The 57671-nt window shown below is 63.5% G+C and carries 50 protein-coding genes, 4 tRNA genes, 1 pseudogene and 1 riboswitch (2 of these 56 cut by a window edge); of the genes and pseudogenes, 25 read left to right on the top strand and 30 right to left on the bottom strand.

Going from position 1 to position 57671, the window contains the following annotated elements; all coding sequences use genetic code 11:
• The 6 genes from AC57B1_RS34730 to guaD form a co-directional block, all read left to right on the top strand.
• Positions 1-274 carry the 3' portion of a disulfide bond formation protein B gene (locus AC57B1_RS34730; protein WP_091799961.1) on the top strand. Its footprint begins 236 nt before the window's first position, so the window shows 274 of its 510 coding nt (coding positions 237-510); the start codon falls outside the window, past its left edge; it ends in the stop codon at positions 272-274.
• 418 nt (positions 275-692) lie between these two features.
• The gene (xdhA, locus tag AC57B1_RS34725; RefSeq protein WP_496419968.1) at positions 693-2240 is read left to right on the top strand and encodes a xanthine dehydrogenase small subunit; all 1548 of its coding nucleotides are present in this window, start codon (positions 693-695) and stop codon (positions 2238-2240) included.
• Positions 2240-4651: a xanthine dehydrogenase molybdopterin binding subunit gene (xdhB, locus tag AC57B1_RS34720; protein WP_496419967.1), complete on the top strand. Its 2412-nt coding sequence runs from the start codon at positions 2240-2242 to the stop codon at positions 4649-4651. Before xdhA ends, xdhB begins: the two co-directional genes overlap by 1 nt.
• Positions 4652-4747: 96 nt before the next feature.
• Positions 4748-5764, top strand: coding sequence for a xanthine dehydrogenase accessory protein XdhC (xdhC, locus tag AC57B1_RS34715; protein WP_091799954.1), 1017 nt, complete (start codon positions 4748-4750; stop codon positions 5762-5764).
• Between the two features lie 84 nt (positions 5765-5848).
• The gene (locus AC57B1_RS34710) at positions 5849-6901 is read left to right on the top strand and encodes an adenosine deaminase (protein WP_408354700.1); all 1053 of its coding nucleotides are present in this window, start codon (positions 5849-5851) and stop codon (positions 6899-6901) included.
• Between the two features lie 105 nt (positions 6902-7006).
• Positions 7007-8362, top strand: coding sequence for a guanine deaminase (guaD, locus tag AC57B1_RS34705; protein WP_408185345.1), 1356 nt, complete (start codon positions 7007-7009; stop codon positions 8360-8362).
• Positions 8363-8465: 103 nt separating this feature from the next.
• On the opposite strand, the gene AC57B1_RS34700 is transcribed toward guaD, so the two are convergent.
• Complete coding sequence (locus tag AC57B1_RS34700; RefSeq protein ID WP_408354697.1) at positions 8466-9710, bottom strand: NAD(P)/FAD-dependent oxidoreductase; 1245 nt, start codon at positions 9708-9710, stop codon at positions 8466-8468.
• A gap of 108 nt (positions 9711-9818) precedes the next feature.
• On the opposite strand from AC57B1_RS34700, the gene AC57B1_RS34695 reads away from it, so the two are divergent.
• Positions 9819-10547 carry a class I SAM-dependent methyltransferase gene (locus AC57B1_RS34695; RefSeq protein ID WP_496419966.1) on the top strand — a complete coding sequence of 243 codons (729 nt, stop codon included), beginning with the start codon at positions 9819-9821 and terminating at the stop codon, positions 10545-10547.
• A 143-nt stretch (positions 10548-10690) separates the two neighbouring features.
• Here the strand turns inward: AC57B1_RS34695 and AC57B1_RS34690 are convergent, their stop codons facing one another.
• The 18 genes and pseudogenes from AC57B1_RS34690 to AC57B1_RS34605 form a co-directional block, all read right to left on the bottom strand.
• Positions 10691-11134, bottom strand: coding sequence for an excinuclease ABC subunit A (locus AC57B1_RS34690; protein WP_408296374.1), 444 nt, complete (start codon positions 11132-11134; stop codon positions 10691-10693).
• 62 nt (positions 11135-11196) lie between these two features.
• A pseudogene (locus AC57B1_RS34685) lies at positions 11197-11531 on the bottom strand (signal peptidase).
• A gap of 36 nt (positions 11532-11567) precedes the next feature.
• Positions 11568-12809 carry a beta-ketoacyl-[acyl-carrier-protein] synthase family protein gene (locus AC57B1_RS34680; protein WP_496419965.1) on the bottom strand — a complete coding sequence of 414 codons (1242 nt, stop codon included), beginning with the start codon at positions 12807-12809 and terminating at the stop codon, positions 11568-11570.
• Positions 12806-14032 carry a beta-ketoacyl-ACP synthase gene (locus tag AC57B1_RS34675; protein ID WP_496419964.1) on the bottom strand — a complete coding sequence of 409 codons (1227 nt, stop codon included), beginning with the start codon at positions 14030-14032 and terminating at the stop codon, positions 12806-12808. The genes AC57B1_RS34680 and AC57B1_RS34675 overlap by 4 nt, the downstream gene beginning before the upstream one ends.
• A complete protein-coding gene (locus AC57B1_RS34670; RefSeq protein WP_091799927.1) occupies positions 14032-14757 on the bottom strand; it encodes a 3-ketoacyl-ACP reductase FabG2 in 726 nt (241 codons plus the stop codon). The genes AC57B1_RS34675 and AC57B1_RS34670 overlap by 1 nt, the downstream gene beginning before the upstream one ends.
• Positions 14754-15239 carry a hotdog family protein gene (locus AC57B1_RS34665; protein WP_091801075.1) on the bottom strand — a complete coding sequence of 162 codons (486 nt, stop codon included), beginning with the start codon at positions 15237-15239 and terminating at the stop codon, positions 14754-14756. The genes AC57B1_RS34670 and AC57B1_RS34665 overlap by 4 nt, the downstream gene beginning before the upstream one ends.
• 20 nt (positions 15240-15259) lie before the next feature.
• The gene (locus AC57B1_RS34660) at positions 15260-16441 is read right to left on the bottom strand and encodes a beta-ketoacyl-[acyl-carrier-protein] synthase family protein (RefSeq protein ID WP_496419963.1); all 1182 of its coding nucleotides are present in this window, start codon (positions 16439-16441) and stop codon (positions 15260-15262) included.
• Positions 16438-18846, bottom strand: a complete 2409-nt coding sequence (locus AC57B1_RS34655; protein WP_496419962.1) for an MMPL family transporter — start codon at positions 18844-18846, stop codon at positions 16438-16440. The genes AC57B1_RS34660 and AC57B1_RS34655 overlap by 4 nt, the downstream gene beginning before the upstream one ends.
• Positions 18846-19547 (bottom strand): LolA family protein, encoded by a 702-nt coding sequence (locus AC57B1_RS34650; protein ID WP_496419961.1) that lies wholly within the window; start codon positions 19545-19547, stop codon positions 18846-18848. The genes AC57B1_RS34655 and AC57B1_RS34650 overlap by 1 nt, the downstream gene beginning before the upstream one ends.
• Positions 19535-19966, bottom strand: coding sequence for an acyl-CoA thioesterase (locus AC57B1_RS34645; RefSeq protein WP_091799917.1), 432 nt, complete (start codon positions 19964-19966; stop codon positions 19535-19537). Before AC57B1_RS34645 ends, AC57B1_RS34650 begins: the two co-directional genes overlap by 13 nt.
• Complete coding sequence (locus tag AC57B1_RS34640; protein WP_496419960.1) at positions 19963-21558, bottom strand: HAL/PAL/TAL family ammonia-lyase; 1596 nt, start codon at positions 21556-21558, stop codon at positions 19963-19965. The genes AC57B1_RS34645 and AC57B1_RS34640 overlap by 4 nt, the downstream gene beginning before the upstream one ends.
• Positions 21545-23269, bottom strand: coding sequence for a glycosyltransferase family 2 protein (locus AC57B1_RS34635; protein WP_496419959.1), 1725 nt, complete (start codon positions 23267-23269; stop codon positions 21545-21547). Before AC57B1_RS34635 ends, AC57B1_RS34640 begins: the two co-directional genes overlap by 14 nt.
• The gene (locus tag AC57B1_RS34630) at positions 23269-25194 is read right to left on the bottom strand and encodes an ApeI family dehydratase (protein ID WP_496419958.1); all 1926 of its coding nucleotides are present in this window, start codon (positions 25192-25194) and stop codon (positions 23269-23271) included. The genes AC57B1_RS34635 and AC57B1_RS34630 overlap by 1 nt, the downstream gene beginning before the upstream one ends.
• Positions 25191-25853 carry a COG4648 family protein gene (locus AC57B1_RS34625; RefSeq protein ID WP_408354661.1) on the bottom strand — a complete coding sequence of 221 codons (663 nt, stop codon included), beginning with the start codon at positions 25851-25853 and terminating at the stop codon, positions 25191-25193. Before AC57B1_RS34625 ends, AC57B1_RS34630 begins: the two co-directional genes overlap by 4 nt.
• Positions 25853-26104: an acyl carrier protein gene (locus AC57B1_RS34620; protein ID WP_007180827.1), complete on the bottom strand. Its 252-nt coding sequence runs from the start codon at positions 26102-26104 to the stop codon at positions 25853-25855. The genes AC57B1_RS34625 and AC57B1_RS34620 overlap by 1 nt, the downstream gene beginning before the upstream one ends.
• A gap of 3 nt (positions 26105-26107) precedes the next feature.
• Positions 26108-26407, bottom strand: a complete 300-nt coding sequence (locus AC57B1_RS34615) for a phosphopantetheine-binding protein (RefSeq protein ID WP_091799903.1) — start codon at positions 26405-26407, stop codon at positions 26108-26110.
• Positions 26382-27176, bottom strand: a complete 795-nt coding sequence (locus AC57B1_RS34610; RefSeq protein ID WP_091799900.1) for a lysophospholipid acyltransferase family protein — start codon at positions 27174-27176, stop codon at positions 26382-26384. The genes AC57B1_RS34615 and AC57B1_RS34610 overlap by 26 nt, the downstream gene beginning before the upstream one ends.
• On the bottom strand, positions 27160-27942 hold the full coding sequence (locus tag AC57B1_RS34605) for a beta-ketoacyl synthase chain length factor (RefSeq protein ID WP_408354657.1): 783 nt from the start codon (positions 27940-27942) through the stop codon (positions 27160-27162). The genes AC57B1_RS34610 and AC57B1_RS34605 overlap by 17 nt, the downstream gene beginning before the upstream one ends.
• 600 nt (positions 27943-28542) lie before the next feature.
• Positions 28543-28759, top strand: a riboswitch (yybP-ykoY riboswitch).
• 11 nt (positions 28760-28770) lie between these two features.
• Here AC57B1_RS34605 and AC57B1_RS34600 point away from each other — a divergent pair.
• Positions 28771-29343, top strand: coding sequence for a TMEM165/GDT1 family protein (locus tag AC57B1_RS34600; protein WP_408354655.1), 573 nt, complete (start codon positions 28771-28773; stop codon positions 29341-29343).
• 204 nt (positions 29344-29547) lie between these two features.
• Here AC57B1_RS34600 and AC57B1_RS34595 read toward each other — a convergent pair whose 3' ends face one another.
• Positions 29548-30246, bottom strand: coding sequence for a DUF4136 domain-containing protein (locus AC57B1_RS34595; protein WP_496419957.1), 699 nt, complete (start codon positions 30244-30246; stop codon positions 29548-29550).
• A gap of 227 nt (positions 30247-30473) precedes the next feature.
• Between AC57B1_RS34595 and pepN the strand changes: the two genes are divergently transcribed.
• The 5 genes from pepN (at position 30474) to AC57B1_RS34570 (ending at position 35389) form a co-directional block, all read left to right on the top strand.
• Positions 30474-33170, top strand: coding sequence for an aminopeptidase N (gene pepN / locus AC57B1_RS34590; RefSeq protein WP_496419956.1), 2697 nt, complete (start codon positions 30474-30476; stop codon positions 33168-33170).
• Between the two features lie 195 nt (positions 33171-33365).
• Positions 33366-33647: a type II toxin-antitoxin system RelE/ParE family toxin gene (locus AC57B1_RS34585; RefSeq protein WP_408354229.1), complete on the top strand. Its 282-nt coding sequence runs from the start codon at positions 33366-33368 to the stop codon at positions 33645-33647.
• 16 nt (positions 33648-33663) lie between these two features.
• Positions 33664-34119: a HigA family addiction module antitoxin gene (locus AC57B1_RS34580; RefSeq protein ID WP_408354231.1), complete on the top strand. Its 456-nt coding sequence runs from the start codon at positions 33664-33666 to the stop codon at positions 34117-34119.
• Positions 34120-34241: 122 nt separating this feature from the next.
• Complete coding sequence (locus AC57B1_RS34575; RefSeq protein ID WP_091799881.1) at positions 34242-35258, top strand: class 1 fructose-bisphosphatase; 1017 nt, start codon at positions 34242-34244, stop codon at positions 35256-35258.
• A 55-nt stretch (positions 35259-35313) separates the two neighbouring features.
• Positions 35314-35389 (top strand) — tRNA-Thr (locus AC57B1_RS34570).
• Between the two features lie 113 nt (positions 35390-35502).
• Here the strand turns inward: AC57B1_RS34570 and AC57B1_RS34565 are convergent.
• The gene (locus AC57B1_RS34565; protein WP_091801068.1) at positions 35503-35697 is read right to left on the bottom strand and encodes a hypothetical protein; all 195 of its coding nucleotides are present in this window, start codon (positions 35695-35697) and stop codon (positions 35503-35505) included.
• A 243-nt stretch (positions 35698-35940) separates the two neighbouring features.
• Here AC57B1_RS34565 and AC57B1_RS34560 point away from each other — a divergent pair, with 243 nt between their 5' ends.
• The 3 genes from AC57B1_RS34560 (at position 35941) to AC57B1_RS34550 (ending at position 40347) form a co-directional block, all read left to right on the top strand.
• Complete coding sequence (locus AC57B1_RS34560; protein ID WP_496420334.1) at positions 35941-38652, top strand: excinuclease ABC subunit UvrA; 2712 nt, start codon at positions 35941-35943, stop codon at positions 38650-38652.
• 632 nt (positions 38653-39284) lie between these two features.
• The gene (locus AC57B1_RS34555; protein ID WP_007180815.1) at positions 39285-39434 is read left to right on the top strand and encodes a hypothetical protein; all 150 of its coding nucleotides are present in this window, start codon (positions 39285-39287) and stop codon (positions 39432-39434) included.
• A 316-nt stretch (positions 39435-39750) separates the two neighbouring features.
• Complete coding sequence (locus AC57B1_RS34550; protein WP_496419955.1) at positions 39751-40347, top strand: chorismate mutase; 597 nt, start codon at positions 39751-39753, stop codon at positions 40345-40347.
• Positions 40348-40496: 149 nt separating this feature from the next.
• Here AC57B1_RS34550 and AC57B1_RS34545 read toward each other — a convergent pair whose 3' ends face one another.
• Both AC57B1_RS34545 and AC57B1_RS34540 read right to left on the bottom strand, forming a co-directional pair.
• A complete protein-coding gene (locus AC57B1_RS34545; RefSeq protein ID WP_408354240.1) occupies positions 40497-41648 on the bottom strand; it encodes an exonuclease domain-containing protein in 1152 nt (383 codons plus the stop codon).
• Positions 41649-41998: 350 nt separating this feature from the next.
• Entirely contained in the window at positions 41999-42202 is a 204-nt protein-coding gene (locus AC57B1_RS34540) for a cold-shock protein (protein ID WP_007180812.1), read from the bottom strand.
• A 404-nt stretch (positions 42203-42606) separates the two neighbouring features.
• Here AC57B1_RS34540 and AC57B1_RS34535 point away from each other — a divergent pair, with 404 nt between their 5' ends.
• Together AC57B1_RS34535 and AC57B1_RS34530 are read left to right on the top strand one after the other, a co-directional pair.
• Positions 42607-42855: a hypothetical protein gene (locus tag AC57B1_RS34535; RefSeq protein ID WP_496419954.1), complete on the top strand. Its 249-nt coding sequence runs from the start codon at positions 42607-42609 to the stop codon at positions 42853-42855.
• Positions 42856-43390: 535 nt separating this feature from the next.
• Complete coding sequence (locus tag AC57B1_RS34530) at positions 43391-44536, top strand: porin (RefSeq protein ID WP_496419953.1); 1146 nt, start codon at positions 43391-43393, stop codon at positions 44534-44536.
• Between the two features lie 112 nt (positions 44537-44648).
• Here the strand turns inward: AC57B1_RS34530 and greB are convergent, their stop codons facing one another.
• A complete protein-coding gene (greB, locus tag AC57B1_RS34525) occupies positions 44649-45218 on the bottom strand; it encodes a transcription elongation factor GreB (protein ID WP_408185369.1) in 570 nt (189 codons plus the stop codon).
• 120 nt (positions 45219-45338) lie between these two features.
• Here greB and AC57B1_RS34520 point away from each other — a divergent pair.
• Together AC57B1_RS34520 and AC57B1_RS34515 are read left to right on the top strand one after the other, a co-directional pair.
• Positions 45339-45415: transfer RNA gene (locus AC57B1_RS34520), tRNA-Arg, on the top strand.
• Positions 45416-45497: 82 nt separating this feature from the next.
• Positions 45498-45574: transfer RNA gene (locus AC57B1_RS34515), tRNA-Arg, on the top strand.
• Between the two features lie 120 nt (positions 45575-45694).
• Here the strand turns inward: AC57B1_RS34515 and AC57B1_RS34510 are convergent.
• The 5 genes from AC57B1_RS34510 to AC57B1_RS34490 form a co-directional block, all read right to left on the bottom strand.
• Entirely contained in the window at positions 45695-46201 is a 507-nt protein-coding gene (locus AC57B1_RS34510) for a phage protein NinX family protein (RefSeq protein WP_496419952.1), read from the bottom strand.
• 108 nt (positions 46202-46309) lie between these two features.
• The gene (locus tag AC57B1_RS34505; protein WP_091799855.1) at positions 46310-48667 is read right to left on the bottom strand and encodes a RelA/SpoT family protein; all 2358 of its coding nucleotides are present in this window, start codon (positions 48665-48667) and stop codon (positions 46310-46312) included.
• A gap of 93 nt (positions 48668-48760) precedes the next feature.
• Positions 48761-48964: a DNA-directed RNA polymerase subunit omega gene (rpoZ, locus tag AC57B1_RS34500; protein ID WP_006025620.1), complete on the bottom strand. Its 204-nt coding sequence runs from the start codon at positions 48962-48964 to the stop codon at positions 48761-48763.
• A gap of 60 nt (positions 48965-49024) precedes the next feature.
• On the bottom strand, positions 49025-49702 hold the full coding sequence (gene gmk, locus AC57B1_RS34495) for a guanylate kinase (RefSeq protein ID WP_091799852.1): 678 nt from the start codon (positions 49700-49702) through the stop codon (positions 49025-49027).
• A gap of 18 nt (positions 49703-49720) precedes the next feature.
• Complete coding sequence (locus AC57B1_RS34490) at positions 49721-50644, bottom strand: YicC/YloC family endoribonuclease (RefSeq protein WP_091799848.1); 924 nt, start codon at positions 50642-50644, stop codon at positions 49721-49723.
• 209 nt (positions 50645-50853) lie between these two features.
• Between AC57B1_RS34490 and rph the strand changes: the two genes are divergently transcribed.
• From rph to AC57B1_RS34465, 5 genes are all read left to right on the top strand, one after another.
• Positions 50854-51594, top strand: a complete 741-nt coding sequence (gene rph, locus AC57B1_RS34485) for a ribonuclease PH (RefSeq protein ID WP_091799845.1) — start codon at positions 50854-50856, stop codon at positions 51592-51594.
• Positions 51587-52234, top strand: a complete 648-nt coding sequence (gene rdgB, locus AC57B1_RS34480; protein ID WP_496419951.1) for an RdgB/HAM1 family non-canonical purine NTP pyrophosphatase — start codon at positions 51587-51589, stop codon at positions 52232-52234. Before rph ends, rdgB begins: the two co-directional genes overlap by 8 nt.
• Entirely contained in the window at positions 52231-53460 is a 1230-nt protein-coding gene (hemW, locus tag AC57B1_RS34475; RefSeq protein WP_408354249.1) for a radical SAM family heme chaperone HemW, read from the top strand. The genes rdgB and hemW overlap by 4 nt, the downstream gene beginning before the upstream one ends.
• A 55-nt stretch (positions 53461-53515) precedes the next feature.
• A tRNA-Ser gene (locus AC57B1_RS34470) sits at positions 53516-53605 on the top strand.
• Between the two features lie 157 nt (positions 53606-53762).
• Entirely contained in the window at positions 53763-55007 is a 1245-nt protein-coding gene (locus AC57B1_RS34465) for a tyrosine-type recombinase/integrase (RefSeq protein WP_496419950.1), read from the top strand.
• A gap of 794 nt (positions 55008-55801) precedes the next feature.
• Here AC57B1_RS34465 and AC57B1_RS34460 read toward each other — a convergent pair.
• A protein-coding gene (locus AC57B1_RS34460) for a DUF927 domain-containing protein (RefSeq protein WP_496419949.1) crosses the window boundary here: on the bottom strand, positions 55802-57671 show its 3' portion. Its footprint extends 998 nt past the window's final position; the window shows 1870 of its 2868 coding nt (coding positions 999-2868); its start codon lies beyond the right edge, outside the window — the gene reads right to left on this strand; the stop codon is at positions 55802-55804.

Here is a 57671-nt window from a genome sequence, read left to right as displayed (position 1 = left end):
GTCGGCGCTCGGCGGCATCGTGACGGCCGCGCGCCATGTCTATGTCCAGGCCAATCCCGGCTTTAGCTGCGGCTTCGACGCGCTGCAGCCGCTGGTCGACAGCCTGCCGCCCGCGCACTGGCTGCCGGGCGTGTTCAAGGTGGCCGGCCTGTGCGAAACGGCTTATCCGCCGATCCTGGGCCTGACGCTGCCGCAATGGTCACTGGTCGCCTTTGTGATCGCGTTCATCCCGTTGGCGCTGACTTTGGTCCGCAACCGCCGCCGGATCGCCTGATCGGGCTGGTGCCATCGCGGCTTTTGCGGCCTTTGCAGCCTTTGCCGCCTTTGCCGCCTTTGCCGCACTGCACTGATTAGCGCCGGATTTCGTGCCGCCACCCACGGCAGCGCGAAATCCGGTGTTTTTTCATCCACGATTCCCGCATCCGGCGGCTGGGCGGCGTCCGTTTTACCCCGCCGCTCCCCGCACCACGTGACTTTCCGCCCGCGCTCCACCCTACGCAACTTCCGGCCTTAACGCGAATCGTACTTATCTCATGATCGCTTCCGAATAAGCTTCATGCGACATCGGAAATATTTTTGGGACAAGGTAATGCTATCGTCGAACCTGGATGGCGATCTACGTGCGCGAGGCCGGCTACGGCGCGACCCCATGCGTAACGCGCGCCCGGTCCGCACTGTCTTTCGGATTCGCCATGACAACGCAAACCATCCGCTTTTATCACCAGGGGTCTGTCCGTGAGGTTTCGGGCGTCCCTGCGTCGCGCACCGTGCTTCAGCATCTGCGCGAGGATCTGCATTGCACCGGCACCAAGGAAGGCTGTGCGGAAGGCGACTGCGGCGCCTGCACGGTCGTCGTCGGCGAACTGGACGCGCACGGCGGCCTCGCGCTGAAAGCGGTCAACGCCTGCATCCAGTTCCTGCCCACGCTCGACGGCCGCGCGCTCTTCACGGTCGAAGACCTGCGCGCCGCCGACGGCGCGCTGCATCCCGTGCAGCAAGCCATGGTCGACTGCCACGGTTCGCAATGCGGCTTCTGCACGCCCGGCTTCGTCATGTCGATGTGGGCGCTGTACGAAAACCAGCCGGCCGCCGCCGGGCTGCCCACGCGCGATGAAATCAACGCCGCGCTCTCCGGCAATCTGTGCCGCTGCACCGGCTACCGGCCGATTGTCGACGCCTCGCAGAAGATGTTCGACCACCCGCAATATCCGCGCGTGACGCTCGACCGCCAGGCCGTCGCGGACAAGCTGCGCGCACTGCAACGGCGCGACACCTTCGAATACCATGCACCCGACACGCGCGGCGTCGAGTTCGGCTCACCCGCCTTTTATGCGCCGGTCTCGTTGGATGCCTTAGCCAAACTGCGCGCCGACCATCCGCATGCACGACTGCTGGCCGGCAGCACGGACGTCGGCCTGTGGGTCACCAAGCAATTCCGCGATCTCGGCGACATTCTGTACATCGGCAACGTCGCCGAATTGAAGACGATCGAGCGCGACGCGCAGATGCTGACCATCGGCGCCGCCGTCACGCTCGAAGACGCGTACGCGGCACTCGCCGTCGACTACCCCGAACTCGCCGAACTGTGGACGCGCTTCGCGTCGCTGCCGATCCGCAATGCCGGCACGCTCGGCGGCAACGTCGCGAACGGCTCGCCGATCGGCGACTCGATGCCGACGCTGCTCGCGCTCGGCGCGGAAGTCGTGCTGCGCCACGGTCCGCAATCCCGCACGCTGCCGCTCGATGCCTTCTACCTCGGCTATCAGAAAACCGCGCTTGCCGCCGGCGAGTTCGTCGCGGCGCTGCGCGTGCCGCGGCCGGTGGGCAATCTGCGCTTTCGCACCTATAAGGTGTCGAAGCGCTACGATCAGGACATCTCGGCCGTGTGCGCGGCGTTCGCGCTGCACGTCGGCGCAAACGGGAGCATTGAGGAAGCTCGCATCGCGTTCGGCGGCATGGCCGCCACGCCGCAGCGGGCCGCGCAAACCGAAGCGGCCTTGAATGGCGCAACATGGGACGAAAGCACCGCGCGGCAAGCCATGAATGCGCTCGTCGCCGATTACCAGCCGCTCACCGACATGCGCGCTTCGAGCGCCTACCGGCTGAAAGTGGCGCGCAATCTGTTGTGGCGCTTCCACCTCGAAACGCGCGATGACGCGCCCCTCGCCCTCTTCGACGTGAATGCGTTCGCGTTCGAAGCCGGCGCGCCGGACGCCGCCGTTGCGAAGGAGCCGTCGTGATGAACCGGACCGATGCTTTCGTCGACCCCGCCGCAGGGCACGCTGCCGCCGCTCATGAAAGCGACGCGTCGATCGGCGTGTCGCTGCCGCATGAATCGGCTGCGCTGCATGTGAGCGGCGAAGCCACCTACACGGACGACGTGCCCGAGCTGCAAGGCACGCTGCACGCGGCGCTCGGCCTGTCGCGACACGCGCACGCGCGAATCGTGTCGATGGATCTGGACGCCGTCAGACAAGCGCCGGGCGTGATCGCCGTGCTGAGCGCCGAGGACATTCCCGGCGAGAACAATTGCGGCCCGGTGTTGCACGACGACCCGATTCTCGCGGTCGATGAAGTGCTGTATCTCGGCCAGCCGGTCTTCGCCGTGATCGCCGAAAGCCACGAACTCGCACGCCGCGCCGCCGCACTCGCAAAGAGCGACGACGTGATCCGCTACGAGCCGCTCGAAGCCATCCTCACGCCCGCCGAGGCAAAGGCCGCCAAGCAGTTCGTGCTGCCGCCCCTGCATCTGAAGCGCGGCGAACCGGATGCAAAGATCGCCGCCGCGCCGAACCGGATCAGCGGCACGTTCGAAGTCGGCGGCCAGGAACAGTTCTATCTGGAAGGCCAGATCGCGTACGCGGTGCCGAAGGAAATGGACGGCATGCTCGTCTACAGTTCGACCCAGCATCCGAGCGAAATGCAGCAGGTGGTCGCGCATATGCTCGACTGGCCGGCGCATAACGTGGTGTGCGAATGCCGGCGCATGGGCGGCGGCTTCGGCGGCAAGGAATCGCAATCGGCGCTGTTCGCCTGCGTCGCCTCGCTGGCGGCGAAACGGCTGCGCCGTCCGGTCAAACTGCGTGCCGACCGCGACGACGATTTCATGATCACCGGCAAGCGCCACGACGCGGTCTATACCTACGAAGCGGGCTTCGACGAGAGCGGCCGCATTCTCGGCGCGCGCGTGGAAATCGCGTTGCGCGCGGGCTATTCCGCCGACCTGTCGGGTGCGGTCGCCACGCGCGCAGTGTGCCACTTCGACAATGCGTACTATCTGTCCGATGTCGACATCGTCGCGCTGTGCTGCAAGACCAATACGCAATCGAACACCGCGTTCCGCGGCTTTGGCGGCCCGCAAGGCGCACTCGTGATGGAAGTGATGCTCGACAGCATCGCGCGCCAGTTGCGCTGCGACCCGCTCGATGTGCGCCTCGCCAACTACTACGGCATCGGCGAGCGCGATACGACGCCGTATGGGCAGCGCGTCGAAGACAACATCATCGCGCCGCTGACCGACGAACTCCTCGGCACCAGCGACTATCGCGCGCGCCGCAAAGCGATCGCGGCATTCAACGCAGGCAGTCCGGTGCTCAAGCGCGGCCTCGCGTTTTCGCCGGTGAAGTTCGGCATCTCGTTCAACGTGCCGTTTCTGAATCAGGCCGGCGCGCTGGTGCATGTGTACAAAGACGGCTCGGTACTCGTCAATCACGGCGGCACGGAGATGGGCCAGGGGCTCAACACCAAAGTCGCGCAAGTGGTGGCCAATGAGCTCGGCTTGCCGCTCTCCCGCGTGCGGGTCACCGCAACCGATACTTCCAAGATCGCGAACACCTCCGCGACCGCGGCCTCCACCGGCAGCGACCTGAATGGCAAAGCCGCCGAAGCCGCGGCGAAAACGATTCGCGCAAGACTCGCCGAACTCGCGGCCAAACAGCTCGGGGGCAGCGCCGGCGACGTGCAATTCGCCAATGGCCAGGTGTCGGTGAACGGCGGCGCGATGCCGTTCGAACAACTGGTCGGCGCGGCGTACCTCGCACGCGTGCAGTTGTGGTCGGACGGTTTCTACACCACACCGAAAGTGCATTGGGATGCAAAAACGCTGACCGGTCACCCGTTCTATTACTTCGCCTACGGCGTGGCGGTGTCGGAAGTCGTGATCGACACGTTGACTGGCGAATGGAAACTGGTGCGCGCGGACGTGCTGCACGACGCGGGCCAGTCGATTAACCCGGCGATCGATATCGGCCAGGTGGAAGGCGGCTTCATTCAGGGCATGGGCTGGCTCACCACCGAAGAACTCTGGTGGAACCGCGACGGCCGCCTGATGACGCACGCGCCGTCCACATACAAGATTCCCGCGGTCAGCGACACGCCCGCTGCATTCCATGTTCAGCTCTATCAGAACCGCAACGCCGAGCCGACCGTGTTCCGTTCGAAGGCGGTTGGCGAGCCGCCGCTGCTGTTGCCGTTCTCCGTGTTCCTCGCGATTCGCGACGCGATCGCGGCCGCGGTGCCGGACGCGCGCGACGCGCCGCCGTTGCGCGCGCCGGCCACGCCCGAAGCGATTCTCGACGCACTGGATGCAGTGCAGCCGCCGCTCGCGCCTCAATCGGCAACGGAACCCGCGACGACCGACACGACCGCGTGAAACGATAACCCCAAGGCCTGACGCGACACGAACGCGTCGGCCCACAGTCAACCGGCCGAACGGACACCCCGCGCGGCCCTGTATGGAGAACGCCGGATGCAAGCCTGGCTACCTGACCTGCAACAACTGCTCGCGCACGGCGACGCCGCCGTGCTGGTGACGGTCGCGCGCGTCGAAGGTTCGGCGCCCCGCGAAGCCGGCACCAAGATGATCGTCACGCGCGATTCGGCGAAACACACGATCGGCGGCGGGCATCTCGAATGGAAAGCCATCGAGACCGCGCGCCAGGTGCTGCGCGACGGCATGCGCTCGCCGCACATGCGCCGGCTGGAACGCTTCGCGCTCGGCCCAAGCCTCGGCCAATGCTGCGGGGGCGCGGTAATCGTCGCTTTCGAGCGGCTCGATGTCGGCGACCTCGGCTGGATCACGTCGCTCGCGAAACGTGTGGCCGCGGGCCTTTCGACGGTGCGTAGCGTATCATTCGGCCCCGCACCGGATGCGGTGATGCTGTCCGACCCCGAGCCGGGCGTCGACGCCGCTGACTGCCTGCTGTGGGACGGCGCCGGTTTCGACGACAGCGGCGCGCTGCTCACCGAAACCATCGCCCCAGGCGACTTCGCGGTCGTGCTGTTCGGCGCCGGGCATGTGGGCGCCGCGCTGGTCCGCGTGCTGGCCACGCTGCCTTGCGCGGTCCGCTGGGTGGACGAGCGCGACGCGCAATTTCCGCCCGCCGAATCGCTGCATGCGCCGAACGTGAAGATCGACCCGAACGACGCACCCGACGAAGCGATCGACCAGGCCGCGCCGAACACGTACTTCATCGTGATGACGCACAACCATGCGCTCGATCTCGAGTTGGCCGAACGCATTCTGCGGCGTGGCGACTTCGCGTTTTTCGGCATGATCGGCTCGCACAGCAAGCGCAAGCAGTTCGAACACCGGCTGGCCGCGCGCGGTCTCGATCCGTCGCTGATCGCGCGGATGAAGTGCCCGCTCGGCGTGGACGGCATCGTCGACAAGTCGCCGGAGATCATCGCGATCTCGGCGGCGGCGCAGGTGTTGCAAGCCGTCGAGGCGAACGCGGGCACGCATCACGCCGCGCAGACGGTGTGATGCCCGACGGCGCGAAACACGGCCGCATCGCCATCGAGCTAGTGCATCCGGCGTGAAACCATTCCAACGAACTCCTGACCGACCATGACTACAACGAACGTTACCGCCACGCCGCTGGCCGAGAAAACCGCGCTGGCACCAAAGGCCGAGCTGCATATCCACATTGAAGGCTCGCTCGAACCCGAACTGATTTTCGCGCTCGCCGAGCGCAACGGCGTGAAGCTCGCCTACGACTCGATCGACGCCCTGCGCGCCGCGTATGCGTTCACCGATCTGCAATCGTTCCTCGACATCTACTATGCGGGTGCGAGCGTGCTGCTGCACGAGCAGGACTTCTACGACATGACGACGGCGTACGTCGAACGCTGTCTCGCGGATAACGTGATTCACAGCGAAATCTTCTTCGATCCGCAGACGCACACCGAGCGCGGCGTGCCGATCGCAACCGTCGTGGCCGGTATCGAACGCGCGCTAGCCGACGCGGAAAAGCGCGGCATGACGAGCAAGCTGATTCTGTGTTTCCTGCGCCATCTGTCCGAGGAAGACGCGCTCGCCACTTTCGAAGAAGCGCGGCCTTTGTTCGAACAGTACAAGCATCGTCTGATCGGCGTGGGTCTCGATTCGTCGGAACGCGGCCATCCGCCTTCGAAGTTCGAACGCGTGTTCGCCAAGGCGCGCGCGCTCGGCCTGAAACTCGTCGCGCATGCTGGCGAAGAAGGCCCGCCTTCGTATATCTACGAAGCACTCGATCTGCTGAAAGTGGACCGCGTCGATCACGGCGTGCGCAGCATCGAGGATCCGGCGCTCGTCGCGCGCCTCGCCGATTCACGCGTCGCGTTGACCGTGTGTCCGCTGTCGAACCTGAAGCTCTGCGTGTTCGACGACCTGACCAGGCACACGCTGAAGGATCTGCTCGATCGCGGCGTGGCCGTGACGGTGAATTCCGACGATCCCGCTTACTTCGGCGGCTACGTGAACGCCAACTATCTCGCCACCATCGACGCGTTGAAGCTCAACGATGCCGAGGTCTACACGATCATCCGCAACAGCTTCGAAGCGTCGTTCGTCACGCCCGAGCAACGCAGCGAACTGATCGCGAAGCTCGACGCGCACTGGCACCCAAGCGGCCCGCACTGACGGGCCGATGTATCGCAGCCGGCGGCGGCAAGGGTTCGTGTAAGAACTCTCGATCGAACCGTCGTCCGCGCTGTTCAGCTTTTCACATTCGGAGACGGTTTTTCCATGACTCAATCGGCTAAAGCGGGCCAATCGGCATTCCGCGCGCAACTGCTGACCTTCAACGGCGATCCCGCGCAATCGCCCAATGCGGCGGTCTTCAACGAGGACGGCCTGCTGATCGTCGAAGACGGCCATGTCGTCGCGGCGGGCGCCTATGCTGCGCTCGCGCCGCAACTCGCGCCCGGCACCCCGGTCGTGGAGATGCGCGACAAGCTGATCGTGCCGGGCTTTATCGACACGCACATTCACTATCCGCAGACGGACATGATCGCCTCGCCCGCGCCGGGTTTGCTGCCGTGGCTGGAGACGTACACGTTCCCGACCGAGCGCCGCTTTACCGACCCGGCCTATGCGCGCGACACGGCGAGCTTTTTCGTCGAAGAACTGCTGGCGTGCGGCACGACCACCGCGCTCGTGTATTGCACGGTCCATAAGGAATCGGCCGACGCGCTCTTCACCGAGAGCGAAGCACGCAATCTGCGCATGGTGGCGGGCAAGGTGCTGATGGACCGCAACTGCCCCGAGTTCCTGCGCGACACCGCGCAGTCGGGCTACGACGACAGCGCCGAGCTGATCGGCCGCTGGCACAATCGCGGCCGTCAGATGTATGCGCTCACGCCGCGTTTCGCGCCGACCTCGACCGAGGCGCAACTGGAAGCGTGCGGCGTGCTCGCTGGCAAGCATCCGGACATCTTCATTCAGAGCCATGTCGCGGAAAATCACGACGAGGTGAAATGGGTCGCCGACCTGTTCCCGGGGCACCGCAGCTATCTGGACATCTACGATCACTACGGCCTGCTGCGCCGCCGCGCCGTGTACGGCCATTGCATCCACCTCGACGAAGAAGACCGCAAGCGGATGGCGCAGACCGGCACGGTCGCCTCGCACTGTCCGACTTCGAACCTGTTTCTCGGCAGCGGCCTGTTCGATTTCGACAAGGCCGATAAAGCCGGCATGCCGATCGCGCTCGCGACGGACGTCGGCGGCGGCACCTCGTTCTCGATGCTGCAGACCATGAACGAAGCGCACAAGGTCGCGCGTCTGACCGGCCATCATCTGACGGCCACACGCATGTTCTATCTGGCCACCGCGGGTGCGGCCGAAGCGCTCGACCTGGCGGACAAGGTCGGCACGTTGAAGCCGAAGTCGGAAGCGGACTTCGTCGTGCTCGATCCGCGCGCGACGCCGTTGCTCGCGCGCCGCACCGCGCGCACCGAATCGCTGGAGGAACTGCTGTTCGCGTTCGCGCTGCTCGGCGACGATCGCGCGATCTACGAAACGTATGCGGCCGGCAAGCGCGTGCATCGCCGCGACGATGTTCGGCAGCATGCATCCGGCGCGGCCAAAATCGCGGCTTGAGCTACGTGATTCACGCGGTTGAATAAAGAAACGGCGCTTCGATAATGAAGCGCCGTTTTCATTCATGCCTGCCGTAAAACTCGCGCCGGATCGCGCAGGCAAATCAACGCTGCATGCAAACCTCATGCAACGCATTTAGCCGCCGCACCGGATCGGCGACATACGGATTCGATTCGTCCCACGCGTAACCCGCCAGCACCGCGCTGATCATGCGGCGAATCGACGGCGTCTGCTCCGGATAGAAAATGATGTCCTGCAGCGCGCCCGTGTACCAGCGCTCGACGAAAGCGCGGAACGTATCGATGCCCTTGCGCAACGGCACGTCATAAGCAGCCGACCAGTCGATCTGTTCGCCGTCCAGTTGCCGGTTCAAGGTCTGCACAGCAAGATGCGCCGAGCGCAGCGCGATCGTCACGCCGGACGAAAACACCGGATCGAGAAACTCGCCCGCGTTGCCGAGCAACGCGTAACCCGGCCCGTGCAAACGCTCCACGTTCGCCGCATAGCCGCCGATGTGACGCACCGGCATCAAAAACGGCGCGTTGCCGATCAGGCGGTTTAGCGTCGGCTCCTGCTGGATCAGTTCGCGCAGCTTCGCGTCGCGTTCAGCATCCGGCACGTCGAGAAAACTCGCCTCGGCGACACAACCTACCGACGAGCGTCCACCCGCTAAAGGAATCATCCAGAACCACACGTCGCGGCGCTCCGGATGCGTCGCCACGCAGATCTTGTTGCGGTCGGTCACGCCGGCCGGAATGCCGTCCTGCACATGCGTGAAAATCGCGGCGCGCGTCGGCATGCGCGTTGGCGCTTCGAGGTTCAGCAAACGCGGCAACACGCGGCCGAAGCCGCTCGCGTCGAACACGAAACGCGCTTCGACCTGATACGCGTGATCCGCTTCATCGACCACATCGACTAACGGCGTGGCGCCGGTGTGAACCGCGCGCACCGCATGCCCAAAGCGCACGTCCGCGCCCTGCTCTGCCGCGCAGCGAATCAGAATGTCATCGAACACGGCGCGTTCGACCTGATAGGTGGTGCCCCAGCCCGGCGAGTGCTTGTCGCGGAAGTCGAACGCCGACGACTGATCGCGATACACGAAATGCGCGCCATTCTTGTACTGGAAGCCGGCTTCGACCACGGCCTGCAGCATGCCGGCTTCTTCGAGGTAAGCCATGCTTTGCGGCAGCAGGCTCTCGCCAATGGAGAAGCGCGGAAAATGCTGGCGCTCCAGCACCAGCACGGAGCGCCCGGTCTTGCGCAGCAACGCCGCCGCGACCGCGCCTGCCGGTCCGGCACCGATGATCACGACATCGACCGTCGTACGCTTTGACGAATGTGTACTCAAATTTGCCTCAATCGTTTGGCTTGCCCGGAGCAGCGATTCGCTGCATCCTTACATCTCGTTGCAATTACACTCTGACAACAAAAACACTATTTCGCCGGGGAGCCCAGCGTGTCGCCATCTGAATCATCCCGTGTCCCTTACGTGCCGGAAACGGCTTTCGGGATCTGGTTCCTGCGTACCTACACCTGGGAACACCATGTACTGCGGGTCGCGATCAACGACCTCAAACGTCTCATCGACACGCCCTTGCCCGAGGCGCCGGTAATCGTCGACGCCGGTTGCGGCCAGGGTCTGTCCTTCCGGCTGCTCGCCGACGCGTTCGCGCCGCGCCGTATCGTGGGTGTCGACTTCCACGAGCCTTCGCTGACACTCGCCGCGCACGCGGCCCGCGCCTGCCGCGACAAACTGGCCAATATCGAACTGCTGCATGGCGACTGCGCGAAGCTGCCGTTGCCCGACGCGAGCGCCGATATCGTGTTCTGCCATCAGACTTTCCATCATCTCGTCGAGCAGGAGCGCGCGCTCGCCGAGTTCCGCCGCGTGCTCAAACCCGGCGGCATTCTGCTGTTCGCCGAATCCACGGATGCGTACATCAAATCGTGGGTGATCCGGCTACTGTTCCGTCATCCCATGCAGGTGCAAAAAAGCGCCGACGGTTACCTCGACATGATCCGCCGCGGCGGCTTCAACTTTAGCGAGCGTAACGTCTCGCTGCCCTATCTCTGGTGGAGCCGCGCGAAAGACTTCGGTCTACTCGAACGGCTCGGCCTGTATCGTCCGCAACCCGGCAAGCGTCGTGAAACGCTGGTCAATGTCGCGGCGGTCAAAGCCGGTTAAGCCTTACAACGCACCCGGCAGTCGTGCAGCAAGGCACGAGCCCGGTGCGGTAAAACGGCGCGGGGCGGCGGCAACTGTGCCGCCTTCCCACTCTTTCTCTCTACCTTACGCGCAGGTTCGTGCTGCTTCGCACGGATCCGCGCTTACTTGCGCAACGTCACGACTTCACCCGTCAACGCCACGCCGGCGATCACCGCGCCCGCGCCGCAGGTGTACTCGGTCGCGCTCTCACGCAATTCGTTCTTGTAATTGCTCTTGATGTTGATCACCGCGTTGCCGCCTTCCTTACGCGCGCGCTCCTGCAATTCGATCACCGCCGAGAGGAAAACGTGCTGGCACGCTTGCAAGTCGCTCTTGCCGAACGCGTTGGTCTTCTTGTTGGTGGCGAACTCGCCCATCGTCTTCGAGACGGCCGGATGGTGCTGACCCGCGAAATACAGCGCGATGTCGTCGCTCACCTTGCCGGGTTCGCTTTGCAAGGCCTGATCGAGCGGATAGTAGTTGACCGTGTCGCGAGCAAAAGCCGGCGCGGCACTCAACGTGGCAACCGCTGCGAACAATGCGGCAAACAGCACATGGCGTTTCATTGAGACTCCTTGGTCGTTGTTATTGCTCTGGTGAGTTCTATTGCGTTCTATCCGGATTCGGCTCAGTTCGCTTCCAGCACGACGAGTTGCCCCTTCACCGCAATCGCGGCCGCGCTAGGACTGACCCCGCAGGTGAAGTCGGTCGACGAATTGCTCTCGCTGCTATGGAAGCGTGTCGACACGTCGATCACGGCATTGGCGTGGCGTTCGTTTGCCGCCGCGCGCAGCTTCCGCACGGCTTCGGCTAGCGCTTCATGGCAGGCGTCGTCGGGACCGGCAACCTTGCGCGCGATTCGCCGCCGGCCGCCGCGAGCGGCAGCGACTTCACTTGCGTGGCGCATCCCGCCTGCGTCAACATCACCACTGCCAGCGCACCCAATACAGCTGTTCTTTTCATTTTTCTTGCCCTCGTTTTTTTAAAGTCGCGGCCGTCTCAGCCGCCCTGCCATGCTTCGAACATCAGGCTCGCGCAACTGCCGCCGAACCCGAATGAAACCGACATCGCCGTGCCGATGCGCGCTTCGCGCGTCGCACGCACGAGCGGCATGTCGGCGACTGCCGGCTCCGGCGTGTCGATTCCCGCCGTGCCCGCGATAAAGCCATCGCGCATCATCAGCAGCGTGTAGATCGCCTCGTGGGCGCCGCTCGCGCCGAGCGGATGCCCAGTCATGCCCTTCGTCGACGAAAACGCCGGCACGCCACGCTCGAACGCCGCGCCGAACACCTCGTTCAACGCGCGCAGTTCCTCGAGGTCGCCAAGCGGAGTAGACGGTGCGTGCATGTTGACGTAGTCGGGCCGCTTGCCCGCTTCGTTCAGCGCACCGCGCATGGCGCGGGCGATACCCGCCGCGCGCGGCGCGACCATGCCGGTGCTATCCGTGCAGTCGCCGAATCCGATGAGTTCCGCGTAGATGGGCGCGCCGCGTGCTAGTGCGTGATCGAGCGCTTCGAGCACCAGCACGCCGCCGCCCGAGGCGATCACGAAACCGTCGCGCTCCGTGTCATAGGGACGTGACGCGCGCTGGGGCGTGTCGTTGAAGCGGCGCGACAGCGCGCCCATTGCGTCGAACATCAACGTCGTGTTGTCGTGCAGCGACTCGCTGCCGCCGGCCAGCACGATCTGCTGGCGGCCGGTCTGAATCAGTTGCATCGCCTGGCCGATCGCGAGCGCCGACGTTGTGCACGCCGACGACGGCGAATAGCTGACGCCTTCGAGCCCGAACACCTGCGCGACATTGGCCGACGCGGTGCTGCTCATAACATGCGGCACCGTGTACGGCGGCACCTTGTCGACGCCGCGAGCTTGCGCGATCGCCACGGCCGCGTCGTAACTGGACATCGTGCCGACGCCCGAACCAATCACCGTGCCGGCGCGCGGCGAGCGCAATGCCGCGGCATCGAGCCCGGCGTCGCTGATCGCTTTGCGCGCGGCATGGCAGGCGAACCGCGCGGTCTCGCCCATGAAGCGTTCGAGCTTGCGCTCGAACAGGGGCTCGCGCGCAACCGACGCCACGCCCGCCACCTGCGAGGCAAAACCACGTTCACGCCAGGCGTCGATCCGCTCGATACGCGAGCGACCCGCGCGCAGCGCAGCGGACACCTCGTCGAGCGTATTGCCGAGACACGACACGATCCCCATGCCGGTCACGACCACGCGTTGCAGCGCCACGCTCATCGAACGCGCCTGAAAATCAGCGACGTGTTGATGCCGCCAAACGCGAAATTGTTGCTCATCACATGCTCGGCATCGATCTCCCGACCCGTGCCGACGATGTAATCCAGCGGTGCGCAAGCCGGATCGACGTTCGTCAGATTCAAGGTCGGCGCATACCAGTTGCGCTTCATCATCTCGATGGTCCACCACGCTTCGAGCGCGCCGCACGCGCCGAGCGTGTGGCCGACATAGCTCTTGAGCGAACTGATCGGCATGCGCGAGCCGAAGGTCTGCGCGGTCGCATGGCTTTCGGCGATATCGCCGCGATCCGTCGAGGTGCCGTGCGCATTCACGTACGCGATCGCTTCCGGCGGCAGTTGGGCGTCCTTGAGCGCGAGTTGCATCGCGAGCGCCATGGTTTCGGCGGTGGGCTGCGTCATATGCGCGCCGTCCGAGTTGCAGCCGAAGCCGACAATCTCCGCGTGAATGCGCGCCCCACGCGCCACCGCATGCTCGTATTCTTCGAGCACCAGTGTGGCCGCGCCTTCGCCGACCACGAGGCCGTCGCGCGCGGCGTCGAACGGACGCGGCGTGAGATGCGGCTCGTCGTTGCGCGTGCTGGTGGCGTATAGCGTGTCGAACACGGCGACCGCCGGTCCCGACAGTTCCTCCGCGCCGCCCGCCAGCATCAGCGTCTGCTTGCCGGTCTGGATCGCTTCATACGCGTAGCCGATGGCCTGGCTACCCGACGCGCACGCGCATGAGGTCGGAATGATCCGCCCCTTCAGATCCCAGAACAGGCTCACATTGACCGCGGTGGTGTGCGGCATCATCTGCACGTAGCTGTTCGACGTGACGTCGCCCATCGAGCCGGTTTCGAGCATCGTGCCGAACGCGCGGATCGGCTGCACCGAGCCCGACGACGAACCATAGGCGACACCCATGCGGCCGTCACCGATGAGCGCATTCTCGGCGAGGCCAGCGTCGGCGAGCGCCCGTTCGCTGGCGCGCACCGAGTACATCGAGACCGGGCCCATCGAGCGGGTCTTCTTGCGCGGATAGTGCGCGGGCGTCGTAAAGTCCGGCAGCGGGCACGCGAGGCGCGTATGCAGCGACTCGAAGTAATCCCACTCGGGCATGCGCCGCACGGCGTTCACGCCGCTCCTCAAACGCGTTTCGATGACGTCCCAGCTATCGCCCAACGCCGTGACGCCGCCCATGCCGGTAATGACGACGCGCTTCATCAGATCATCCCGCCGTTGACGCCGATCACCTGGCGCGTGACATACGAGGCCGCATCCGACATCAGGAAGCTGACCACGGACGCCACCTCGGCAGGCTGGCCGACGCGGTTCATCGGCACCGTCTTCAACGCCTGTTCGAGCGGCATGTCGTCGAGCATGCCGGTTTCGATCAGACCCGGCGCGACGCAATTGACGGTGATGCTGCGCGACGCCAGTTCGACGGCGAGCGCCTTGGTCGCGCCGATCAAGCCAGCTTTCGCCGCGCTGTAGTTGACCTGGCCGCGATTGCCCATTACGCCGGACACCGAAGCGATCGTGACGATGCGGCCGCCCTTGCGGGCCCGCACCATCGGCATGGTCAACGGATGGACGACGTTATAGAACGAATCGAGACCGGTTTCGATCACGATGTCCCAGTCTTCTTCCGTGAGCGCGGGGAACGCGGCATCGCGGGTCACGCCCGCGCTGCACACGATGCCGTAGTAAGGGCCATGTGCCGCGACGTCCGCTTCAAGCACTTCGCGGCATACGGCGCGCTCGCGCACGTCGAATTGCAGCACGCGCGCCGTGCCGCCCTGCGCGGCGATGCCCGTCGCAACCGCGTCGGCTTCGGTGCGTCCCGTGCGGCAATGCACGGAGACCGCGAAGCCGTCGGCGGCCAACTTGTACGCAATCGCGCGGCCAATGCCGCGGCTTGCGCCGGTAACGAGAACACGCCGGCTCATGAACTGAAACTCCCTTCAATGAATGACTGAAAATCGGGCGGTTGAAAAACCTTGATGACCGCTTCGGCGCAATCCATGTCGCCGTGGCGGATCGTGCATTCGTATGCGCCGTGGCCTTCTTCGCTGCGCAGCAGTTCCGTGACGTGGATCGACAGGTGCGCGCCGGCCGCGAACGACGGTTGCAATGCCTTGTAGCTGCGCGAGCCGAGCAGCACACCGGGACGCGCTCGGCCGCCGCCGCGCATGGCCAGCAATGCGACGTGCGCGGCGATCGCCTGCGCCATCAGTTCGATGCCGATCCACGCGGGCATCGCGCCGTCGGCATCGGCATACCACGCGTCGGCGCGGACCGTGGCGCGCGCGCTCAGCGTTTCCGCGCTGAACGTGTCCACGGCGTCGATCAGCAACATGGTGCCGCGATGCGGGATGATCGCTTCGATCGGCTGCTGGAGCAGTTCGTCAACGGTGGGCGGCGGATTCATCGCGTGACTCATCGGGCAACTCATCGGGCAAGAACGAGGCTGACGTTGCTGCCGCCGAAAGCGAATGAATTGCTCATTACGAATTGCGCGCCGCTTCGCGGCAGGAAACGTTCGCTCTCGACCAGATCCAGCACCGGTAATAACGGATCGGCTTCGCCATCCCACAGATGCCGCGGCAACGCCACGTTCTCACGCGCCAGCGTCAGCCACGCGAAGCCGAGTTCGGTGGCGCCCGCCGCGCCGAGCTGGTGGCCGGTCAACGGCTTGGTGCCGCTCGTCGCTACGCCGCCTGGGAAAACACGCGACATCAGGTTGGCTTCCATCTCGTCGTTCTTGCGCGTGGCAGTGGCATGCAGATTCACATAGCCGATCGCCGACGCCTCGACGCCCGCCTCGGCAAGCGCCGCGCGCAGCGCGATCTCGCCGCCCACGCCCTGCGGGTCGGGCGAGGAAATGTGATGCGCGTCGCTCGATTCGCCCACGCCCGCGAGGCGCACTGCCGCTTCGTCGCGGCTCATGAGGAACACGGCCGCGCCTTCACCGACATTGATTCCGCAACGATTGCGGCTCATCGGATTGGTGCGCGTGGCGCTGGTCGATTCAAGCGAGGCGAAACCCTGCACCGTCAACTCGCACAGCGAATCGACACCGCCCACCACGACGGCGTCGCACAGGTGCAATTGCAACAGCCGGCGCGCCGACGCAAACGCCTTCGCGCTCGACGTGCACGCGGTCGAAATGGTGAACGCCGGACCTTGCAGGCCGAGCGCGGCGGCGGCGAACGGCGCGGCCGTGCCGATCTCCATTTGCCGGTAGTTGAAGTTGGCCGGCAGATCACCTGCTTGCGCCTGGTAGACGAACGCGGCTTCGGCCGCTTCGATGCCCGACGTGCTGGTGCCGAGCACCACGCCGACGCGATGCGCGCCGTAGCGCTCGCGTGCCGCGTCGATGGCCGGTGCGATCTGCGCCAGCGCGGCGAGCAGCAGGCGGTTATTGCGGCAGTCGTAGCGGGCGAGTTCGGCGCGCGGCGCCATCTCCAGCGGCGTGAACACGCTGCCGACGAACGCCTCGCCGATGCCCGTATGCGCGTTCGCCATACCCGGCGAACGACCGGCGGCGAGCGCCGGAACGATGCTGTCGAGGTCGCCGCCGAGCGCGTTGATCATGCCGAGCGCGTGCAAATAAACTGATGGCGCCTTCATGCGGCCCTCCTTGATTCCGATGGCATGCCGATCGGCGCGAGCAGCACCGATACCGCGATGCCGAGCGCGAGCGTCGCGCCGAAACTCTTCAGCGCGGGCATCGCGCTCATGCCGAGCATGCCGAACGACAACAGCGTGGTGGCCGCGGACAACAACACCCCCGTCCACACCGCGCCGAGATCGGCGTCCGCGCGCTGGCAGCCTTCGCGCAGGAACACCGCATAGTTTGCGCCCACGCCGAGCACGAGCATCAGCGCGAGCCAGTTGAACAGATTGAGCGGTACGCGCGCATAGCCGAATGCGGCGAGCGTGACGCCCACGGCAAGCAGCACCGGCAAAGTCACGGCGACGCCGCCGCGCACGCGATAGCGCAGCATCAACAGAACGAGCACGAGAGCTAGCGCGCCGCCGAGCCACCAACCGCTATCCACGCGATACGCGCCGAACAGTTTCGACACGCTGGCGGCCTTGTCGACGAACACGACGCCGGGCAAGCTCTGCGCCGTCGCGATCAGCGCGGGTTCGTTCTGCGGCGTCACGCCTTGCGGAATGACGACCGCGGCATAGGCTTTCGTCGACGAGTCGACTTCGCCGAGCCAAAGGTGTTTATACGGTTGTGACCACGGTGCCGCGAGCCACGTATCGACCGTCAGCGGGGCTTGCGGTTTCGCATACGCAGCGAGCCACGCGTCGGCGACTTCGTCCTTGAAGCCTGCTTGCAGGAGTGTGGCGCGCAGTGCGGCGCGCTCGTCGAACACGTGTTGCGCGAGCAACGCGCGGTCTTCACTCTGCCGTTTCGCGGACGGCACGAATTGCGCGACCGACTGATAGCTGCCGACCTTGTTCGCCGTGCCGTTCAGCGCATCCAGTTTCGTGCCCAACGCTTCGGCGCGCTGGAGCACGAGCTCCGGCGTCTCGCCGCGCACCACGAAAAACTGCGCGCTGTTATCCACGCCGACCGCCGCGCGCACCTTGTCTTCCTGCGCGACGAGCGCCGGGTCGCGCTGGATCAGCAGATGGATATCGTCGTCGCTGGTTAGACGCAGCCAGCCGGGAATCGCCAGCAACAGCAGCAGCGCCGCCACGAACCACGCCCGCTTGCCGCCGATCGTGCGATGCCACACCGTCAGCACACGCGCCGCGCCCGCGAACACGCGCTTGGGGCTGCGTTTGGGCGCGCGCGTGAGCAGCGCGGGCAGCAACCACAGCACGGACGCGAAGGCCGTCGTGATGCCCGCCATCGCGAAACAAGCAATCTGCTTGAGCGCGGGAAACGGCACCCAGGCGAGGATCGCGTAGCCGAGCAGGCTTGTCGCGAGCGCCACGCTCAACGCGGGACGCACGGCGCGCGCGCCGCGCCGCGCGTCCCAATCGCGTTGCGCGCCGAGATGCACCACGAAGTACTGGATCGAATAGTCGACGGCCTCGCCAATCAGGCTCGCGCCGAACACCAGCGTCAACAGATGCAGTTTGCCGAACACCAGCATCGTCACCGCCAGCGCACAGACAATGCCGAGCGCGGTCGAGACGAAGCCGAGCAGCAGCAGACGTGGCGAGCGGAACACCCACATCATCAGGAGTGCGACGCCGCACAGCGACGCAATGCCGATCAGATGCACTTCATGTTCCGATGCACTGCGCGCCGCTTCCGCGTAAAACACAGCGCCGGTCCGCGCCACCGAGACGTCGGGGAACGAAGGCTTCAACGCGCTTTCGCCTTGGGCCAGCGCTGCGAGCACGGCATGCTGCGTCTTCGTCTCGTAGGCGGAACCCGGCAGCGTCGCGACGATCAGCACGCTGGTGGCGGCGCCCTGATGCGCGACCAGCATGTTGTCTTCGAGTTCGAGATTCGAGGTGGCGAGCGGCAGGCCACCGAGCCAGTGTTCGAGCCAGCCGAACGGATCGTCGGCGAGCGGTGTGGTCAGTCCGCCGCGCAGCGGGCTATAGATGCGCTGGGCGAGCGTGTCGCGCAACGTGGCGCCCGTCGCGCCGCCCGCCAATGCCGTGCGGTCCGTCGGCGCCAGCAAGCCGAATCGATACGGCATATACAGCGCCGTTATCTGCGACAGATCGAACGGCGGCAACTCCGCCGTCACCGAACCGAACGCGCCGCTCTTTTGCAACGCCGCGCCCAGTTGTTTCGCCGCGGCTTTCGCGTGCGCGTCGTTGTTGCTGGTGACGAGAAAAACGGTGCGGTCGCCGAGCGCGCTCGCGAGCGTATCCACCGCCTTTTCCGCGACGGGATCGGCCTCGGTCGCGGGCAATAGCGCAAGCAGATTGGTTTGCAACGGCGACGGTCCGGCGAACCGCCAACCGCAATACAGTGCCGCGGCGAGCGCGAGCAGCAGCCACGCGGCGCGCATGCCCCACGCCTGTTTCGTGGACCGCTGTTGCAGCATGTCCATTACGGCGCCCCGAGCAAGCCGCGTTCAGCCGCGGTGAGGTCGCTCACGGCCGCGCTCTTCGCGAAGTCGAGCTGGGTGATGTCGCCGTTCGCCAGCGTGATGCGCAAGCTCTGCAGATAGTCGCCGCCGCTCATCGCCAGACCTTTGATCGACTGGGCGATCTGCGGCTGGTTCGGCGTCAGTTGCATGCGCCACTGCGCGGCGCTGCCTTGAGCCTCTACGTCGAATTGCGAGTAGAGCGCCGACAGATCGCCGCCGAGCATGGCGCGCATCATCTTCGAAACTTGCGCGACGCCGCGCGTGCCCTGTGCGCCGTGAGTCGTGACGCGCTGGCCGTTGGCGTCGACTTCGGCGACGCCGGCATCGGTGATGACATAGGTGGTTTTGTAGGGCTTGTCGATCTGCCAGATCACGCCGCGCTCGCGGAAAAATAGCAGCGAGCCGGTGCTCACGAGCGGCTGCTTCATCGCGGCGAGCGTTTGCGTCTGCGTGAATTGCGCGCGCACGCCCTTGGCTTGCGCGAGGTGCGTGGCGATCTGCGAGACGAGTGCGGGGTTGCCCGCGGCAGGCGCGGCCTGGGTCGTCGATGCCGCCAAGGCGGGCTGCGTCCATGCGCTCACAGCGAACATGCTGAGGACGCCCGTCACGCTCAATGCGCTCAATGCTCCCACCAGCATGGCGCGCAATTTCATCGTCCCCATACGCGCTCCAGTTTCTCGAATACGACCGGCGGCGAGACGAACTGCAACTCCTGCGTGGCGGCGTCGACCGCGACCTGGATCGTGTAGCCCTTGGTCAATCGCGTGCCAGACACGCAATCGACGATTTCATAGCCTATTTTCAGGCGGTTTTCGTGTTCGAGCAGTTGCGTGCGCACTTCGATCTGCTGCCCATAGGTGGCCGGCCGCACGTACTTCAGATGCGCTTCCACGATCGGCCACAGGTAGCCCGAAGCCTGCATCTCGCGATAGTCGTAATCGAACGCGCGCAGAAGCGCCGCCCGGCCGATTTCGAAGTACTTCAGATAATGCCCGTGCCAGCACACGTTCATCGCGTCGACGTCATGGAACGGCACTTCCACCGTCGCGCTCGCGCTCAGCACTTTGCGGGAAACGCTCATGCGTTCGATCCTCCGCGATAGTCCTGCAGCAAATCGCACGCTGCAATGCGCGCGGTCAGCGCGCGCAGCTCGTGTTCCAGTGCGCGGTCTTCGTCGACGAATGGCGACTGCGCGCTCACCCTGTCCATGAACGTTCGCAGCGGCGAGGGAACCGGCGTTCCGCTGTCGATCTTCAAGCGCAACCGGGCGGCTTGCACCGTTGCGAGCGTATGCGCGGCGGCGACCTGCTCGGTCAACTCCAGCACGCGCAAACAATCGCGCGCGGCAATCGTGCCCATGCTGACCTTGTCCTGGTTGTGCGCCTCGGTGGAGCGCGAGAACACGCTCGCGGGCATGGTGTTTTTCAACGCTTCAGCGGTCCATGCGGACGACGAAATCTGCACCGCCTTGAACCCGTGATTGATCGGGGCGCGCGCGGAGGTGGCGCCCGACAGATTGCGCGGCAAGCCGTTATTGAAATTGACGTCGACGAGGAGCGCGAGTTGCCGGTCCATCAGATCGGCGAGATTGGCGAGCGCAACCTTCAGCGAATCCATCGCGAACGCAATATGCCCGCCGTAGAAGTTGCCGCCGTGCAGCACGCGTTCATTGTCCGGGTCGATCAGCGGGTTGTCGTTCGCGCTGTTCAGTTCGTTCTCGACATCGCGGCGCACCCACGAGAGCGCGTCGCGCGCCACGCCGATCACATGCGGCGCGCAGCGAATCGAATAGCGATCCTGCAGACGGTGACCCGGCGTGTCGTCGCGCCCGGACAGGTCGTCCCGAATCCATGCCGCCGCTTCGGCCTGGCCGGCGTGCGGCTTCACTTCGAAGAGCATCGCGTCGAAATGCGCGGCACGGCCGTCGAGTGCGACCGTGCACAGCGCCGTCAGCCGCGCGGTCAGCCGCGTGAGATGATCGGCGCGCGCAAACGCAAGACAGGCGAGACCGGTCATCACGGCGGTGCCGTTCATCAGCGCGAGCCCTTCTTTTGGCGCGAGCGCGAGCGGCGTGTGGCCGAGTTCGCTCCACACCTCGCGCACGTTGCGCAATTGCCCTTCGAACATCACGTCGCGTTCGCCCGCGAGCGCGGCGGCCACATACGAGAGCGGCGTGAGATCGCCGCTCGCGCCGACCGAGCCTTCCGACGGAATGCGCGGCAACACACGATGATTGACCAGATCGGCCAGACGTTCGAGCAACACCGGACGCACGCCGGAAAAACCATAAGCAAGCGAGTTGAGCCGCGCGGCGATCACCGCGAGCGTTTGCGCGTCGTCGAGATACTGGCCCATCCCGCAGCCGTGATAACGCGTGAGTTGCAGCGGCAACGCTTCGACCAGTTCCATCGGCACGTCGACCACGCAGGCGTCGCCGTAACCGGTGTTCACGCCGTACACGGTCGCGCCCGCGGCCAGATGCCGGCGCAGAAAATCCGCGCCGCGCTGGATGCGCGCGCGCCACGCCGGATCGGCGCTCAACGCAACCGGCGCGCGATGCTGCGCGATCGCGACGACCTCTTCGATCGTCAGCTTGCGACCGCCTATGACGACCGCCGCCTTGTTCACGTTGGCGCCCGCATTCGGCACATCGATCAGATCATGTTCGGCCATTTGCGCCTCGCTTGGGGCTGGCCCAGAAATCGAAGAAGTTGAACCATTGATAAGGTGCCTTGCGGCAATAATGTTCGAGCCGCACGGCATAGCGCTGCGCCCACGCGGCGAGATGCTGCGCGCGTTCGCGGCGCGGCAACTCGATACGCTCGGCGAACGGTTCGAAATACAGGCGGTAACCGTCGTGCTCTTTCAGACAGAAGAACAGATAGACCGGGCAACCCAACGCATGCGCGAGCACATAGGGCCCTTGCGCGAACGGCGCGGTCGAGCCGAGAAATTGCGCCTCCGTCGTGCGGCCCGCTTCGTGCGCGGGCACGCGGTCGCCGACGATCACCAGCAATTCACCGGCGTCGACGCGCTCCTGCATCATCATCGCGGTCTCGGGTCCGAAGTCGCTGACTTCGAGCAGATGTTTCGCGAACTCGCTATTGGCCGAGGCCAGTACGCTGTTGAAGCGGCGCGCGTGCTCCGTATAGACGACCGCCGTGACCTTCGCATAGGCGCCCTGCGCGGCGAGCGCGCGGGTCATCTCCAGATTGCCGAGATGCGCGCCGATCACGAGCGCGCCCTTGCCGCTCTTCACCAATGCTTCGAACGCCGAAGGATCTTCGAACTTGACGTCCGCATTGTTGACGCGGCCCGACCACGCGGCGAGCTTGTCGAAGCCCGACTGCGCGAACGCCAGCATATGGCGGTACGCGGACAACCAGCCCGGACGCGGCGTGTCGCCCTGCGGCGCAGTCTTGCCGAGATGCCTGAAGTAGTTGCTGGAGGCCTCGCGCGCGGCGCGGCCCGTCAGCAGAAAATACGCGACGATCGGGTGCAGCCAGAGCGCGGTGAAACGTCGGCCGAAGAGCTTGCAGCTGAGCGCGAGCAACGACATGCCCAGATGGCTGCCGCGTTCGGCGATACGCCACCAGTCCTGCTCGCTCTCGCTCGCCGGCCCATCCACAAGTGCCGCGCGACGCGGCATCACCTTGTGCGCGAGCAGCACCGGCAGACGCCACAGCATGCCGCACACGAGCCGCGTATGGCTGCGGCTGATGCGCACGTTGTCCCACAGCACGTCGAAATGCGAGACGCCGTCGCTCGCGTAGGTGACGCGCGTCGGAATCGAACGGAACGCGGCGCGCCGCCAGTACAGACGCACGAGGATCTCGATGTCGAAGTCCATGCGCGTGGGCAGCCGCACGCTGTCAATCAGATTGCAGGCCAGCGCTAGCGGATAGAGCCGAAAGCCGCACATCGAATCGCGGATGGTCAGCGAAAGCGTTTCGATCCACACCCACACATGCGTGAGATAACGGCCGTAGAGACGCGCTTTCGGCACGCTCTCGTCATAGATTGGCCGGCCGAGAATCACCGCGCCCGGTTCGGCGCGCGCCGCTTCAATGAAACGGGGCACGTCCGTGGCGTCGTGCTGGCCGTCGGCGTCGATCTGCAGCGCGTGCGTGTAGCCGGCCTCGCGCGCGGCGCGCAGCCCCGCCATCACCGCCGCGCCCTTGCCGCCGTTGACCGGCAGCCGCAGCAGCGTGAACTGCCCTGCGTATTGCTGCGCGAGCGCGGCGAGCACTTGCTGGGTGGCCTCGTCGCTGCCGTCGTCGACGACAAAAAACGGCAGGCCGTGAACCGCGAGATGAGCGACGGTCGCGCCGATCGCATCCTTATGGTTGTAGATCGGAATGACGATGCATGGGGAGAAGGTCATCACGCCGGCGCCCCGTAGACGATTACACCGGACGCGCATTCGCGACCTTTCGCGCGGTATGCAAACTGCAGGCGCCGGCGGGCGGCGTCGTGAGCGAGCGTGAGCGCGAGCACCGCGCCTGGAGAAACCGGCGCCATGAACTTCAGACGATCGATCGATGCCACCGCCCGCACGGCCGGCAAGTGGTCGGCGGCGAGGCGCACGGCCCAGTCGACCTGAACGACGCCGGGCAGAATCGGCAGGCCGGGAAAGTGGCCGGCGAAATGCGCGAGCGTGGGCGGCACGCGCAACTCGTAATGCAGTGTGTCGCCGCTGCGCGCTTCGGCCAGCACCTCGACGCCTTCGCTACGCGGCTCGAAGGCGGCCGCCACGGCGGCCACCGGCAGTTTGCCGCGCGCGTCGAACGGCAGCGTGACCCGAAAACGCCAGTGGCGCGGCAGCACCACCACGTCGAAGTATTCGGCGAGATGCCGGCGCAGGATCTTGGCGAGCGCCACGCGGCCTTCGTCGCGCAATGCCGCGCCACCGGCGTCCGTGAGCGCCACGACGGCGCCGACGCGCTCGCGCGAGGCGCCGGCGAGCGGCACGATCGCCGCTTGCGCCACATACGGATGCAGCGCGAGGCGCGCTTCCAGTTCCGGCAACGACACGCGCTTGCCGTCGAGCTTGAGCACGCGGTCGAGCCGGCCTTGCAGACGGAAACGGCCATCGGCGTCGAAGGCGATCTTGTCGTCGGTACGATGCCAGCCGGCGTGATCGAGATGCGGCGAGCGGACGTTCAGCGCACCGTCTTCGTCGCGGCGCACTTCGATGCCGGATAGCGGTTGCCAGGCATCTGTCTGATCCTGGCGCCGCCACGCTATGCCACCGGTTTCCGTGCTGCCGTAGACTTCGAGCGGCGCGGCGCCATAAGCCGCGGCATATTCCTGCGCGGCTTCAAACGCCAGCGGGCCGCCCGATGAAAAGACCGCGCGCGGCGCCGGCGTCAAGTCCGCGAAGCCAGGCAAGGCGGGCCAGCGAGACAATTGCGCCGGTGTCGAGACAATCACCGCCGCGCCGCATTGCTCGATCTGCGTTTGCAAATGCAACGGCTCGATGCTGATCGCACGGTCGAACGCGCGGCCGGCGGCAAGCGGCCACAACACGCGAAACAGCAAACCGTAAATGTGGTGATGCGGCACGCTCGCGAGCATCGTCGCGTCGCCGATCAACGCACCCCACTGCTGTTCCAGCGTGTGCACTTCGGCGTTGAACTGCGCGAGCGTCTTGCGGATCGGCTTGGGGCGGCCGCTGCTGCCCGAGGTGTAGAGCGTGAGCGGGGCTTGCGGGTCGATCGTGAGAGCGCCGCGAGACGTGTGCGCCGAGGCTGCCTGGGCGTTTGCAGTGCCGGTGGCGGCTCCGGCTTGCGTTGAGGCTGCCTGGGCGCTTCCAATACCAATGGTGGCTCCGGCGTGCGCTGAGGCGGCCTCGTCGCTTCCAATGCCGGTGTCAGTGGCGACTCCGGCCTGCTCCGCCGCCGCTGCATTGACGTGTGCCAACGTGTCGAGGTCGGCGTCGACTTCAGCTTCGGCGTTGATACCGAGGTTGGCTCCGGCCGAAAGCTCGAACAGCGGCAAATCCGCGTCCGTCAGCACCACGTCATACGCATCGGCGAGATCGGCGAGATAGCCTGGCGTCGAGTTGGCCGGAATCACCGGCTCCTTGCCGCACGCGAGCAGCGCGAAAAGCGCGCAGGCGAAATCGAACGGATCGTCGATACAGAGTGCGTAGCGTTGCGCGCCCTGCGTTTGCAAGAGCGCGATCAACACGGCGACGCGCGCGCGAAACGCCGCGCGGTCGAGCACCTTGGCGCCATCGCGGCATACGGGCTCCTGCAACGCGGCGCTCTCATGAACCACCGACAACAGATCATGCAATGCGATCATGCCGCCTCCGAACGCGCGGCACGCGGCAGCACGACCAGGTAACGCCAGATCACCTCGGCCACCAGCAGCACGCCGATCAACCCATACGCAATCGCGCCGTTATACAGCGACCAGTTGGCACGGCTCCAATACAACGCGGTATAAGCGGAAAACACGCCGTTCAGCACGAAGAACGCACACCACACCTGCGTCACACGCCGCGTATGGCGCACCGCGCCCGGCGGCAGATCCGGATTGCCGAGGCGCGCGAATTTTTCGATCATGGACGGCCCGCGCACGAGTGTCGCGCCAAACGCGATCAACAGGCCCAGATTGACGAGCGACGGATACAGACGCAACAGCAGTTCGCTATTGGTCAGCACGATCGCCGCCGACGCGCAGCTCAGCAGACCAACCACGCTCCAGTCGATCGTGGAGAGCCGCCGCAGCGAAGTCGCGACCGGGCCGCTACCGGCCCAGCGCTGCAGCCAGAGAATCGCAAACAGCATGCAGCCGACGTAGCGCGGCGTGTCCCAGCGCCACGCGCACAGGATCAGCGCGGGGTACGCGAGCTTCAACAGCACCTGCACGACGGTTTTGCCGAAGTGGCGCCCGGCGCCGGGCGAGGCATCGTCGGCCCGCCGCGCCGCCGCTTGCGTTCGCGAGCGCGCGACGGACATCAGCCTTGTGCCGCCAGCAGGGACTCGACCGCGCCGATCACGTCGCCGACGGTGCGCACCGACTTGAACTCTTCCGGCTTGATGCGGCGTCCGGTCATTTCCTGCAGTTTGATCGCGAGGTCGACAGCGTCGATGCTGTCGAGATCGAGGTCCTCGAACAGATGCGCTTCGGGCGTGACACGCTCGGGCTCGATCGCGAAGTTCTCTTTGAAGATAGCGCGGATGCGCTCCAGAATCTCTGCCTCGGACACGATTTACTCCCCCTTTCTGGTTGTTTCGTTCACAGCGTGCGTCGCTTCGCGCTGGCTCGCCACCAGCGCGGCCAGCGTGCTGATCGAGCGGAAGTGTTCGCGCGTGCGTTCGTCGTTCGCTGCGATGGTCAGTTGGTATTGTTTGCGCAGCACGATGCCGATTTCGAGCGCGTCGATCGAATCGAGACCGATGCCGTCGGTATCGAACAACGGTGCGTCGTCGTCGATATCGGCCGGGCTCAGGTCTTCCAGATCGAGCGCTTCGATCAGAAGCTGTTTAATTTCCAGTTTTAAAGAATCCATAATCGAACAGGTGCTGAGTAATGTGTGCTTCGACGGCGCTCGTCACGCTGCGCGCCGCGAGAGCCGGTGGAGTGTCATGGGCCGCGAGCTGATCGACGCCGAGCGGCTCGAGCACGTTCACGCGCATTCTGAACGCGCGTGCCGGCACGTCGTACCAGCGCATCTGCTTGGTGAATGCGGGCGGGTCGCAATCCATCAGCACCGGAACGATGGGAGCGCCGACTTTCAGCGCCATATGCGCGAAACCGCGCGAAAAGGCATGCAACCGGTTCGGCCCGGGGCTACGCGTGCCTTCCGGAAAAATGATCATCGTATAGCCAGCGGCCAGCTGCTTCGCGCCGGCCTCGACGAGCTCCGCGGGATCGGCATTGCTGACGTACTCCGCCGAACGCACGATGCCCCAGAAACACGGGTTGCTCCAATGCGCGTTTTTCACCACGCAGCAGGCATGCGGCGTGAGCGACAGGAGCACCATCACGTCGAGATAAGTCGGGTGGTTGGCGACCACGATCGCCGGCCTTTCCGCGCGCAACGCCTGCACGCCCGACACTTCGAGTTCCATCACCCCGATGCGCTGCAACACCGCGACCAGCGCACGGAAAAACCAGTGAATCACGCTCGTCACCGCGAACTGGCGCGATGCACGGTGCGGCCACACCCACGCAAGCGGAAACACCACCACCGAGAACAGCACGCCGCATACGCCGAACACCACGAAGGCCATGCCGGTCGCGCAGAATCGCCAGCAATAATCAAGCCGCGCGATCATGCCAACTCCAATGCCACGTGGCGCCGGCGCCTTGCCACGCGGCGGGCAGGCCGGTTTCCAGACAATGCTGCACGGCCTGGCTCTGGGTCGCGAAAACGGTCGGGGAGCTGGCCTCGCTTGCCACAGGTTCGCTCGCCGGCGCGGATTCCCGCTCGCCCACTCGGCCCTCGGCCGCGGAGGTTTGACTCACCGGCGGGGGTTCCCGCAGATCAGCGCGGGAAACGACACACGCCAATTCGCCCGTCACCGTTTCGCTATCGAGCAGGATCGCGATCGCGCCGCCCGGCACTTCGTCTTCGATCGTGCCGTAAGCCGGGTCGGCCGGTTCGTCCGCATAGACCAGCAGCATCGGCGAATCCGGCTGGGTGGCGTACTGTGCGTGCGCTTCCAGCAGCGCGTAACCGAGCGTTTCCGCGCCGGCCGAAATCGCACTCGCCGCCGACCGGTCGCCACGCGCAATACCGAACACGCCGGTCATGGCATTGAGCACCGACAGGCTGAAAGCGGTAGGCGACACCGGCTCGCCCGCGCTAATGGCGCGCAGGATATCCGTGGTGCGACGCAGTTCGCCGTGGCGCGACGCGAAAACGACCCGCGCAGCGTTCTGGGCGACACAGTCGTGCGCCACCTTCAGCGCCACTCTGGACAGAGTGCTCAGACGGCGCCGCACGATCGGCTCGATGAAGCCGATATCGGGTGCGGCAGATGCGGCAGCAGGCCAGCTAGACCAGCGAGCGACCGGAACGGTCCATTGCAGATCGGGCATATCGGTGTTCGCGCGTAGAAGCGAGGAGAGGCTGAAGCGCCTGACGGAATACGGCACCGTCACAGCGTGTACGCGCCGCGCGGACCGGCAATCTCCAGCCGGGGTCGATCCAATCGTCTGATCTTATATAGGGTTCAGCGATTTAACGGCACATGGCCCCGTTTATTTAGGCACCCTCGCCGATTTGTCTGGAGGATGGCCTCAGGCGCCCTAGGGTCGCCGAATCATACTGAATATTCTGGGATAAATCAGCCACAAAAGACGTATCCATCTGTATCCGTATCTATCGAGCGACGCCCCGCCAAAAACCCTTTGCGCGCGCCTGCGGCGCGATTTCCGGCTGCGCGGCCAGGTGCCAAAGCCGCTCGCGACACGGGTTGCGGTCGACACGAGCGCAGAAGCATTTCGCGGAATTACATCATTACTTTCAACTAACTTTCTTAAACAATGTTTCAGATTGGAAGGCTTCCGCGTGAGCAACTCGCCGACGTTATAACCGGTCGAGGACGCCTGGCCTATCTCAAGCCCGCAATTTGGGAGATCCAATGGCGTACGCGGCTGACGGAGTCGATTATCGGCTGGCGCCATGCCTGTTATACTCCGTCCCTCATTGGGGAGTAGCCGCCTCGCGGCACGTGCGCACCGCTGTCATCGGGTGCGTCGCACGTGTGGTTCGCGGGGGCGCCTGTCAACAGACTTGGCCTGCACGGCCATGGCAGCCGCAGCCTCTGGCCTGGCGAGACCGATGATCCACACACCGCCGCAACAGGGCCCGGCGTGTCGTGGGTCGTCGCTCGTTCATCTCTCGGCCCGGGGAATCAACATAACGTGGATCACGCTTTTCTCATTTCGACCGGTGCAGTCGCGCTCGCCGAGATCGGCGACAAGACGCAATTGCTCTCGCTCGTCCTCGCGGCACGCTATCGCAAGCCGCTGCCGATCATTCTCGGCGTGCTCGTCGCCACGCTCGTCAATCATGCCTGCGCGGGCGCACTCGGCGCCTGGCTCGGCTCGCTGCTCACGCCGACCATCATGCGCTGGGCACTGGCCGTATCGTTCATCGGCATGGGGCTGTGGATTCTCGTTCCGGACAAGCTCGACGACGAAGAGGCCAATACCAACCGCACGCACTTCGGCGTGTTCGGCGCGACCGTGGTGACGTTCTTTCTCGCGGAAATGGGCGACAAGACGCAGATCGCCACGGTGGCCCTCGCCGCGCGTTTTCACGACTTCTTCGGCGTGGTGGCGGGCACCACGCTCGGCATGATGATCGCCAACGTGCCCGCGATTCTGCTCGGCGACCGTTTCGCGCATCGGCTGCCGACCAAACTCGTGCACGGTATCGCGGCGGTGATGTTCGTGATTCTCGGGACGATGGCGCTGTTCGGCGTGGGCGTTTAGGTCGGCGTTCAGTCGGCGCCTGGTCGGTGTTCGTGATGCGGCCGGCTGGCAGTTCCAGGCGCTTGGCGGGCGCTTCGCGCTTCGCAATTGGCTTGGCTTGGCTTGGCGTCAGCCAAACGAACGGCCCGGCAGGATGACCTGCCGGGCCGTTCGTTTTGTTCACTGCCAGCCTTCGCGCCGCCGCGCGCCGCCACTCGGCATGAACTACTGAATGACTTTCGCGCCAGACGCCGGAGCCGGCGCGGCCGCGGGCGCGGCGCCGGTAGCGGCGATTTCGTTCGATGCGCCGCCGTTCTTGTCGAGCGGAATCTTCACTGTGTGGACGACGCCGTTACCGAGCGGAAAATCGGCCAGCGCGCTACGCGCCAGATACGGCATAGCCCGCACGAGCGACGACTCCCCGCCCGAATTGCGCGCCGTCACGTTGTACACCTCTTTGCCGGTTGCCCGCTCGGTGATCCGTATGCCCAGCAGATGCGTGAAGATCGGATAGCTCTGGTTCACATACGTAGTGGGAAACGGTCCCCATGGACCCCAAGGATCGAATGGCCGCCCCCAATACGGCGCGGGCCAAGGGTTGTAATACACCGGCTCCGCGACCGTCACCATATCCGAACGGATACCGTACGACAGGCCGACCAGATAACGCGCCTGGCCGCTATCGACCTGGCGGAAAGCATGCGTGGCGAGTTCATTCGCGACAAAGCGCTCGTAGGTGCTCAGTTCGAGATTGTTCTGCTGGTCCGCGGCGCGCGTGAATGCATAGGTGCGGGTGGCGTCGTTGCCGCTCCAGTCGGAGAAGGCCGTGACCTGAGTGGTCACGTAGGTCGTGCAGCCGGAAAGCAGCACCGTCAGCGCGGCTAGCAGCAGCGCGACGCGGCGGGTCCATCGATCGAATTTCATGGTCTACCTCGTGAAGCTTCTCAATGTCTCTGTATTGTCCGTCATGACCGGCCCCGTAGGCGCGCAGGCTTTTTCATCACGCGGGCGCCCGATAATACGCTGACCGGTAAATTCGGTAAAAAGTTCGCTCCGCACAATTCGCCGAGGCTTTGTACAATGGCTCGACATGCCCGGCTCGCACGCCAGAAGCGCGCCTGCCGACTCGAGTTCCAACACTACAGAACGCCATGGCCGATACCGCAACGCCCAATGTGATTCGCCGCGCCGACTACGCGCCGCCCGCCTTCCTGATCGACACCGTCGCACTGGAGTTCGATCTGTTTCCCGAACGCACGGTTGTCCGGAACACGATGCGCGTGCGTCGCAATCCGGAGGCGTCGCGCGCCGCGCATCTGGAACTGATGGGCGAACAGCTGGAGTTCGTCAGCGCCGCGATCGACGGCCAGCCGTTCACCAATGCGCACGCGCACGAACACGGCCTGCTGCTCGACAATGTGCCGGACCAATTCGAACTCACGCTCACCAGCATTTGCAATCCGGCTGAGAACACCACGCTGTCGGGCCTCTACGTGTCGGGCGGCAACTTCTTCACGCAGTGCGAGGCCGAGGGCTTCCGCCGCATCACTTACTTCCTCGACCGCCCGGACGTCATGGCGACCTTCACGGTCACGCTGCGCGCCAGCAAGGCCGATTATCCGGTGTTGCTGTCGAACGGCAACCTGCTCGAAGAAGGCGATTTGCCGGACGGCCGCCACTTCGCGCGCTGGGAAGATCCGTTCAGAAAGCCGAGTTACCTGTTCGCGCTGGTCGCCGGCAAGCTCGTCGCGCTTGAAGAACGCGTGAAGAGCGGCTCGGGCAAGGAAAAGCTGCTGCAGGTGTGGGTCGAGCCGCATGACCTGGATAAGACCCGTCACGCCATGGATTCGCTGATCCATTCGATCCACTGGGACGAGGAACGCTTCGGGCTCGAACTCGATCTGGACCGCTTCATGATCGTCGCGGTGAGCGACTTCAACATGGGCGCGATGGAGAACAAGGGGCTCAACATCTTCAACACGAAGTACGTGCTGGCGAATCCCGAAACGGCAACCGACACCGACTTCGCGAACATCGAGGCCGTGGTCGGCCACGAGTATTTCCACAACTGGACCGGCAACCGCGTGACGTGCCGTGACTGGTTCCAGTTGAGCCTGAAAGAAGGCCTCACGGTATTCCGCGACCAGGAGTTCTCGGCCGACATGGCGGGCGGCGCAACGGACGAAGCCGCACGCGCCACCAAGCGCATCGAGGACGTGCGCGTGCTGCGCCAGATGCAGTTCGCCGAAGACGCGGGCCCGATGGCGCACCCGGTGCGCCCGGAAAGCTACGTCGAGATCAACAACTTCTACACGATGACGGTCTACGAGAAAGGCTCGGAAGTCGTGCGGATGTATCAAACCCTGTTCGGCCGCGACGGCTTCCGCAAGGGCATGGATCTGTACTTCAAGCGCCATGATGGCCAGGCCGTGACCTGCGACGATTTCCGTCACGCACTCGCCGACGCGAACGGCCGCGATCTCGCGCAATTCGAGCGCTGGTATAGCCAGGCCGGCACACCGCGCGTGTCCGTGCGCACGCAGTACGACGCCGCGCAGAAACGTTACAGCGTGACGCTCACGCAAGGCTACGGCGAAGGTGCACCGGCCGCGCGCGAAACGCAAAAGGGTCCGCTGCTGATTCCGTTCGCGATCGGTTTGATCGGCAAGGACGGCCGCGACCTGCCGCTGCAACTGGAAGGCGAAGCGCAGGCCGGCCACGCGACCACGCGCGTGCTCGAATTCACGCAGACCGAACAGACCTTCACGTTCGTCAACGTGGCGCAAGAGCCGCTGCCCTCGCTGCTGCGCAATTTCTCGGCGCCGGTGATCGTCGAATACGACTATTCGGCGGAACAGCTGGCGTTCCTGCTGGCGCACGACAGCGATCCGTTCAACCGTTGGGAAGCCGGCCAGCGGCTCGCCACGCGCGAACTGCTCACACTCGCCGGACGCGCCGCCACGGGCGTGCCGCTGCAACTCGACGATTCCGTGGTCGCCGCGTTCGCGCGCGTGCTGACCGACGAAACGCTTTCGCCGTCGTTCCGCGAACTGGCGTTGATGCTGCCTTCGGAAGCGTATCTGGCCGAACAGATGGCCGAATCGAATCCGGCCGCTGTGCATGCCGCGCGGCAGTTCGTGCGCAAGCGTCTCGCCACTGCGCTCAAGAGCGACTGGCTCAAGGTGTACGAGCAGCATCGCACGCCGGGCGCATACGAGGCCACGCCGGAAGCGTCCGGTCATCGCGCGTTGAAGAACCTCGCGCTCTCGTATCTCGCCGAACTCGACGATCCGGCCGAGGCCGTGCGTCTCGCGTCCGCGCAATACGACTCGGCGAACAACATGACCGACCGCGCGGCGGCATTGTCCGCGTTGCTCAATGCATCGGCGGCCAACGGCGGCAGCGCCGAGGCGCAGCAGGCACTGGACGACTTCTACCGGCGCTTCGAAAAGGAACCGCTCGTGATCGACAAGTGGTTTGCCTTGCAGGCCACGCAGCGCGGCAGCGCGCAACGTCCGGTGATCGACGTCGTGCGCAAGCTGATGGCCCACCCGGCCTTCAACCTGAAGAACCCGAATCGCGCGCGCTCGCTGATTTTCAGCTTCTGCGCGGCGAACCCGGCGCAGTTCCATGCCGAAGACGGTTCGGGCTATGCGTTCTGGGCCGATCAGGTGATCGCGCTCGACGCCATCAATCCACAAGTGGCCGCCCGCCTCGCCCGCTCGCTGGAATTGTGGCGCCGCTTCACGCCGACGCTGCGCGACGGCATGCGTGCGGCACTGGAGAAAGTGGCCGCTCAGGTGAAATCGCGCGACGTGCGCGAGATCGTGGAGAAAGCGTTGGCATGATGCGCGCCTGAGCGCTGTTGTCGCTTCGAAAAGCCGGCACGTGTTGCCGGCTTTTTTTCGCCTTGCGCTCGCCCACAAGGAGGCGCGTGGCTGCAACGTTGGCCATCCGGACGACTGGCCGGCTCGCGCCGGCGGGGTGAAAGTAAACGTATTCACTTAACGGTTTACGTTTAACGCATCGCGTTATATCATCCCATGATCACGACATTCGGCGACAAAGCTACGGCGAGAATTTTTCAGGGCAAGTTCGTGTACTCACTGCCGCTTCACATGCAGCAGCTCGCCTACCGCAAGCTGCTCATGATCGACGCCGCAGAGTCCGTCGGCGACCTGCACGCGCCGCCGGGCAACCGGCTGGAAGCGCTGCAAGGCCAGCGCAGCGGGCAATGGAGTATCCGGATCAATGCGCAATGGCGCATCTGTTTTCATTTCGTCGACGGGGAGGCGCTCAATGTCGAGATTGTCGACTATCACTGACTATTGGGAGACCGGCATGGTCATCAAACGCTCCGATCTGGATAACATCGATTTCTCGGATATCGACACTGGCAAGAGCATCCCGGAAATCCATCCGGGCAAGATTCTGTACAGCGAGTTCCTCGAACCGCTCGGCATGTCCGTCAATGCGCTCGCGCTGGCGCTGCGCGTACCGGCGCCGCGCATCAACGACGTGGTGCGCGGCAGGCGCGCCGTCTCGGCAGACACGGCACTGCGGCTCGAGCGCTACTTCGGCGCTAGCGCGCAGTTCTGGCTCAACCTGCAAATCGCTTACGACCTGCGCGTCGCCACCGCCGCCGCCGGCGAACAGATCGAACGTGAAATCGAACCCATGCCAAAGGCGGATCGCCCGAAAATGCCCAAGGTATCGAGCGAACACGCCCGGGCCGCGGCGCTTGCGGCGAGCGTGAGCAGCAATCTTACGGCGAGCAAGGCGCGCCGCAAAACCTGATTTTCGCCACGCGTCGGTATGCCCGGCGGCATTGCCGCACACGGTTCGCGCGCAAAAGCACGGAGCGGACACAACGAACGGTTAAAATCGGAATATTCCTCAAGCCTTCCCGGAGTACAGCAATGGCTTTGCAACGTCGTACCACTCTCACGAAGTACCTGATCGAGCAGCAGCGCGAGACCAACAACCTGCCGGCCGATCTGCGCCTTTTGATCGAAGTCGTCGCGCGTGCGTGCAAGGCGATCAGCTATCACGTCAGCAAGGGCGCGCTGGGCGATGCGCTTGGCACGGCGGGCAGCGAGAACGTTCAAGGCGAAGTGCAGAAGAAGCTCGACATCCTGTCGAACGAAATCCTGCTCGAAGCGAATGAATGGGGCGGCAACCTCGCGGGCATGGCGTCCGAGGAAATGGAACAGTTCTTCCCGATCCCGGCGAACTATCCGAAGGGCGAATACCTGCTCGTGTTCGATCCGCTCGACGGCTCGTCGAACATCGACGTCAATGTTTCGATCGGCACCATCTTCTCCGTGTTGCGCTGCCCGGACGGCCAGCAGCCTACGGAACAGTCGTTCCTGCAACCGGGCACGCAGCAGGTCGCCGCGGGTTATGCGGTGTATGGTCCGCAAACCGTGCTGGTGCTGACCACGGGCAACGGCGTGAACTGCTTCACGCTCGACCGTGAGCTCGGGTCGTGGGTGCTCACGCAAAGCGACATGCGCATTCCGGTCGAAACGCGTGAATATGCGATCAACGCTTCGAACGAGCGTCACTGGTATCCGCCGGTCGAGCAATACATCGGCGAATTGAAGGCCGGCAAGGACGGCTCGCGTCAGAGCGACTTCAACATGCGCTGGATCGCGTCGATGGTGGCGGACGTGCACCGCATCCTGAACCGCGGCGGCATCTTCATGTATCCGGCCGACAAGCGCACGCCGGACAAGCCGGGCAAACTCCGCCTGATGTACGAGGCGAATCCGATGGCGTTCATCGTCGAGCAGGCAGGCGGCGCCGCGACCAATGGGGAGAAACGCATTCTGGACATCCAGCCGAAGAGCCTGCATGAGCGCGTGGCCGTATTCCTCGGCTCGAAGAACGAAGTGGACCGGGTCACCCGCTACCATCTCGAAGCAAAAAAGTGAGTTCAGGGGCTTGCCAAACTCCTAAAGAAGTCCATATAATCTCGTTTCTCCTGATGCCGGAATAGCTCAGACGGTAGAGCAGCGCATTCGTAATGCGAAGGTCGGGGGTTCGATTCCTCTTTCCGGCACCATCAAGATTCAAGCAAAAAGCCCAGTCCTCGCGACTGGGCTTTTTGTTTTCCAAGCCTGCTTTCCCGCCTCTGCGCGCACTACAGCGAAAGCACGCCGCACCGCCGTCTCATCCTCAAAACCCCGGCCGGTCGAACTGCGCCGTCACGAAAAGATTACGCGCCACGATCGAGTCTTCCACACGCGCCGGCTCCGCCCGCTGAGGGCCGTAGGCCGCGACCGCTTCCTGCGGCGCCGAAGAAAACCACAAAATCCGGCCGGCGCACTCGATTCCGACCTGACGACCTTTCCAGTACACAGCGTTTTCCATGGCGAAACTCTCCGAAGGGCGAAGACTGCCATCTTCCGCGCTGGCGGCGGCGCGTCCGTTATCCACCGCACCCTGCATCTCAGATAGCTGTTATCCATGATAGGCGGTGGATCCTGCTTAACGTAACGCGTGCGCCGCCCTTACCGTTCACTGGCATCATCACCAATTCGTCGGGCATGTTCCGTGCAATCTCTCAAGCGTTCGCCCGCCCCAGCAGGCCTCGCTCATCCGCTATTCATCGATATGGACGCCATTCGCAACAAGCCTCGCCCGGCACCGCCCGCTTCCGGCTCAACCACATTCACTGGTTTCGTGCGCGTGCGCGGCGCTCGGGAACACAACCTGAAAAACGTCGACGTGCAAATTCCGCGTGACGCGCTAGTCGTGTTCACCGGCGTGTCCGGTTCGGGCAAATCGTCGCTAGCGTTCGGCACGCTTTACGCCGAGGCGCAGCGGCGCTATTTCGAATCGGTCGCGCCGTATGCGCGGCGCCTGATCGAGCAGGTCGGCGTGCCTGAAGTCGACGCCATTGAAGGCCTGCCGCCCGCAGTCGCGTTGCAGCAGCAGCGCGGCACACCGAGCGCACGCTCGTCGGTGGGCAGCGTGACCACGCTGTCGAGCCTCGTGCGCATGCTGTATTCGCGCACTGGCGACTATCCGCCGAAGCAACCCATGCTGTTCGCCGAAGACTTCTCGCCGAACACGGTGCAAGGCGCCTGTCCGACTTGCCATGGACTTGGCCGCGTGTACGAAGTCACCGAAAAGTCGATGGTGCCCGACGACTCGCTGACCATTCGCGAGCGCGCGATTGCCGCGTGGCCGCCCGCATGGCACGGACAAAATCTGCGCGACATTCTGGTGACACTCGGCTACGACGTCGATACGCCGTGGCGCGACTTGCCGAAAAAGGACCGCGACTGGATCCTCTTCACCGACGAACAGCCCACCGCGCCCGTCTACGCCGGCCTCACGCCGAAGGAAACCCGCGCCGCGCTCAAACGTAAAGACGAGCCGAGCTATCAGGGCACTTTCACCGGCGCGCGCCGCTATGTGCTGCACACGTTCGCGAACACGCAAAGCGCGTTGATGAAAAAGCGCGTGTCGCAATTTATGGTCGGCAGCGTGTGCCCGACCTGCCAGGGAAAGCGGCTAAAGAAAGAAGCGCTGTCGGTGAAGTTCGCCGGACTCGATATCGGCGAATTCTCACAGTTGCCGCTCGCGCGGCTCGCCGCGATGCTCGAACCCATCGCGCGCGGCGAATGGCCGGAACCGGACGCCGCGAACGGTGGCAACAGTACGGGCAACAGCGCGAGCAAAACCACCGGCAAAGGCAGCGTGCTCAGCAAGAGCGCCATGCGCGATGCCGTCGATAAGCGGGTCGCCGCAGGCGGTTCCGCGCACAAAGCCTCGCCCGACGTACGACGCACGCCGAACCTGTCCGAGGAGAAGCGCGTCGCTGCCCAGCGCATCGCGGCCGAACTGCTCGAACGCCTGACGACGCTGGTCGATCTGGGCCTCGGTTACCTCGCACTGGAGCGCAGCACGCCCACGCTGTCCTCCGGCGAATTGCAGCGCTTGCGACTCGCCACGCAGTTGTCGTCGCAATTGTTCGGCGTCGTGTACGTGCTCGACGAGCCATCGGCAGGTCTGCATCCCGCCGATGGCGAAGCGCTCTTCAGCGCGCTGCAGGGATTGAAGGCGGCGGGCAATTCACTGTTCGTCGTAGAACACGATTTGCAGATGATGCGGCGCGCCGACTGGCTGGTCGACGTCGGCCCGGCGGCCGGCGAAGCCGGCGGCCATGTGGTGTACAGCGGCCCGCCCGCCGGACTCGCGCAGGTCGAAGCGTCGCAAACGCGTCGCCATCTGTTCGCGCCGCCTGCGCCGGTGAAACGCAGCCCGCGCGAACCTGCCGGCTGGCTGCGGCTCGCCGGCATCACGCGCAACAATCTGCACGGACTGGACGCCGCGTTTCCGCTCGGCTGCCTGACGGCCGTTACGGGCGTGTCGGGCTCGGGCAAATCGAGTCTCGTCAGCCAGGCACTGCCCGAGCTGGTCGCAAGCTGCCTTGGACGCGTCTTCGACAATCCGGACGACGACGAGCAAGACCCGCTGCTCGCCGCGACCAACGTGCCAACCGGCGGCCATATCGCCGAAGGCATGGATGCGGTACGGCGGCTCGTGCGCGTCGACCAGAAACCGATCGGCCGCACGCCGCGCTCCAACCTCGCCACCTACACTGGCCTGTTCGACCATGTGCGCAAGCTGTTCGCGGACACACCCCTCGCGCGCAAGCGCCGCTACAGCGCGGGCCGCTTTTCGTTCAACGTCGCTCAAGGCCGTTGCCCGACTTGCGAGGGCGAGGGCTTTGTCAGCGTCGAACTGCTTTTTCTGCCGAGCGTCTATGCGCCCTGCTCGACATGTCACGGCACGCGCTACAACACGCAGACGCTCGAAATCACATGGCGCGATAAAAACATCGCCGAGGTGCTCGGCCTGACCGTCGACGCCGCCTGCGCCTTCTTCGCCGACGAAGGCAGCGTGATGCGCGCGTTAAACGTGCTGCGCGACATCGGCCTCGGCTATCTGAGGCTCGGCCAGCCGGCCACCGAATTGTCCGGCGGCGAAGCGCAGCGCATCAAACTCGCCACCGAACTGCAACGCGCGCAACGTGGCGACACGCTGTACATCCTCGATGAACCGACCACCGGCCTGCATCCCGCCGACGTCGACCGGCTCATGGTCCAATTGCAGGGACTCGTGGATGCGGGCAATACGGTGGTGGTCGTCGAGCACGACATGCGGGTCGCCGCGCAGAGCGACTGGGTCATCGACGTCGGCCCGGGCGCCGGCGACGCCGGCGGCAAGATCGTGGCGAGTGGCACACCGGCCCAGGTCGTGCAGGTCAAAGAAAGCCGCACAGCCGACTATCTGCGGCAGCAACTCGTACCGTGATTGCAAAGGAAGCGTGCGCGCTAGCGAGCGCCGCGCTTTTCTTTCAGCCAATTCCAAGTCGACGTCACCGGCAAACCCGCCGGCCCACCCGGCGCCGGCGAAAACTCCAACGCCTAACGCCTATGAAAAGCGACCGACAAAAGTCCACCGTTCGCACCGCGCCGTTGGCGCCGGTTTATTCACGCACAAATCAAGAAAAGTGTTTTTCTCGTCAACGAAACCCGCAAACCAATCGTTTACGAAACAATGAGGGCTGAATGCCCGGACTGAAGCACTCGGTAATTAACGAACGTTCGGCCATTAAGAAGAAAATCCTGCCGATGCGGCAGCGCACAAAATTCGCGACCGCTGAGTGATATAACTCAGTAGAAAGTGACTGCCGCACAAAAACCGCGGCTACGCGCTCAATCGCCCGTGGGACAAGGCTGGGAAGGACGTTGAAGAATCAGCGGGCTGGTTTGACCGGCTACGAACCAATCGGTGCATCAACAGTGAACCGATAAATTCTATTCAAACATTCCGTTTCATTGTTCGCCTGTACCGATAAAGCAACAAACAAGATGTGACCCGCATCAGGCTCTAGTGCAAAACGGGGACCGAGGCAGATAATCGGTTTGTAAAGGAGAAAGATCATGGATGCCAAACCACCGAAAGTTCCGACCCCGGATAAAGTCTTTTGCCCGGATCCGGAACCCGCTGGCGTCGAGTTTCTGGGTGCAGAACTGCCTGAGCACGTTCGCGCCTTCTTCGACGAACAACGCAAGTCGTGCGATTCGAAGTAACTGTGCAGTTGCGCGATGCAGCATCGGAATCCGCGCGCTCGGCGCGCGGCGAATGCTTGCACGCGTCCAGTTTCTCGTGTTTTGCCCGATATCGTGACGCGGGGTAAATCCGCCTGATAGGCACGAGCCTGGTCGAGCGGCTCGCGCATGTTTTCGCTCGCCTTCTGGATGCCAGGCGGAAGTATTGCCAGCATTGCCGGCGTCGTTTGCTTTCGGCGCCGTTTGCTTCGCGTGAAAACGAAGAGACGCCGTACGAGCGGCGCATCGTCTATTCTTCTGGTTTTCCTCCGCGGCCGTTCGGCCACTGCCATCCTCCATGAATCGTTCGTACCGCTTCGGCGCGTCATGCGCGCTCGCGTTCTTCGCTACCCTCGCATCCACGCCAGTTCCCGCTCTCGCGGATGGCGACGACACTGCGCTCACCAATCTGATTGCGCTCGCTTCGCAGCGTCTCGCGCTTGCGGAACCGGTGGCCCGCTGGAAGTGGGCGAATCACCAGGACATCACTGACACGCCGCGCGAGAATGCGCTCCTCGCCGATGTCGAAAAGCGCGCAGTCGCGGCAAACGTCGACCCTACATTTGCCCGCGCCTTCTTCCAGGATCAGATCGACGCCAGCAAGGAGGTGCAAAACGCCCTGTTCGCGTCGTGGCGCAGCACGCAAGCGCCGCAAGGCCCCGCGCCCGATCTGGCGAGCAGCACGAGACCGCAGCTGGACCGGCTGACGCAATCGCTCGTGGCCGGCCTTGCACGCGTGCAACCGCTGCGCGCTGCGCCGGATTGTCCGTCGCGCGTTGCGCAATCGCTAGCCAACTGGAAGTCACTGACGCGCTACGATTCGCTTCGTTCGAGCGCATTGGCTCGCGCCCTTGGTCACGTGTGTGAAACGGGCGGAGTGGGCGCGACGGGCTAATGGGTGGCGGCGTGGAGCGCGCAGCCTGAAGCTTGACAGTCTGGCGCAGCGGCCGCGTGTACTTGTCCGTCCTGAACGGCGGGAGATCTATAGGCTGGAAACCAAGCGAGGTACAACGAAGCCGCCAAATTCCCAACCGGCTGACTCCGTCAAGCTACATTCGCCACGGGCGTCACGCTCGATACGCCCAGCGGCATCACACGCAAGCCGCGGGCAAGATGGCTTTGCAAAATGCGGTACGTCGACAGTTCAAATGCTCCCTCAACGTTCGACGCATGCAACTCGGCGGCCTCCGCGAGCGACGCCGCATGGCCCACATAGCGCCAACGGTCGACGACATGAAACGCGCGCGCCTGCGACGCTTCCTCCCGCTCCTCGAAGACGATCGGCCCCTCGAACGGCCAGGGCGCATCCGTCGGATCGCTCTTTGCAACACGCGGCACCCGGTTTTGGCCGGGGCGCAACTTCGCGATCCATTGCGCCTCGGCCAGCATGGCGCCCAATTCGCCGCCGGTTGCGCGCCACTCGACACGCCGCACCTGTTGCGCAAGCCGGATATCTTTGGACGAGCGCCGCTCGCCGGTCAGGTGTGAACGCAGTCGCTGACGCACGCGCACACTTCGTCCGACATACAGCGGCAGGTCCTGGTCTCCGTAGAATGCATACACGCCACAACCTGCTGGCGCGGTGTCGAGCAGATCTTCCGTGATGTCGCCGGCAAGCCGATACCGCCGCGTTGTGCGCTCGATCTGGGCGCGCAGTACGTCGAGCGGCACGAGGCCGTGCAGACGCTGCCAGAATTGCCAGATCAGATCGGCGTCGGCGAGTGCCCGGTGACGGTCAGACGGCACGAGCGTGTGGCGTTCGACGAGAGCGTCGAGACCGTGGCGTTTCTCGGCCGGGAACAATGCGCGCGACAAACGCACGGTGCACAGCACATCGGGATCGAACGCCAACCCCACCCGGCGAAACTCGCCGCGCAGAAAACCACGATCGAAACTGGCGTTATGCGCGACGAACAGTTTGCCGTTCAGACGCTCAAAAAGAGCGGGGGCGATAGCCTCGAAAGTCGGCGCCCCCCGCACCATCGCATTCGTGATGCCAGTGAGCTGCTGGATGAACGACGGAATCGGTTGTTGAGGGTCGACCAGACTGCTCCAGCGCGACACGCCGGCAGGTCCGACTTCGACCACGCCGACCTCGGTGATGCGATGCTCGGCAGTCGAGCCGCCAGTAGTTTCAAGGTCGACGAATACGATCGGACCATTCAGGGCCGGTTCCGGCAAAAACTGTTCAGACATGGAAAAGGATACTTTGGACGCGTGGCTTTGCGGCAAGTATGCACCAGTTGGCCCCGGTGGACCCGGACGGCATCGTATTAACGTTCGCCCCGCGAGGCGCGAACACACTGTTTTCGCGCGGGCGAGCGGCGGCACTAAAACGATCACTCGTTATGTTTCTTCGCGGCGAACTTCCAGGAACTGCGCCGAACGTATTGGGTGATTCTCTGTGCCATTCAAATCATTCCGCACCAGATAGTCAAATCAGTCTTCCGCGGAAAGACAATAAACGACATAAAAAACCCTCGCGTTTTGCGAGGGCCTGCGCGCACTGCGCTGTTAGGCGAAACATGGACCAGCAGAGCCGGTTATTACAGCGGCTGGATGTTCGCTGCCTGCTTGCCCTTCGGGCCCGCCTTGACGTCGAACGAGACGCGCTGGTTTTCTTTCAGCGATTTGAAACCGTCAGCGCGAATCTCCGAAAAGTGCGCGAAGAGATCTTCGCCGCCCGAATCCGACGTGATGAAGCCAAAGCCCTTAGCATCGTTGAACCATTTGACGATACCCGTTTCCATTTTCCAGTTTCCCTCGATGATTTTCGAAAATCGGGCATTGCCCTCATGCCGAATATCGCCAGCTCATGCGACAGGCTCTGTCAGGCGATATTTGGAATTGCCGTTATACGGGGAACCAAGAAATCCCGTCAAGCGAATTCTGCATATACGTTTATCGCGCTGCTCGATAAAGCCGACTCATTTCATAAAATCCGTCACTGAATTATTCAGTAACAACAGAATAACCACATGTCAATATTACTTGACTGGTTGCGAGGTATCTCCCAAGCGGGAAAAACTTCCGTAGTGTGCGAGTCATGTAACAAAACATGTTTCCAGTAAGTGTTTGTCCGACTTGCTGCATCGCATTCACGACGGGATGATTGAGAGCAGTAGTCAGTAGTATCGCGCTTTAGGAGATTGCCATGCTGTTCAACGAAATTCGTCGTCTCGTGACCTGGCTGACCCACTCGCACGCGAACACGCCTTCCGGCGCATCCGCGCCGCTCGCCGAAACACCGTCCGCATTCGAATTCGATCCCATGTGGCACGGCGATCATTGGCAGAACCTCCTGTCGTCGCCCATGGACGCGCGCCGCTATGTCATGGAGGACTGGAGCGTCTCCACCACGGACAACTGGGACGAACAGGACGGTACTGCGCCGGCACACTGATCGCATTTGCCAATTAGCGAGTGCGGCGCGCGGACGAAAAAAAAGCGCGACTGGGAAGTCGCGCCGACAAAGGTTTGGAGATCTTTCTCGTCAACGAAAAAGTCTGCTTCGGAAAGCAGAACTTTCAGTATAGCGTTTCAGCCCATTTCGATTATTCACACAAATAACAATCATCTATTTCAGTAACAACAACAATCCTATTTTTACGAATTATTGCGTTGTTTTTTTGCATCGATTATTGTCGCGGATCAGCAACGCAAGTTCACCTCCTCGCATTCCCCATCCCTTCAAAACCGCCGGAAGCCTTTGTTTATAAGGCTTAAACTGCATTCGCATATCGTTTCCGAACGCGTAATACTTTATTGCGCAAATCGGAACGTCCAATTCGCGAAGTGTCTCTCTACACTCTGCCTAACCGGAAACCGGCGCGATTTGGTTCACCGCGCTTCTCACTCGGATTACGCCTCTCGCAGCGCCCGCGTGAAGGTCTCCTTAAGCCTGGGTTCATACCCACTCTCGCTCTCGGAGTTACAAAATGAAAAAGACACTCATGGTCGCGGCCCTCACGGGGGTTTTCGCAACGGCTGCTCACGCCCAAAGCAGCGTCACGCTGTATGGCTTGATCGACGCCGGCATCACCTATACGAACAACCAGCACGGTCATAGCAACTGGCAAGAAACGAGCGGCTCGGTGAACGGCAGCCGCTGGGGCCTGCGCGGTTCCGAAGATCTTGGCGGTGGTCTGAAGGCCATTTTCACGTTGGAAAACGGCTTCGGCATCAATGACGGCACGCTCAAGCAAGGTGGCCGCGAATTCGGTCGTCAAGCGTTCGTGGGCCTGACGAGCGATCAGTTCGGCTCCGTCACCCTGGGCCGTCAATATGACAGCATGGTCGACTACGTCGGCCCGCTGGCTCTGACCGGTACGCAATACGGCGGCACGCAGTTCGCGCATCCGTTCGACAATGACAACCTGAACAACTCGTTCCGCGTCAACAACTCGGTCAAGTACCAAAGCGTGAACTACGGCGGCTTCAAGTTCGGCGCGTTGTACGGCTTCTCGAACCAGGCCGATGGCTTCGCGAACAACCGCGCCTACAGCGCGGGCGCATCGTACAACTGGGGCGGCCTGAACCTTGCCGCTGCTTACCTGCAACTGAACAGCAACGGCGCGACCGGCGCGGCTGCGGCGTTCAACTCGGGTGGCGCGGTGTCGAGCGACAACACGTTCTTCGCGGGTCGGCAGCAAACGTGGGGCGCGGGTGCCAACTACTCGTTCGGCCCGGCAACGGTCGGCCTGGTGTACTCGCAAACCAACCTGTCGAGCCTGGCCGGTATCGGCGCTAGCGCATCCGGTCAAACGGGCGGTATCGGCTTCGCTAACAACAGCGCTCACTTCCAGAACTTCGAAGCGAACGCTCGCTATGCGCTGACGCCGGCGGTCAGCATTGCCGGTTCGTACACGTACACCCGCGCAAGTTTGGCTGGCACGCGCCCGCACTGGAACCAGTTCAACCTGCAAACCGCGTACGCGCTGTCCAAGCGTACCGACGTGTATCTGCAAGGCGAGTACCAGCAAGTCAACGAAAACGCTATCGTCGATGCCGACATCAACGGCCTGGCCGCTTCGAGCAACAACAAGCAAATTGCTGTGACCGCAGGTTTGCGTCACCGCTTCTGAAGCTGCGTAGCGTAACCGCAGTGTCGAAGGCGCCGTTCGCGGCGCCTTTTTTTATGCCGCGTCGCCCGAGGTTCCTGGTTAGAACACAATAGACGGCGCATTGGAGCCCGGCCTAACCGCCGGCATCTGGCGGAGGATATTTGACGTCCAGTATGTCGATCGGCTGCGGGCCGGCAGGGGTATACAACGTCACCGTATCGCCGATCTTTGCCTTGAGCAGCGCTCGCGCAATCGGCGAAATCCAGCTCACGTGCCCGATATCGAGATCGACTTCGTCGACACCGACAATCGTCACCGTGTGCACCTCGCCATCTTCGGTCGCGTACTCGACAGCCGCGCCGAAGAACACCTGGTCGACGTTCTCCTGCTTACTGCTGTCGACGATTTCAGCAAGATCGAGACGCTTGGTGAGAAAACGGATGCGCCGGTCGATCTCACGCAAGCGGCGTTTGCCGTAGATGTAATCGCCATTTTCGGAGCGATCGCCGTTTGAGGCGGCCCACGAGACCAGCTTGACCACTTCCGGCCGGGCGACGTCGATCAGATGCAGCAGTTCGTCGCGCATGCGCCGGTAGCCGGCGGGCGTGATGTAGTTTTTCGTACCAGCGGGCACGTCCGGCTGGGCGACGTCGAGATCGTCGTCATTCTCTTCGCTCGACTCTTTGACAAAGGCCTTGTTCATGATGGTCCGGTAACTGCAGCAAGCGACTGCCTATCAAGGGTACACGATCACGACTATGAGACAAATCGCAGTTACATGCTTCCCTTTTTCAAAACCTTTGCTATAATCTCGTTTCTGCGTGCGGCTGTAGCTCAGTTGGATAGAGTACTTGGCTACGAACCAAGGGGTCGTGGGTTCGAATCCTGCCAGCCGCACCACTTATTCGAGGGCCTTCCTCCTGGAAGGCCCTTACGTTTTACCCAGTTTCAGTGCAGTAAGTAAGCATCACCCGTTTAGCGTGCGGCTGTAGCTCAGTTGGATAGAGTACTTGGCTACGAACCAAGGGGTCGTGGGTTCGAATCCTGCCAGCCGCACCACCTATAGAGGGCCTTCCGATCGGAAGGCCCTTTGTTTTTGCCGCTCAGCTTTTTGTCCCTCAGGCTTTTTTCCCCGCAGCACCGCCCTCGCAGCTTCCCGCCGCGGCGCAGCATGCGCCATTAGCGTGGCGGCGACTGAATATCCCCGATCTGCCCGTCCGGGCTGGGGGCATCCCCAAACGAATGTCCCGCCACGTGATCGCCGGCGATTTCCCGCTCGCCGATCGGTTGCGCCCGGCCGCCGGTCAGCGCCTGCGCCTCGTGCAGCACATCGCCGACGGTATCGCCGAAACGGCTTTCGACGAACGCCCGCAAGAGCGCGACCCGCAACGAGTCGCCCCGCCCTTCCACCGTGCGGTGCCCGCCTTCGAATTCCGCGATGCAGTGAGCCGCGCCGCGGTGGGTTCTCTCGCGCACCTCGAGCCGCTGCGCGCGCTCCAGTACCGCCGCCGCCGCCTCCCACGACGTGGACGGCATGAAACGGCCATCCCACGGACGCCCGCGGTCATTGCCGCGAATCGACACGGTTTCGCCGCTATCGGTAAAGTGGATTTCGCGCACGAAGTCGTGCAGGCTGCGGGCGACCCAATAATCGAGCGCCAGTCCGGTGAGGTCAGCTACATTCACAAGCGTTCTCCCTGAGTTTCGGGTGAGACTCGCGCGTAGCCGGTGCGTTCAGATTCGAACGAAGAGATTGGACGCGCCCCGAGGTCGACTCAGGGCAACTGCCGCCGATCAGTAATCCGCCCGCTCGCGGTCGATCCGCATCCCGCCGTCGTGACGGTGATGCCCTTCTTCGCTCGGTCGCTCCCGTGCAATGCGCATGACGTCCGGGTTTGTCCGCACCCGTCGCATGACATTGGCCAGGTGCACGCGATCGCTGACCTGGATCACGAAGCGCAACACGGTGGATTCCTGCGACAGATCCTCGTCCATTGCAATGTGGACGATGTTGGCATCCGCCGACGTGATATCCGCCGCCACGCGGGCAAATACACCCTTGGTGTTCTTGACCAGCACTTTCACGGCGACGTCGAACAGACGGCCCGGTTGCGGCGCCCATGCAACGTCGATCCAGCGGCCCGGATCGCGCCGGTGGATACGCTGCGCGACACGGCAATCCGTAGTGTGGATCGCCATGCCGAGGCCAATGCCGATATAGCCCATGATGTCGTCGCCCGGAATCGGACGGCAGCACGCGGACAGCTGCACCGACATCCCCTCGGTCCCGGTGATGACGACCGGCGGCGCATGCGGCGCGTTGCTGTCGGAGCGCGAGCCGTCGTCGTCGGCGTCGCGGCCGCTCATCAGCACTTCGATGCGCTTGGCCATGACCGCTGCGACGCGCCGGCCGAGACCGATGTCCGCGAAAATTTCCTGACGGTTCTTGTTGCCGGTCCACTGCACGAGCTTTTCCCACGCTTCCGGCGTGACATCCGAAAGCGCCAGCCCATAGCCCTTCAGCGACTGATCGACCAGACGCTCGCCGAGCTGAACGGATTCGTTCAGCCGCATGGTCTTAAGGTAGTGGCGGATCGCCGAGCGCGCCTTGCCGGTGCGCACGAAACCGAGCCATGCCGGATTCGGCTTCGAATACGGGGCGGTGATAACTTCGACGATATCGCCGCTCTTCAACTCAGTGCGCAGCGGCAGCAGTTCATTGTTGATCTTCACGGCGACGCATTGGTTGCCCAGGTCGCTGTGGATCGAGTACGCAAAGTCGAGCGCCGTGGCGCCGCGCGGCAGCGCCATGATCTTCGACTTCGGCGTGAACACGTAGACCGCGTCCGGGAACAGATCGATCTTGACGTGCTCGAGGAATTCGCTCGAGTCGCCCGCTTCGCTTTGAATGTCGAGCAGCGACTTGAGCCATTGATGCGCGCGCTTCTGCACATCGTTCAGATCCGCGCCGCCGTTCTTGTACAGCCAGTGCGCGGCCACGCCCGCTTCGGCGATTTCGTGCATCTTGCGCGTGCGCACCTGAAACTCGATCGGCGCACCGAACGGGCCGACCAGCGTGGTGTGCAGCGACTGATAGCCGTTCACCTTCGGGATCGCGATGTAATCCTTGAACTTGCCCGGCACGGGCTTGTACAGCGCATGCAACGCGCCGATGCAGGTGTAGCACTCCAGCGCGCTATCCACGACCACGCGGAAGCCGTACACGTCGAGCACCTGCGAGAACGACAACTGCTTGTCGCGCATCTTCTTGTAGATACTGAAGATGGTTTTCTCGCGACCGGTGACTTCTGCGTCGAGCTTCGCATCGGCAATGGCGCGCTGCACCGACTCGAGAATCTTGCCGACCACTTCGCGCCGGTTGCCGCGCGCCGCCTTGACGGCTTTTTCGAGCGTGGCGTACCGATGCGGATTGAAGTTCGCGAAGCTCAGGTCCTGCAGCTCGCGATAGGTATTGTTCAGGCCGAGCCGGTGAGCGATCGGCGCGTAGATATCCAGCGTTTCGCGCGCCACGCGGCGGCGTTTCTCCGGCGGCACCGCGCCCAGCGTGCGCATGTTGTGCAGCCGGTCGGCGAGCTTCACCAGGATCACGCGGACGTCGCGCGCCATGGCGAGCAGCATCTTGCGGAAGTTTTCCGCCTGCGCCTCTTCGCGATTGCGAAACTCCATCTTGTCCAGCTTGGACAACCCATCGACCAGTTCCGCGACCTTCGCGCCGAAACGCTCGGCGAGTTCGGCCTTGGTTACGCCCTGGTCTTCCATCACGTCATGCAGCAGCGCCGCCATGATCGACTGGGCGTCGAGATTCCAGCCGGCGCAGATTTCCGCGACGGCGACCGGATGCGTGATGTACGGCTCGCCGCTCTGGCGGTATTGGCCGAGGTGGGCTTCGTCGCTGAAATGGAAGGCCGCCTTGACGTCCTTGATCTCTTCCGGCTGCAGATAGCCGGACAAGGCGGAGGTCAGCTTGGCAATGGAGACGACGTCATGCCGGCGCGGTTGCTCCGGCGTGGCGGTCGGGCCGAACAGATGGCGAAACGACTGTTCGAGGACCGCGTCGATGTACTTGCGTGCAGACGAGGGTGAGTCGACGTCGTGTTCCGCTTCGGTGGCGGTGGGCGGGGTAGCACTCATGTTCGCCTCCGTAGCGGTTAGGGTTGGACGCCGGTCTGCACGTGGATCAATTACAGGTGTGGCAATGCGCAATCGAAAACGGAACAGTGCGCCTTAAACAGGCACCTTCTTCAGCATTTCGACGCCGACCTGACCCGCCGCGATTTCGCGCAGCGCGACGACCGTGGGCTTGTCGCGGCTTTCGATCTTCGGCGTGTGGCCTTGCGCGAGCTGACGCGCGCGATAGGTTGCGGCAAGCGCGAGTTCGAAACGGTTCGGGATCTGTTTGAGGCAGTCTTCGACGGTAATGCGGGCCATGTTGGGTTCCTTCTCAGTATGTTGCTTATTCTACCTTATGTGCTGGCGTCACCGCCGCGCTCACGCGTGGGGCAGGTGAATGCCGAGCTGCACGAAAAGCTGCGTGTGGCGCGCGTATTGCGAGGCGAAGCGCGAACGCGTCGCCGCCACGAGACATTGCAGTTCGCTGAGCGCGCGATCGAACTTCTCGTTGATCACCACGTACTCCGCTTCCGCTGCGTGCGCCATCTCACTGCCGGCCGCGAGCAGCCGCCGCGTGATCACGTTCGGCTCGTCCTGGCCGCGCTTTTTCAGACGCTCTTCGAGCGCTTCGAGCGAGGGCGGCAAGATGAAGATTTCGACCGCGTTGTGAAACTGCTTTTTCACCTGCTGCGCGCCTTGCCAATCGATTTCGAGCAGCACGTCATGGCCGCTTTTCATCTGGTCTTCGATCCACACGCGCGAGGTGCCGTAGTAATTGCCATGCACTTCCGCGCTTTCCAGAAACTCACCGGCGTCGTGCCGCCTCATGAAATCGTCGACGGTCGTGAAGTGATAGTGCTCGCCGTCCTGCTCTTTCGGACGCGGCGGGCGCGTCGTGTACGAGATCGACAGACGGATCGCGTCGTCGCCGGCGAGCAGCGCGTTCACGAGCGTCGACTTGCCCGCGCCCGAGGGCGCGACGACCATGAACAGGTTGCCGGGGTAAGCACCGGCGTACGGATTGCGCGGCGTTTCGCGGGTGTGGTGGTCGGTCATTTGTGTGGTGCTCCAGACTTATTCCAGATTCTGTACTTGCTCGCGCATCTGCTCGATGAGCAGCTTCAGGGTCATCGACGAATCCGCCAGTTCCTTCGCGGCCGCCTTCGAACCGAGCGTGTTCGCTTCGCGGTTGAGTTCCTGCATCATGAAGTCGAGGCGCTTGCCGACCTTGCCGCCCTTCTGGATCACGTGACGCGTTTCGTTCAGGTGAGCCGTAAGGCGCGACAGTTCTTCGGCGATGTCGATACGGATGCCGTACATCGTCACTTCCTGGCGAATCCGTTCGTTGATTTCTTCGCGCGAGACGCTCGTCGCCGCCGTATCCGGCGCGGCGATGCCGAGCGCTTCCTGCAAGCGTTCGACAATCTTCTGCTGATGCTTGGCGATCAGTTCCGGCACGAGCGGCGTGATCTTCGTGACGATCGCTTCCATTTCGGTGACGTTGGCGAGCAGCATGGTCGCCAGTTGCGCGCCTTCGCGGGCGCGCACGTCGATCAGGTCGGTGATGGCCTGTTTGCCGCAGGCGAGCACGGCGTCGCGCAGCACTTCGGGCGCCACGCCGGTTTCGGCCAGAATGCCAGGCCAGCGCAAAATTTCGCCGGTGCGCAGGCGTCCTGCTTCCGGAAACGTGGAGAGCACCGTGCGTTCGAGCAGCGCGAGTTGCGCAAGCGCGTCGCGATTGATCGATCCCGCGTTGGCGGACTGTTCGCTGCGTTGCAGATTGATACGGATATCGACCTTGCCACGCGACAGCTTGTTCATCAACATTTCGCGCAGCGTGGGTTCGCACACGCGCACGTCTTCCGGCATACGGAAGTTCAGGTCGAGAAAGCGCGAGTTCACGGTGCGCAGTTCGACCGATACGCTCACGCCGCCTGTGCCCGAGGCCGGGACGAGTTCGCGCGTGGCGCTCGCATAGCCAGTCATGCTGTAGATCATCGTATTTCTCGCGATTGTGGCCATGCGTTCGACGATGGCCGGAGAGTCGAATCGCCCGGCGTGTACGAGACGCGGGGCGGGGAAACACCATTATCCCATTTTTGGCGATGAGCCCCTTGGAGAGCCAAGGCACATGCGGGCAGCCGCCTCGCCCGATCGGCTGTAAAATCGCGCTTTCCCTCCTGCTTTTCTTCCTGACCGATTCCAACATGACCAACGACACCCAACGCCCCAGCGGCCGCCAGGCCAATCAGCTGCGCGACGTGCGCATCACGCGTCACTATACGAAGCACGCGGAGGGTTCCGTGCTGGTCGAATTCGGCGATACGAAAGTGATCTGCACGGCGAGCATCGCCGAGAGCGTGCCGTCGTTTCTGCGCGACCGCGGCCAAGGCTGGCTCACTGCCGAATACGGCATGCTGCCGCGCGCCACGCACACCCGCAGCGACCGCGAAGCCGCCCGCGGCAAGCAGACTGGCCGCACCCAGGAAATCCAGCGCCTGATCGGCCGCGCGCTGCGCTCGGTGTTCGATCTCGAGAAGCTCGGCGCGCGCACGCTGCATATCGATTGCGACGTAATCCAGGCCGACGGCGGGACGCGCACGGCCAGCATCACCGGCGCGTTCGTGGCGGCGCATGACGCGGTGGCCAAACTGCTGGCCTCGGGCCGCATCGAAAGCTCGCCGATCACCGACTACGTCGCGGCGATTTCGGTGGGCGTGTACGACGGACTGCCGGTGCTTGACCTCGACTACGATGAAGACTCGCAGTGCGACACCGACATGAACGTGGTGATGACGGGCGCGGGCGGCTTCGTCGAGATTCAGGGCACCGCCGAAGGCGTGCCCTTCTCGCGCGACGAAATGAACGCGCTGCTGGATCTGGCAAGCGACGGCATCAATACGCTGATCGCGAAGCAAAAGGCGGCACTGGAGCAAAAGGGTGAATGAGGTGAGTCAAAACAATGGCGCAGCCGCATCCGCTTCGCCGTTGAAGAAAGTCGTGCTGGCGTCGAACAACGCGGGCAAGCTGCGCGAGTTTGCGGCGTTGCTCGGCGCGGCCGGCATCGACCTGATTCCGCAAGGCGAGCTGAACGTGCCGGAGGCTGAGGAGCCGCATCCCACGTTCGTCGAAAACGCGCTGGCCAAGGCGCGCCACGCTGCGAAGCTGACCGGCCTGCCCGCGCTCGCCGACGACTCGGGCCTCTGCGTGCGCGCGCTGCGCGGTGCGCCGGGCGTCTATTCGGCGCGCTACGCACAACTCGCCGGCGGCGAAAAGAGCGACGCGGCGAATAATGCCCATCTCATGTCGGCGTTGCGAGGCGAAACCGACAGGCGCGCGTATTACTTCTGTGTGCTGGCTTTGGTGCGTTACGCGGACGATCCCGAGCCGCTGATCGCCGAAGGCCGCTGGCATGGCGAAATGCTGGACGCGCCGCGCGGCGCACATGGCTTCGGCTACGACCCGTACTTCTTTTTGCCCGCGCTGAATGCGAGCGCCGCCGAACTCGAACCGGCGGTGAAGAACGCCAGCAGCCATCGCGCGATTGCGTTGCGGCAACTGCTCGCGCGCCTGACGGAGGAAGCGTGATTCCGATCAAACCCGTGCCTGCCGATATCGGCAACGGCGTCATCAAGGCCTTCACGTCGCCGGGCAGCATCCGGTTGACGTCGCTGCCGCCGCTGGCGCTGTATGTGCATTTTCCGTGGTGCGTGCGCAAGTGTCCGTATTGCGACTTCAACTCGCACGAATGGAAAGGCGACACGTTCCCTGAAAACGAGTATCTCGACGCCTTGCGCGCGGATCTCGAGTTGGCGTTGCCGCTCGTCTGGGGACGGCAGGTGCATACGGTGTTCATCGGCGGCGGCACACCCAGCCTGCTTTCGGCGGCCGGGCTCGATCGCCTGTTGTCGGACGTGCGCGCGCTGCTGCCGCTCGACGCCGATGCGGAAATCACGCTCGAAGCCAACCCCGGCACGTTCGAAGCCGACAAATTCGCGCAGTTTCGCGCGAGCGGCGTGAACCGGCTCTCGGTGGGCATTCAGAGTTTCAACGAAGCGCATCTGAAGGCGCTCGGCCGCATTCACGATTCAGCGCAGGCGCGCCATGCCGTCGAAGTGGCCTCGACCACCTTCGACAACTTCAATCTCGACCTGATGTTCGCGCTGCCGGGGCAGACGCTCGCCGAATGCCAGGCCGATGTCGAAACGGCGTTGTCGTTCGCGCCGCCGCATTTGTCGCTCTATCACCTGACGCTCGAACCGAACACGCTGTTCGCAAAGTTCCCGCCCGCGCTGCCCGACGACGATGCATCCGCCGACATGCAGGACTGGATTCATGAGCGCACAACGGCCGCGGGTTACGCGCGTTATGAGGTGTCGGCGTATGCGCAGCCGCACAGGCAGAGCAAGCACAATCTGAACTACTGGCGTTTCGGCGATTATCTCGGCATCGGTGCGGGCGCGCATACCAAGCTGTCGTTTCCGAATCGCGTGCTGCGCCAGGCGCGCTACAAGCATCCCACCACGTTCATCGAGCAGGCGAAGGCCGGTACGGCAGTGCAGGAAGAGCATGAAGTCGGCACGCGCGACCTGCCCTTCGAGTTCATGCTGAACGCGCTGCGACTGGTGGAAGGGTTTCCGGTGCATCGGTTCATCGAGCGCACGGGCATGTCGATGACGTCGATCGAACCGGCTTTGCAGGAAGCCGAACGCCGCAAGCTGATCACGCGCGACCACGAAAAGATTGCGCCCACGCCGCTCGGCCAGGCTTTCCTGAACGATTTGCAGGAGCTGTTTCTGAAAGATCCGCAGTGATTGCGGATCGACGGCATGCCGCAACAAGGTTTTTTCAGGTTACAATTTAGGGCTTGGAGGTGTGGCCGAGTGGTTTAAGGCACCGGTCTTGAAAACCGGCGAAGGAGCAATCTTTCCGTGAGTTCGAATCTCACCGCCTCCGCCAAGATTGACATTCAGAAGTTTCCAGAAAGTCCCGCAAAGCCAATAAGTATAAGGCTTTGCGGCGATTCGATACCTCCACAAGCATCCAAGAAAAGTCGTAAAATTCCGCAATTTCCCGGGTACTTTTTCGGGTACTTTTTGACGCGGGTTTGACGACCATGCCTGAGAGCCTTCTACGCGATTTGCAATGCCGCTCAGCTAAGCCACGTGCCAGCACGTATCGTCTCAACGACGGTGGCGGCCTTGCTTTGCAAGTCAAGCCCACCGGATTGAAGTACTGGCAGTTTCGTTACACGAAGCCTGACGGTCGGGAAGGACTGGTTCAGATCGGCCCGTATCCGCGCGTCACCCTAGAGCAAGCGCGTAGGGCTCGTAATGAACACCGCGCGGTTGTTTCGCGTGGCGACGATCCTGCCACGCTACGAAAGCAGGAGAAGGTTCGTCGCAAGGTCGAAGCGGCCCGATCCCTGACATTCAAACAATGCGCAGAGGCATACATTAAAGCGCGTCGAGCCGAGTGGGCGAACCCAAAGCACACCCAGCAGTGGGAGAACACGCTTGCGACGTATGCGTATCCGTTCATCGGCGCACTTCGCCCTGCCGACGTTGACACTGAGCTAGTGATGCGCGTCCTGCAACCGATCTGGCTGACGAAGAATGAGACCGCATCGCGCCTGCGTGGCCGGATTGAGAACATCATGGACTGGGCCAAGGTAAGCGGCCTGCGTACCGGCGAGAATCCAGCTCGCTGGAACGGCCACTTGGACCAGTTGCTGGCCTCGCCATCGAAGGTACAGAAAGACGGCCACCACGCCGCACTTCCTTACGTCGAGATCGGCCCATTCTTCCGTGAGTTACGGGCCAACGATGCCACGTCCGCCCGCCTGCTCGAATTCACAATCCTGACCGCAACGCGCACAGGCGATTCACTTTATGCGGTATGGACTGAGTTCGACCTGTCAGTACCCCTATGGATGGTCCCTGCCGACCGCACGAAGGCGAAGCGCGAACACCGCGTGCCGCTATCGTTGCCAGTAGTGAAACTGCTGAAGGCATTGCCAACGTTCGGCGGCACAGGGCTCATCTTCGAAGGCATGCGGGAAGGCCGGCCGTTGTCGAATATGGTAATGCTGAAGCTGCTGGAGCGCATGGGGCGAGACGACCTGACCACGCACGGCTTTCGTTCGACGTTCCGCGATTGGGCAGCCGAGTGCACCGCGTTTCCTAACGAGGTGGCGGAGATGGCCCTCGCGCACGCGATTCGTGACAAGACAGAGAGTGCATACCGACGTGGCGATCTGTTCGACAAGCGGCGCGATCTGATGCAGGCTTGGGCCGACTATATCGACCAGCAAAGCGGCACTAATGTGGCGGAGCTGCCTGGCACAGCCGCGGCTGGGTAAGCGGGCATACGTCCTTGCGACGGGACTCGCAGTTGCCCGCTGCCTGGATGCGTTGTCGTCCCAGATGCAGGCCTAGGGACGGCTTAGGGACATGTGACCGCGAAGTGACTATCACCTGGCTACCTGACTACCCAAGTGACCACCGGGTAGCCACCTCAATCCGTTAGCAATCAATCGCTTAGGTGACCACCGGCTACCCAGGTGACTACCCTGAAAAAAGATGGTGACGGCGCGCCTGATGGGGCTCGAATTACCCGCATGCTGAAAGGCTCTGGAAGGACCCATGCATGCGTGCTGGCATCCGGCTGACCATCGCTGCGCGATCGACCCCTCGGTCATGAACTCCGGCGCGGAACGTCGCACCTTTGCTCACTGCGCAACGATGCCTGCGTCGCGGTTCCGCAGACAACCCGCAGAAGATGCCGTGCGCACGCCCTGAAAAATCCGCGTGAGCCGCGTCGCCATTGGATTGCATCAGCACGCCAGTTGCGTTTCGATTTCCCCTGATCGACAGATTCTCTGGAGACATGGAGACAAGCCTTTCAGATTGGCTATGAGCCTTTACCAGCAAAGCTTTTGCCGTCTCCATATTCTGTATCCATGCGTCTCCAGCCGCGACGGTCTGTGGAGACGTGGCTTTTCCATTGTTGCTGAAATGGTGCAAATGGGGGTGCCGTGTTCGGCAGAGATTCCGACTGGAGCGTCGTGCAAAGTGACTTTGACTGACGGACCAAAGCCACTTTGCCGCGCAAAGGAATCCGCGCCACCGCCGCCATCGCGGCGAAGGCTGTCACTCAATGATCTAATGAAAAGATCGATGGCAGGATGCGGTACACCATGACCTTACCAACGGTCGGCACGCGCTCGCTACGAGCCGGATGACCGTCCGAACGTGGCATTAATATCTTGCGTTCGATCAACAGTTTCTCGACCTGCTTATAGTCGAACCCCTTACACACTTCCTCACGAAACACCTTCGCCAGCACCCAGTATTCCGTTTCGCTCGCGTCCGCATCCGTGTCGCTCATCTCGCGCCCCGCGCCGTATTCTGCAACGTAGGCCCGATCTGTCGTAACGGCCACCGCCTCGGATTCAGCCGTGACCTTGACGAGCTTCTTGAAGCCCGCGCGGTGCATGATGTTTGCCCGATGATCGTCCTTCAATCGGTGCATGGGCTCGAAACGTGCCGCGCCATGCGCCTCGAAGAAATGCACGACCTGTCGCAGCATGTCGGCCTGATCGGAGTTGCCTACGCCGCCGCGCATGTGCAACCAGCCATCAAAGCAGGTGCGTGCGGCATCCGTGGATGCGCCGAGCGGCCACCCGGTCAAGCCAGCCGCCGTCGCCAGCTCGCCTGCAGCGCCGACCAGCGCGAAGCGCTCAGCAACCCGCGCCACCTGCGAATGCGCGCCGCCTGGAACCCATGCATGCACGAGTTCGACAATGCGTTCGCGTAACGAATCAGGCAGTTCGTCTGCAACCTGTGAAGCCCACGCAATGAAGGCTGGACCGCCCGCGCCGTAATGCACATTCGCCGCGCGCTTCAGGTGTTCGACAAGCGCGCGAGGCGAATCAAAGCCGTGCAGTTCTTCAATCACGCCCATACCCTTACCAGCGTCTGAGGGAATGACCGGCAGGCGTACCTCAATGCCGCCCTTCATTGGTTTGTTTGCTTCTGCCATCAACGCAGACACGCTCTTTTCGCCGTTCGACAGAAACAGCAGGCGCCAGCTCAGGACAGGTTTCGCCGCGCCGGTACGCGTCGCACGCGCCTTGCCTGACTCGTTGGCCAGCATGTAAATCACGTCGCCAACGAGGCGCGGCTCGACCTGCCCGATTTCATCCAGAATCAGCAGTGCATCGCTGTGCTGTGTCGCAACCGCCTCAAGCGCGTTGTCCGTGGCTTTCCATCCGCGCACGTAGTCTTTGGAGCCGAACACGGATGCCGCTATCGCGCCGCCAGTCGATTTACCTTCGGAGGTGGTGCCGAGCATATGAAAGCCACCAGATTGCAGGCCTGAGAAGTGCAGCAACGGTCCCGCAAACGCGCTTGCCACGCAGAACAGCAGGCGGCTATTTCCAACGCAATACGCGGCTACCTCGCGCCGCCATTCGTCGAGCGTGCCGCTTTCCTTGAACTGGCTTTGAATTGGCATGTCAGCCTGATAGATCAATGACTCGCGGCCGGTGCCAATTACCTTGTCCGGCAGCACGAACGCGCCGCCATGCCAGCCGACGCGCGGCACACACCGCACGCGCTCGTCCGGTTGTGCCATCTGGATATAGTTCGCGATCTGCGTGCGTGCCACCTGTGTGACGCCGAGTTTCACGCCCATATCCAGCAACATGCGGCGCAGCTCCGTTCCGTCTCCGGCGAACAGCCCGGCTGGGACCGCCCAGCGCTTCTGTACGCCGTCCCGGTCGGTAAATTCGAGCAGGTAGCCCCATTCACTGTTGACCTCGTTACGCGTCTCCGCGATCACGTCAATGCGTGTGCTAACCCAATGCGGCGGCAGCGCTTCGCCCTGATTGTTGAAGCCGTGAAACCACACGCCGTTGTCATCGACCACGAAGCGCGATTTGCCGTCCTGTGCGCGGGCCGTTTTAGGGCGCCTGGCGGCCTTCGCAGGAACTGGAGGCGTCTTGCCTTTGCTTGCGGCCTGC

The organism is Paraburkholderia sp. BGA-UO-ETr-F21 (genome assembly GCF_059567925.1).
This window is presented reverse-complemented; position numbering and strand designations above follow the sequence as displayed.

What these genes read in the sequence shown, in the direction of transcription:
- AC57B1_RS34610 (WP_091799900.1), bottom strand. Translation starts at nt 27,176, where the DNA reads ATGATCGCGCGGCTTGATTATTGCTGGCGATTCTGCGCGACCGGCATG.
- pepN (WP_496419956.1), top strand. Translation starts at nt 30,474, where the DNA reads ATGGCCGATACCGCAACGCCCAATGTGATTCGCCGCGCCGACTACGCG.
- AC57B1_RS34625 (WP_408354661.1), bottom strand. Translation starts at nt 25,853, where the DNA reads ATGTCCGTCGCGCGCTCGCGAACGCAAGCGGCGGCGCGGCGGGCCGAC.
- AC57B1_RS34535 (WP_496419954.1), top strand. Translation starts at nt 42,607, where the DNA reads ATGCTGTTCAACGAAATTCGTCGTCTCGTGACCTGGCTGACCCACTCG.
- AC57B1_RS34580 (WP_408354231.1), top strand. Translation starts at nt 33,664, where the DNA reads ATGGTCATCAAACGCTCCGATCTGGATAACATCGATTTCTCGGATATC.
- AC57B1_RS34555 (WP_007180815.1), top strand. Translation starts at nt 39,285, where the DNA reads ATGGATGCCAAACCACCGAAAGTTCCGACCCCGGATAAAGTCTTTTGC.
- AC57B1_RS34575 (WP_091799881.1), top strand. Translation starts at nt 34,242, where the DNA reads ATGGCTTTGCAACGTCGTACCACTCTCACGAAGTACCTGATCGAGCAG.
- AC57B1_RS34635 (WP_496419959.1), bottom strand. Translation starts at nt 23,269, where the DNA reads ATGACCTTCTCCCCATGCATCGTCATTCCGATCTACAACCATAAGGAT.
- rph (WP_091799845.1), top strand. Translation starts at nt 50,854, where the DNA reads ATGACCAACGACACCCAACGCCCCAGCGGCCGCCAGGCCAATCAGCTG.
- AC57B1_RS34710 (WP_408354700.1), top strand. Translation starts at nt 5,849, where the DNA reads ATGACTACAACGAACGTTACCGCCACGCCGCTGGCCGAGAAAACCGCG.
- AC57B1_RS34565 (WP_091801068.1), bottom strand. Translation starts at nt 35,697, where the DNA reads ATGGAAAACGCTGTGTACTGGAAAGGTCGTCAGGTCGGAATCGAGTGC.
- AC57B1_RS34560 (WP_496420334.1), top strand. Translation starts at nt 35,941, where the DNA reads ATGGACGCCATTCGCAACAAGCCTCGCCCGGCACCGCCCGCTTCCGGC.
- guaD (WP_408185345.1), top strand. Translation starts at nt 7,007, where the DNA reads ATGACTCAATCGGCTAAAGCGGGCCAATCGGCATTCCGCGCGCAACTG.
- xdhC (WP_091799954.1), top strand. Translation starts at nt 4,748, where the DNA reads ATGCAAGCCTGGCTACCTGACCTGCAACAACTGCTCGCGCACGGCGAC.
- gmk (WP_091799852.1), bottom strand. Translation starts at nt 49,702, where the DNA reads ATGACCGACCACCACACCCGCGAAACGCCGCGCAATCCGTACGCCGGT.
- xdhB (WP_496419967.1), top strand. Translation starts at nt 2,240, where the DNA reads ATGAACCGGACCGATGCTTTCGTCGACCCCGCCGCAGGGCACGCTGCC.
- AC57B1_RS34670 (WP_091799927.1), bottom strand. Translation starts at nt 14,757, where the DNA reads ATGAGCCGGCGTGTTCTCGTTACCGGCGCAAGCCGCGGCATTGGCCGC.
- AC57B1_RS34655 (WP_496419962.1), bottom strand. Translation starts at nt 18,846, where the DNA reads ATGGACATGCTGCAACAGCGGTCCACGAAACAGGCGTGGGGCATGCGC.
- AC57B1_RS34630 (WP_496419958.1), bottom strand. Translation starts at nt 25,194, where the DNA reads ATGATCGCATTGCATGATCTGTTGTCGGTGGTTCATGAGAGCGCCGCG.
- AC57B1_RS34615 (WP_091799903.1), bottom strand. Translation starts at nt 26,407, where the DNA reads ATGGATTCTTTAAAACTGGAAATTAAACAGCTTCTGATCGAAGCGCTC.
- AC57B1_RS34595 (WP_496419957.1), bottom strand. Translation starts at nt 30,246, where the DNA reads ATGAAATTCGATCGATGGACCCGCCGCGTCGCGCTGCTGCTAGCCGCG.
- AC57B1_RS34640 (WP_496419960.1), bottom strand. Translation starts at nt 21,558, where the DNA reads ATGGCCGAACATGATCTGATCGATGTGCCGAATGCGGGCGCCAACGTG.
- AC57B1_RS34540 (WP_007180812.1), bottom strand. Translation starts at nt 42,202, where the DNA reads ATGGAAACGGGTATCGTCAAATGGTTCAACGATGCTAAGGGCTTTGGC.
- AC57B1_RS34585 (WP_408354229.1), top strand. Translation starts at nt 33,366, where the DNA reads ATGATCACGACATTCGGCGACAAAGCTACGGCGAGAATTTTTCAGGGC.
- AC57B1_RS34675 (WP_496419964.1), bottom strand. Translation starts at nt 14,032, where the DNA reads ATGAAGCGCGTCGTCATTACCGGCATGGGCGGCGTCACGGCGTTGGGC.
- AC57B1_RS34505 (WP_091799855.1), bottom strand. Translation starts at nt 48,667, where the DNA reads ATGAGTGCTACCCCGCCCACCGCCACCGAAGCGGAACACGACGTCGAC.
- AC57B1_RS34530 (WP_496419953.1), top strand. Translation starts at nt 43,391, where the DNA reads ATGAAAAAGACACTCATGGTCGCGGCCCTCACGGGGGTTTTCGCAACG.
- greB (WP_408185369.1), bottom strand. Translation starts at nt 45,218, where the DNA reads ATGAACAAGGCCTTTGTCAAAGAGTCGAGCGAAGAGAATGACGACGAT.
- AC57B1_RS34680 (WP_496419965.1), bottom strand. Translation starts at nt 12,809, where the DNA reads ATGAGCGTGGCGCTGCAACGCGTGGTCGTGACCGGCATGGGGATCGTG.
- AC57B1_RS34650 (WP_496419961.1), bottom strand. Translation starts at nt 19,547, where the DNA reads ATGGGGACGATGAAATTGCGCGCCATGCTGGTGGGAGCATTGAGCGCA.
- AC57B1_RS34465 (WP_496419950.1), top strand. Translation starts at nt 53,763, where the DNA reads ATGCCTGAGAGCCTTCTACGCGATTTGCAATGCCGCTCAGCTAAGCCA.
- AC57B1_RS34660 (WP_496419963.1), bottom strand. Translation starts at nt 16,441, where the DNA reads ATGAAGGCGCCATCAGTTTATTTGCACGCGCTCGGCATGATCAACGCG.
- AC57B1_RS34645 (WP_091799917.1), bottom strand. Translation starts at nt 19,966, where the DNA reads ATGAGCGTTTCCCGCAAAGTGCTGAGCGCGAGCGCGACGGTGGAAGTG.
- AC57B1_RS34605 (WP_408354657.1), bottom strand. Translation starts at nt 27,942, where the DNA reads ATGCCCGATCTGCAATGGACCGTTCCGGTCGCTCGCTGGTCTAGCTGG.
- AC57B1_RS34550 (WP_496419955.1), top strand. Translation starts at nt 39,751, where the DNA reads ATGAATCGTTCGTACCGCTTCGGCGCGTCATGCGCGCTCGCGTTCTTC.
- xdhA (WP_496419968.1), top strand. Translation starts at nt 693, where the DNA reads ATGACAACGCAAACCATCCGCTTTTATCACCAGGGGTCTGTCCGTGAG.
- AC57B1_RS34545 (WP_408354240.1), bottom strand. Translation starts at nt 41,648, where the DNA reads ATGTCTGAACAGTTTTTGCCGGAACCGGCCCTGAATGGTCCGATCGTA.
- AC57B1_RS34690 (WP_408296374.1), bottom strand. Translation starts at nt 11,134, where the DNA reads ATGAAACGCCATGTGCTGTTTGCCGCATTGTTCGCAGCGGTTGCCACG.
- AC57B1_RS34490 (WP_091799848.1), bottom strand. Translation starts at nt 50,644, where the DNA reads ATGATCTACAGCATGACTGGCTATGCGAGCGCCACGCGCGAACTCGTC.
- AC57B1_RS34665 (WP_091801075.1), bottom strand. Translation starts at nt 15,239, where the DNA reads ATGAATCCGCCGCCCACCGTTGACGAACTGCTCCAGCAGCCGATCGAA.
- rpoZ (WP_006025620.1), bottom strand. Translation starts at nt 48,964, where the DNA reads ATGGCCCGCATTACCGTCGAAGACTGCCTCAAACAGATCCCGAACCGT.